Source organism: Rhizobium sp. BK313 (assembly GCF_014193655.1).
Taxonomy (GTDB): domain Bacteria; phylum Pseudomonadota; class Alphaproteobacteria; order Rhizobiales; family Rhizobiaceae; genus Rhizobium.
Genome location: NZ_JACHZQ010000003.1, coordinates 733,898 through 790,061 on the forward strand (window position 1 = coordinate 733,898; position 56,164 = coordinate 790,061).

The window sequence follows — 56,164 nt, forward strand, 5'->3', positions numbered from 1 at the left end:
CCCATCTCGATGATGCGGCTTTCGGTGTCCTGGAAGAGTTCCTGTCGCTCAGCCTGCCGCTCGCCGACGCGTCTTCTGCGCTGGCCGGCTTTGCCGATGCGGCCGGGTTGAAGCTGGGGACCGCTCTTGAGCGTTTCGACGCCCGCGTCGCAGCTCTTGCCGATGCCGGTGTCGATGCAGCGCAGATCGAGTATCGCGCCGCCTTCGGCCGTCCGCTCGACTATTACACCGGCCTCGTCTTCGAGGTGACGGTGGAAGGATCGACGGCGGTGCTCGCCGGCGGCGGCCGTTTCGACCGGCTACTGACGCTGCTCGGCGCGAAGGACCATATTCCGGCCGTTGGCTTCGCGCTTTGGCTCGATCGGATCGAAACCGCGAGGGCCGCCTGATGACCATCACCATTGCGCTTCCCTCCAAGGGCCGGATGAAGGACGATTGCTCCGCGATCTTCGAGCGCGCCGGCATGCCCATCGTTGCCGTCGGCAATGACCGCTCCTATCGCGGCCGTGTCGAAGGCTGGGACGATGTCGAAGTCGCCTTCCTGTCGGCTTCGGAAATCTCGCGCGAAATAGGCAATGGCAGCGTCGATTTCGGCGTTACCGGCGAGGATCTGGTGCGCGAGGGGTTGGCCGATGCCGACCGCCGCGTCGAGTTCTGTGCCCGCCTCGGCTTTGGCCATGCGGATGTCGTGGTTGCCGTCCCGGATATCTGGCTTGATGTCGACACTATGGCTGATCTGGGCGATGTCGCCGCTGATTTCCGCGCACGGCGCGGACGCAGGCTGGCGATCGCCACCAAATATTGGCGGCTGACGCAACAGTTCTTTTCCAGCCAGCACGGCATTCAGCTCTACCGTATCGTCGAAAGCCTCGGTGCGACGGAGGGGGCGCCTGCCGCCGGCTCCGCTGACATTATCGTCGACATCACCTCGACCGGCTCGACGCTGAAGGCGAACCATCTGAAGGTGCTCTCCGACGGTACCATCCTGCGCTCCGAGGCTTGCCTCGTCCGCGCACGCAAAGAGAGCCATGAGGGCGATCCGATGGTTCAGCGCATCATTGCCGCCGTGCGCGCCGCTCTCTGATATTTCCTGATCTGTTTGACGATATGAAAAAGCCCGCCGGGAAAAACGGCGGGCTTTTTTATGCTTGGGAGGTCTTGAACAATCAGGCGACTGCGTAGGCGCCGCGGCGTGCGTCGAGCGAATAGACGCCCGGGCCGTTGGTGGCGAGCATGACGTAGGCGCCGGCGAGCGTGACGTTCTTCAGGAAGTTGACGAAGTTCAGGCCGTTGATCCAGCCGTTGGCAGCGGCCGGGAAATCCGGAACGTTGACGGTCGGCAGGTGGAAGACGACGCCGGTGAAAATGCAGAACAGTGCGAGCAGCCAGCCGACGATGCGGATCTGGAAGCCGATGAGAACGCAGACGCCGGTGACGAATTCGAAGGTGCCGGCGAGGTAGGTAAGAAGTGTGGCGGCGGGCATGCCGGCGCCGGCGATCATACCTGCAGTGCCCGACGGATCGGTGAGCTTGCCGAAGCCGGCGAAGATGAACATGAAGGCGAGCAGGATGCGCGCCACGAGGATGATGATGTTATTGGTGTTGGACATGACTGTCTCCAGTAAAGGTGGTCGGTGCCGTGAGTGACAATTTCTGAGGGCAGTTATTCGCGATTTTGCTGAGATTGAAAAGATAAACAACTGCGCACAATTAGTTCACAATTATTGAACAATCTCTCGCAATCGGCACTCTTCCCATGCGCTCCATATCGGCTATGTTGGCGCGAATTTATTCGCGAGATCATGATCTTCAGAAGGAAGCCCGATGGCCGATTTGTCCTCTTTTCCGATTACCAAGCGCTGGCCCGCCAGCAATTCGGATATTGTCCAGCTCTATTCGCTGCCGACTCCGAATGGCGTCAAGATTTCGATTGCGCTCGAAGAACTCGGTCTTCCCTATGAGGCGCATCTGGTATCTTTCGGCACCAATGACCAGAAATCGCCGGAGTTCGTTTCGCTGAACCCGAACGGCCGCATCCCGGCGATCATCGATCCCAACGGCCCTGACGGTAAGCCGATCGGCCTGTTCGAATCCGGTGCCATCCTCGTCTATCTCGCTGAAAAGACCGGAAAGCTCATGCCCAGAGATGCTGCCGGGCGCTACGAGACATTGCAGTGGGTATTCTTCCAGATGGCCGGCATTGGCCCTATGTTCGGGCAGTTCGGCCACTTCTTCAAATTCGCCGCCGACAAGGTTGCCAACAACTCCTATCCGGTGGAGCGCTATCGCGATGAGGCCAAGCGCCTGCTGAGCGTCTTGGAAAACCGTCTGAAGGGCCGCCAGTGGATCATGGGCGACGAATACACCATCGCCGACATCGCCACTTTCCCGTGGGTTCGCGGCGTCGACGTCTTTTATGGTGGCCGGGAGGTTCTCGAATTCGCAAGTTTCCCCACGGTCATGGATTGGCTCGAACGCGCCATCGCTCGCCCGGCGAGCCAGCGCGGCCTGAATATTCCGAAGCGGGATTGATATCGAGTATTCCTGTACGCGACCCAGGGCCGGTCCGAAAGGATCGGCCTTTTTCGTTCAGGGTGCTATTGCCGGCTCGCCAATTGGCTGCCCGGCTCGAGTTTGAAACGCGGAAACAGGAAGACGCCCACCATGCTGCCGGCGTGTTTTCCTTCAGTGCCGATCGATTCGCCGACGCAGAAGATCGGCTGGCGATGCCCGCCGATGCTGAGCGCCGTGGTGGAGTAGCAGAAGCAGGAAGACGCGGTTGCCGCCTGCTCGAACAGGTCAAGGATGCGGGCGCGGTCATGGGCGTCGTAGCAATGCATCAGACTCAACAGGCCGCATTCCGACGAGGTCAACCCATGCAGCATGGTGCTCCACTGACCAAGCTTGATAATGCCGCTCGATAAATCGCCGGTCCATCCTTCGGAGACGCAGAATTGCGCCAGAAGATCAGGATCATGTCCATCGAACTCCAATGACCCAGGAGCGAAAGGTGCGGCAAGATTGGCTTTGGCGATCTTGAACAAGATATTCCCCAGCTTGAGGCGCGGGTTCCCCTGCGCGCGCTTCAATCGAATTCTATGCATCATTGGATGGAGCGTCGCTCCGCATATTGCACAGCTAAGGACTGGCGAAGCCGCATCTTCGCCGACCCCATCCACACCGGGCGTGCTTCCGGATCGTCAATTCAAAGTATCAAGTCACTTCAAGTAATGATTCTACGCGAGCTATCTATCAAAAAGGTTATGATTATACGGCCGCGGATAAAGCGTGCCGAAAACAAGTAAAATTTATGTGCTCTGCAACAATCCCTCGAAAATCATTGCGCTGCGATTTATAGGGGCTTTTCTGAAAACGGCAATGGGGCAATTTGCGTAAAATTGCACAGTTGCAAAATCTTTTGAAACTTGCACCGCAGCAGGTTCAGCGCAAATGAAAAGGGCGGCCCAAGAGCCGCCCTTCGTCAATTCCGGATGTCGGAATGAACAGTCGTCATAAGGCTGATGCCTTATCACATCATGTCCATGCCGCCCATGCCGCCCATGCCGCCCGGCATAGCCGGAGCGTCCTTCTTCGGCAGCTCGGCGATCATGGCTTCGGTGGTGATCAGCAGCGAGGCAACCGAAGCTGCGTCCTGGAGAGCCGTACGAACGACCTTGACCGGGTCGACGATGCCCATGGCGATCATGTCGCCATAAACGCCCGTCTGAGCGTTGTAGCCCCAGTTGTCTTCGTTCTTGTCGAGGATCTTGCCGACAACGATGGAGGCTTCATCACCAGCGTTTTCAGCGATCTGACGGCAAGGAGCCTGCAAAGCGCGACGGACGATGTTGACGCCGGCTTCCTGATCGTCGTTTTCACCCTTGACGGTGATCTTGACGGAGGAGCGCAGCAGAGCGGTGCCGCCGCCCGGTACGATGCCTTCCTGAACAGCAGCGCGCGTCGCGTTGAGAGCGTCGTCGATGCGGTCCTTCTTTTCCTTGACTTCGACTTCCGTCGAGCCGCCAACGCGGATGACGGCAACGCCACCAGCGAGCTTGGCGAGCCGCTCCTGCAGCTTTTCGCGGTCGTAGTCAGAAGAGGTTTCTTCGATCTGGGCCTTGATCTGGGCAACACGGCCTTCGATGTCGGACTTGGCGCCAGCGCCGTCGACGATCGTGGTGTTTTCCTTGGAGATCGAAACCTTCTTGGAACGGCCGAGCATGTCGAGGGTAACCGACTCCAGCTTGATGCCGAGGTCTTCGGAGATGACAGTGCCGCCCGTCAGGATGGCGATGTCTTCCAGCATGGCCTTGCGGCGGTCGCCGAAGCCCGGAGCCTTGACGGCAGCGATCTTCAGACCACCGCGCAGCTTGTTGACGACGAGCGTTGCAAGAGCTTCGCCTTCGACGTCTTCAGCAATGATGAGGAGCGGCTTACCGGTCTGAACGACGGCTTCGAGAACCGGAAGCATGGCCTGCAGGTTCGAGAGTTTCTTCTCGTGCAGCAGGATGAACGCGTCTTCGAGGTCGGCGATCATCTTTTCCGGGTTGGTTACGAAGTAGGGGCTGAGGTAGCCACGGTCGAACTGCATGCCTTCGACGACTTCGAGTTCGGTTTCGGCGGTCTTGGCTTCTTCAACCGTGATGACGCCTTCGTTGCCGACCTTCTGCATGGCTTCAGCAATATCGAGACCGATCTGCTTTTCGCCGTTTGCCGAGATCGTGCCGACCTGTGCGACTTCTTCCGACGTGTTGATCTTCTTGGCCTTGGCCTGGAGATCCTTGACGACTTCGGCAACGGCGAGATCGATGCCGCGCTTCAGGTCCATCGGGTTCATGCCGGCTGCAACTGCCTTGGCACCTTCGCGAACGATGGCCTGGGCGAGAACGGTTGCGGTCGTGGTGCCATCACCTGCGATATCGTTGGTCTTCGAAGCAACTTCGCGGACCATCTGTGCGCCCATGTTTTCGAACTTGTCTTCGAGTTCGATTTCCTTGGCGACGGTGACACCGTCCTTGGTGATGCGCGGAGCGCCGAACGACTTGTCGATAACGACGTTACGACCCTTCGGGCCGAGCGTGACCTTTACTGCGTCAGCGAGAATGTCGACGCCACGAAGCATCTTTTCGCGGGCGCTGCGGCCGAATTTTACTTCTTTAGCTGCCATGTTTGAAACTCCTGAATTCGCGTTGTCCGGGTTTATGGCCCGTCAGCTTTATCGGAAAAAGGGGAAACGGCCGGATTAGCCGATGATGCCCATGATGTCGGCTTCCTTCATGATCAGAAGGTCTTCGCCGTTGAGCTTGACTTCAGTACCGGACCACTTGCCGAACAGAACGCGATCGCCAACCTTGACGTCGAGTGCTACAACCTTGCCGGATTCATCGCGGGCGCCGGAGCCGACGGCGACGATTTCGCCTTCCTGCGGCTTTTCCTTAGCGGTATCCGGAATGATGATGCCACCCTTGGTCTTTTCTTCCGACTCGACGCGACGAACGACGACACGGTCATGAAGGGGGCGGAAATTGGTGCTTGCCATTGTCTAATCCCTCGATCAAATGACATTCACGGATCAGCGGGGGATCCGTATGGGGCTTTGTTAGCACTCTGCCTTGGCGAGTGCTAACGGACGGTGATTTAGGATTGGGCGTCAAACGAGTCAAGAATGTGTCCGTGAATTTTTTCGAACGGCTCTTCATTGACTCGCTATTGGTTTTGCCGGAAAATCCTGAGCATGGGGTTTGCGGATACCCCACGAGGCGTCACGCCGGAGTTTCGCGTCCATCTCTTTTGGAAGGGACGTAACATGACTTCGTTTAACGCCATCACCCCCGAAAAGCTTCTTCGTCTGCTGGGTACGCCGAAAACGCCCGCGATCCTCGATGTTCGCAGCGCAGATGATTTCGACGCCGATCCCTGTCTGTTGCCGGCCTCGCGCCGCCGGGACTACCAGGATGTCCAGGCCTGGGCCGCCGAATTTCGTGGCCGAAATGTCGTTTGCCTCTGTCAGCACGGCGGTAAGCTCAGCGAAGGCGTCGCCGCCTGGTTGCGGCTGGCCGGTGCTGAGGCGGAAATCCTGGACGGCGGTCTCGACGCCTGGCGGGCAGCGGGATTGCCGCTGATCCCGGTTTCGGTCCTGCCCGAGGCCAACGCGTCCGGCGCAACCGTGTGGGTAACCCGGGCCCGGCCGAAGATCGACCGTATCGCCTGTCCGTGGCTGATCCGCCGCTTCGTAGATCCCGGCGCATCGTTTCTCTTCGTGACGGCTCAGGAAGTCGATGGCGTCGCCGAACGTTTCGGCGCGACGCCCTTCGATGTCGAAGGGGTATTCTGGAGCCATCGCGAGGAGGAATGCACTTTCGATACGATGGTGAAAGAATTCCGGCTCGAACTGCCGGCACTTCACCATCTTTCCCGCATCGTCAGGGGCGCGGATACCAACCGGCTCGACCTCGAGCCGCAGGCGGCCGGCTTGCTTGCCGTTTCGCTCGGCCTGTCGCGCATGTATGCTGACGATCTCGAACAGTTGGATGCAGGCATGTTGTGTTATGACGCGCTTTATCGCTGGGCACGCGACGCGACGCAGGAAAAGCATGATTGGGTATCGCATGGGGCAAGGAAATCGTGAGCGAAACCGTTTTGGCTGACGATCTCGCCCCGAGCCCATCCCTCGGCGAAGCCACACGGGTGTGGGCGCGCATAGGCGTCTTGAGCTTCGGTGGCCCGGCAGGGCAGATCGCGTTGATGCATCGCATGCTGGTCGAGGAGAAGCGCTGGGTCGATGAGGAGCGCTTTCTGCATGCGCTGAGCTATTGCATGCTTCTGCCCGGGCCGGAGGCGCAGCAACTTGCGACCTATATCGGCTGGCTGTTGCATGGCGTGCGCGGCGGCCTGATCGCAGGGCTTCTCTTCATCCTCCCGGGCTTTGCCGTCATCCTGGCGCTGTCGAGCTTCTACGCGCTGTTTCACGATACCAGCCTGCTCACGACCGTCTTTTTCGGCATCAAGGCCGGCGTGCTGGCTATCGTGCTGCAGGCGCTGATCCGGCTGAGCGGCCGGGCGCTGAAGACGCGGTTCCATGTAGCGGTCGCGATCGCAAGCTTCGTTCTGCTCTTCGTCGTCGACCTGCCGTTTCCGCTGGTGGTGCTTTTGGCCGGCATCACGGGCTATGGCCGGGTACTCTACCGCGCTTACCATGATGATCACTGGCGGCCCCGGCTGCCTCGATTCGCGACCGCCGGCATCGGCATTGGAGTTCTGCGAAGTGCCCGTGTGCGGTCTACCATCGTCACCATCCTGTGCTGGCTGGTGATCTGGCAGGCGCCGCTGTTGTTAATCCAAAATATAGACGGCCCGAAGGATATCATCGCCGAAACGCTCAGTGGCGGAACCAATGTCTTCGGCGCCATCTTCTCCTTCTTCTCCCGCATGGCGATTGTTACCTTCGGCGGTGCCTATGCGGTGCTTGCCTATGTGGCTCAAACGGCCGTCCAGCATTACGCATGGCTGCGGCCGGGCGAGATGCTGGACGGTCTGGCGCTGGCGGAGACGACGCCGGGTCCTTTGGTATTGGTCCTCTGTTTCGTCGGTTTCATGGCCGGCTTCCGCAACCCCTTCGGCTTCGATCCCTTGACCGCGGGGTTCCTCGGCGCCAGCTTGGCGGCATGGGCGACCTTCGCACCGAGCTTTCTCTTCATCTTTGCGGGTGCGCCTTACATCGAACGGCTGCGTGGTCACGCCGGCCTGTCGGCGGCTCTTGCGGCCATTACCGCTGCGATTGTCGGGGTCATAGCCAATCTGTCGCTATGGTTCGGTCTGCATGTGCTCTTCGCCGATGTCGGGCGGCTGATCCTTTTGAGCCACCGCGTCAAGATTGAGGGCAGCGACTATGCCAACGTGCCCATCGCCGGTATCGCCTGGCCGGCCTGGGTTACGCTCGATGTGTCGGCGTTGTTGCTTTTCATTCTCGCCATCGTGTTGGTCTTCCGTCATCGGGCAGGGATTGCGACCGTGCTGAGCGTATCGGCCTTAGCCGGTTGTCTGCTGCGCTTCGCCGGCTAAAGCGAATGCGGTCTATGTGCAGTGCAAAAACCTTTGCTCCGCTCTTGTAATTTGCTGGCCGGTTTGCGATGTCACCCCGTGATTTCTTTGACCGCGAGGACTGCATGGGCAAGCGTATCGAAAGCTTTCGCGAGATCGGCAAACTTTATGATGTCGCGCTCTGCGATGTCTGGGGCGTGCTGCACAACGGCGTCTCCGTCTATAAGGAAGCGTCGGTCGCGCTGGAGGCTGCACGCGGCGAGGGGCTCACGATTGTCCTCATCACCAATTCTCCCCGCGTGGCGCCGAAGGTGGTCCAGCAGTTGCGCGAGATCGGCGTTCCCGATAGCGCCTATGATCGCATCGTCACCTCCGGCGACGTCACCCGCCGCCTGATTGCCGAGGGCCCGAAGAAAGTATTTCTGCTCGGCCCCGAGCGCGACATCGCCATCATCGAGGGGCTGGATGTCGAGCGCGTCGAGGCCGAAGAGGCCGAGAGCATTGTCTGTACCGGCTTCTTCGATGACGAGACCGAAACGCCCGATGATTATACCGATATGCTGACAGCTTGGTCGGCCCGTAAAGTGCCGCTGATCTGCGCCAATCCCGATCTCGTCGTCGAGCGTGGCCACCGCATGATCCCTTGCGCCGGCGCCATGGCCGCTTATTACGACCGACTTGGCGGCGAAACGCGAATTGCCGGCAAGCCGCACCAGCCGATCTACGACGCCGCGATCGCTGCCGCGCGCGACGTGCGCGGCGAATTCCCCTTGTCGCGCGCAGTAGCCATCGGAGACGGCATGCCGACCGATGTGCGCGGCGCACTCGATTACGGCCTCGATCTTCTTTATATCAGCCATGGTATCCATGCCCGCGAATATGTCGTCGACGGTCACACCGACGAGGCAGCGCTCGGCGCCTTTCTGGCGCGCGAACAGGCGTCGCCGAAGTGGTGGATGCCGCGCCTTGTTTGAGGGGAGTGGTAGCCGATGACCGTTTTCCATCGCAATGAGACCCGCGAACCGCTGCCGGATAATCTGAAAGGCGGCGTCATCGCCATTGGCAATTTCGATGGCGTGCACCGCGGTCATCAATCCGTGCTCGACCGCGCGCTGGAGATAGCCAAGGAACGCGGCATACCGGCGCTGGTCCTGACCTTCGAGCCGCATCCTCGGACTGTCTTCAGGCCGGATCAGCCGGTTTTCCGCCTGACGCCGGCGCCGTTGAAGGCGCGCATCCTGGAGGCGATCGGCTTCAACGCCGTTATCGAATATCCCTTCGATCGGACCTTCTCGCAGCGTTCCGCCGATGAATTCGTTCATTCCATTCTGATCGACTGGCTGCATGCTTCCGAAGTCGTCACCGGCTTCGATTTCCATTTCGGCCATGACCGCCAGGGCGGTCCGGCCTTCCTGATGAATGCCGGCAGCAAGAATGGTTTCGGCGTAACCCTGATAGATGCCTATCGTGACGAAAACACCGAAGTTGTGTCGTCAAGCCGCATCCGGGCGCTGCTGGTCGAGGGCGAGGTGGCAGAAGCCGCTGGCCTGCTCGGCTATCGCTACACCGTCGAAGCGGAAGTGATCGCCGGCGAAAAACTCGGCCGCTCGCTCGGCTTCCCGACTGCCAATATGCGGCTGCCGCCGGAAGCAGAGCTGAAGGCCGGTATCTATGCCGTACGCTTCCGTGCCGCCGATGGCATCATTCGCGATGCCGTGGCCAGCTATGGCCGGCGCCCGACCGTGACCGACAACGGCGCGGCGCTGCTCGAAACCTTCGTTTTCGACTTCAGCGGTGACCTCTACGGTCAGATCTGCTCAGTCTCCTTCTTCGGCTACCTCCGGCCTGAGTTGAAGTTCGACGGCCTCGACCCGTTGGTGGCGCAGATCAGGAAGGATGAGGAGGAGGCGAGGGGCTTACTTGCCGGCGTGCGACCGCTTGGGGACATCGACCGGTTCATCGCCTTTTCTTGATGTTGCTCAAGGAGTTGTGCGGAGGAAAAGTACCGCATTGCAGCACCTTTTTGCCTTGAGCTGACTACCAGATGAGTTAATCCTTTCAGGTGATGAGGCGCGGAGTCGCCGCACCCAATCTCCGAAAGGCGCACGAAATGGATAAAGGCTTTGGAACGGCGGCCTGCTGGCTGCTCGTCATTCCCTATATCGGCCTGCTCTGGGTCCCCTTCTACAACAGCCATGACCCGGTCTTCCTGGGTTTTCCCTTCTTCTATTGGTATCAGCTCGCCTGGGTGCCGATTACTGCTTTCCTGACCTGGATCGCCTATCGGAGCATGCGCCATGACGACTGAAATCGACACGACCGCGCTTGCCGTCTTCATCTTCTTTTTCGCCCTCGTCACCGTCATGGGTTTTATCGCCGCGCGCTGGCGCAGGCCGAAGACCCTTGCCCATATCGACGAATGGGGCCTCGGGGGGCGCACTTTCGGCACCTGGATTACCTGGTTCCTCGTCGGCGGCGACTTCTATACCGCCTACACGGTGATTGCGGTACCGGCCCTGGTATACACGGTCGGCGCCTATGGCTTCTTTGCTCTGCCCTATACGATCGTCGTCTATCCCTTCGTCTTCATGGTGATGCCGGTTCTCTGGAAGCGCGCGAAGGACAACGGTTACGTCACGGCGGGCGATGTCGTGCATGGTCAATACGGCTTGCGGGCGCTCGAATTGGCGGTGGCGATCACCGGCGTCATCGCGACAATGCCCTATATTGCGCTGCAGCTTGTCGGCATGACGGCAGTCTTCAAGGCTCTGGGGCTTCATGGCGAACTCCCACTCGCCGTCGCCTTCATCGTCCTGGCGCTCTACACCTATTCGGCCGGTCTTCGCGCGCCGGCGTTGATCGCCTTCGTCAAGGACATCATGATCTACATCGTGGTGATTGCCGCCATCGCCCTCATCCCCTTAAAGCTCGGCGGTTACGCCAATGTCTTTGCCGCGGCCGATGCCGCGTTCCAGGCCAAAGGGTCAGGCGGTCTGCTGCTGGCCGGCAACCAATACGTCGCCTATGCAACCCTGGCACTCGGCTCGGCTCTCGCTGCCTTCATGTATCCGCATACGCTGACGGGTATTTTTGCTTCCAACAGCGGCAAGACTATCCGTAAGAATGCCGTGCTGTTGCCGGCCTACACGCTGCTGCTCGGCCTGCTGGCGTTGCTCGGCTATATGGGCCATGCGGCACATCTGACGCTGGAAAGCCCCAATGATGTCGTGCCGGCACTTTTCCAGGCGCTGTTCTCGAGCTGGTTTGCCGGCTTCGCCTATGCGGCCATCGCGATCGGCGCGCTGGTTCCTGCCGCCGTGATGAGCATTGGCGCGGCCAATCTCTTCACCCGCAATTTCTGGAGGGCCTATGTCAACACGCAGGTCACCGACGAGGGCGAGGCCAAGGTGGCAAAGGTGACGTCACTCGTCGTCAAGATCGGCGCGTTGCTCGTTATTCTGTTCCTGCCGACCCAATTCGCGCTCGATCTGCAGTTGCTGGGCGGTATCTGGATTCTGCAAACGCTGCCGGCGCTGGTCTTCGGTCTCTATTCCAACTGGTTCCGTGGACCCGCGCTGCTTGTCGGCTGGTTCGTCGGCTTCTTCGGCGGCACCTACCTCGTCTGGATCAATGGGCTGAAACCGCTGCAGGCGATCAGCCTCGGCGGAGCGCCGTTTACGGTCTACATCGGCCTGCTGGCGCTTGTCGCCAATATCGTCGTCGCTGTGATCGTGAACGCGGTCACGCCGGTACGGGCACCGGCAGAGGCCTGATTGGATCGGCTCCGATTGGCCGCGGGCGGAAACGTCCGCGGCTTTTCTGTGCCTTGCGGCGGCTGATCCCTCTTCCTTTCCATGCAAAAAGCGCTTATGAACCGCCAACTATGACCCAATTTCGGCTGAGCCCATCGATACGAATTATTGGCCCGGCCTTCCGCGCGCTTTAAGCTGCCGGAAGGTCCGGGTTTTTGGCGCCTGTTCCCGAGGCGCTTTCCGCCGCCGAAAAATCCCCATATGGCTGCGCCTTTCCGGCGCAAAACGCCCGAGACGCCGAGGCAATTGTCAGAACAATGACCGATACCGCTGAAAAGATCGACTATTCGAAAACCCTTTACCTGCCCGAGACCGACTTTCCGATGCGCGCCGGCCTGCCGCAGAAGGAGCCGGAGCTTGTCAAGCGCTGGCAGGAGATGAGCCTCTACAAGAAGCTGCGTGCTTCCGCCGCCGGCCGCGAAAAATTCGTGCTGCATGACGGCCCGCCCTATGCCAATGGCAACATCCATATCGGCCACGCGCTGAACAAGATCCTGAAGGACGTCATCACCCGCTCGTTCCAGATGCGCGGCTATGACAGCAACTACGTTCCGGGCTGGGACTGCCACGGTCTGCCGATCGAATGGAAGATCGAGGAAAAATACCGCGAGAAGGGCAAGAACAAGGACGAGGTTCCGGTCAACGAATTCCGTCAGGAATGCCGTGACTTCGCTGCCGGCTGGATCAAGATCCAGTCCGAGGAATTCAAACGCCTCGGCATAACAGGCGATTTCGACAATCCGTATCTGACGATGAATTTTCACGCGGAATCCCGCATCGCCGGCGAGCTCCTGAAGATTGCCCGCAGCGGCCAGCTCTATCGCGGCTCCAAGCCGATCATGTGGTCGGTGGTCGAGCGTACGGCGCTGGCGGAAGCCGAAGTCGAGTATGCCGACGTCGAGAGCGACATGATCTGGGTAAAGTTCCCTGTCGTCGAAGGTCCGGCCGCGCTCGCCGATGCCTTCGTCGTCATCTGGACCACGACCCCCTGGACGATCCCCGGCAACCGCGCGATCTCCTATTCGTCGCGGGTTTCCTACGGCCTTTACGAAGTGACGGAAGCCGCCAACGATTTCGGCCCGCGTCCGGGCGAAAAGCTGATCTTCGCCGACAAGCTTGCCGAGGAATCCTTCGCCAAGGCGAAGTTGCAGTTCAAGCGTCTGCGCGACGTGACCGCCGACGAACTCGGTGCGAGCACCTGCGCCCATCCGCTGGCTTCGCTTGGCTACGACTTCAAGGTCCCGTTGCTGGACGGCGATCACGTTACCGACGATGCCGGCACCGGTTTCGTGCACACCTCGCCCAGCCACGGCCGCGAGGACTTTGACGCCTGGACGACCCATTCCCGCCTGCTTGAAGCCCGTGGGATCTCGACCCGTATCCCGTTCCCGGTCGATGATGCCGGCTTCTACACGGCCGATGCACCCGGCTTCGAAGGCGGCCGCGTCATGGACGACAACGGCAAGAAGGGCAATGCCAATGACCTGGTCATCAAGGCTTTGATCGAGACGAACACGCTCTTCGCGCGCGGTCGGCTGAAGCATTCCTATCCGCATTCCTGGCGCTCGAAGAAGCCGGTGATCTTCCGCAACACACCGCAATGGTTCGTCTATATGGACAAGGACCTTGCCGACGGCACGACGCTGCGTTCGCGCTCCCTGAAGGCGATCGACGATACGCGTTTCGTGCCGGCTGCCGGTCAGAACCGCCTGCGCGCCATGATCGAACAGCGCCCGGACTGGGTTCTGTCGCGCCAGCGTGCCTGGGGCGTGCCGATCTGCATCTTCGTTGATGAAGAGGGCCAGATCCTGCAGGACGACGGCGTCAACGCCCGCATTCTCGAAGCCTTCGACAAGGAAGGCGCCGATGCTTGGTTCGCCGATGGCGCGCGTGAACGCTTCCTGGGCGAAAAGGCCAACGAGCCGTGGACGCAGATCATGGATATCCTCGATGTCTGGTTCGACTCGGGCTCGACCCACACCTTCACGCTGGAAGACCGTCCGGACCTGAAATGGCCGGCGGACGTCTATCTCGAAGGCTCCGACCAGCACCGCGGTTGGTTCCATTCGTCGTTGCTCGAAAGCGCCGCGACGCGTGGGCGTGCGCCTTACGACACGGTGGTCACGCATGGCTTCACCATGGACGAGCAGGGCCGCAAGCAGTCGAAGTCGCTCGGCAACGTCGTCGCCCCGCAGGACGTGATGAAGGACGCTGGCGCCGATATTCTGCGCCTCTGGGTCATGACCACGGATTATTGGGAAGACCAGCGCCTCGGCAAGGCCATCATCCAGACCAACGTCGATGCTTATCGCAAGCTGCGCAACACCATCCGTTGGATGCTCGGCACGCTGGCGCATGATAAGGGCGAAGTCATCGCCTATGCCGACATGCCGGAGCTGGAGCGGCTGATGCTGCATCGTCTCGCCGAACTCGACGAGCTGGTGCGCGAAAGCTACGACGCCTTCGACTTCAAGCGCATCGCCCGCGCGCTCATCGATTTCGCCAATGTCGAGCTCTCGGCCTTCTATTTCGATGTCCGCAAGGATGCGCTTTACTGCGATGCACCGTCGAGCCTGCGCCGCCGCGCCTCGCTCGCGGTCATCCGCACGATCTTCGATTGCATGGTGACATGGCTGGCGCCGATGCTGCCGTTCACGACGGAAGAAGCCTGGTTGTCGCGCAACCCGTCGGCAGTTTCCGTGCATCTCGAACAGTTCCCCGTTGTTCCCTTGGAATGGAAGAACGAGGCCTTGGCCGAGAAATGGAAGAAGATCCGTGCGGTGCGCAGCGTCGTCACCGGCGCTCTCGAGATCGAGCGCAAGGACAAGCGTATCGGCTCCTCCTTGGAAGCCGCACCGGCTGTCTATATTGCCGATCCGGAGCTGCTGAAGGTACTGGATGGCCAGGATTTCGCAGAAATCTGCATCACCTCCGACATCACCATCCATGGTGGCGAAGGCCCGGCCGATGCCTTCCGCCAGGATGACGCCGCCAAGGTGAGTGTCGTGCCGAAGCTGGCCGAAGGCCGCAAGTGTGCCCGCTCCTGGCGCATCACCACCGACGTCGGTTCCGATCCGGAATATCCCGACGTCTCGGCGCGTGATGCGGCTGCACTGCGCGAGTTGATGGCCATCAACTGAAGAAAATTACCGGATGAATTGCCTTTGCGGCGTTCATCCGGTAAAAGCTGCCTGAAAATGGCCCGATTTTTGCGGCAGATGGCTTGAATTGGGGTTCTGCGATAGTTGTACCGGCATGGCTGGGAAGGGTTTTCATGAGAGCGATGCATAGGGTTCGTGTCGGCGTCAGCTTGGCGGCACTCTTGATTGGCTGCGGTCTGATGTCCGGCTGCATGAGCAGCCCACGCTACGGCACGGATAAGACCGCCGGCGAGCAGCTCTTCGACGATATCAGCGACATCGCGTCAGTTTCGGCCGTCACGCCAAAGGACAAGGGTGTCAAGTATCCGAACCGTCCTGGCCTGGTTCTTCCAGCCGAGAAGGATAGGGAAAGCCTGACTGCACCGCAGCAGTCGCTGGCGAGCAAGGACAATCCGGCCTGGGTGGAATCACCGGAAGACGCGCGTAAGCGCCTGGCCGACGAAGCCGATCAGAACAAGAACGACGTCAACTATCGCTCGCCGCTTGCGCAGGCCGATAGCGGCCGCAATCGCGTGACCGAGGCGCAGCAAACGGCTGCTTATCGCGCCGCACGACAGGATCAGGACGGCACCTATATCGACCAGCGCCGCTACCTGATCGACCCGCCGCAGCAATACCGTCAGGTTTCCGATCAGGCTGCGCTGAACGATCTCGGTACGCCCGAGAGCAAGAAGGAAAAGCAGCGCAAGAAGGACGCCGAGGCCGCGCAGCAGACAAGTAGCTGGTGGAAGCCGTTCCAGTAAGTCTTTTCTAGCTGAAGCGGCGGCCAAGTCCGCCGCTTTTTAGTCTTCCATGCGCTTTTGCAGGAAGAATTCCCTGAGAATATCAGCCGCATCCTGTTCGGCCATGCCGGAATAGACCTCCGGCACGTGATGGCAGGTCGGCTGGCGATAGAAGCGCACGCCATTGTCCACTCCGCCGCCTTTCGGATCTTCCGCGCCGTAGTAGAGGCGGCGGATGCGGGCAAACGAGATGGCGGCCGTGCACATGGTGCACGGTTCCAGCGTCACATAAAGATCGGCACCCGTCAGCCGCTCCTGGCCAAGCGCCTCGCAGGCCATGCGGATCACAGTGATTTCGGCATGCGCGGTGACGTCGTTGAGTTCGCGGGTGCGGTTGCCGGCCTTGGCGATGACGGCGTTGTCGAGCACGAGGACTGCTCCGATAGGCACTTCACCACGCGCCCCGGCGCTCTGCGCTTCGGCGAGCGCCAGCTCCATGAAGTGATTTGTATTCATCATTTAAGATTTTCCACTTAACCGCGGGGGCGTGACCTGATAGGAACACGCCTTAAAAATTCAGGCAAACAACAAATGACAATGAATGACAAGCCCAAGCGGCCTGGGTCCAAACCCTTTACACGCGACGTCAAGACGAAGCCGGCGAAAACGCGCGACGACGCCAAGGCGATGAAGGCTGCGCCCGCCAAGGCGGTGGCAGAGGCGGAAGGCGGAGATGGAAAAGCCGAGCGCATTTCCAAGGTGATGGCGCGCGCTGGCGTAGCGTCGCGCCGTGACATCGAACGCATGATCATGGATGGCCGCGTAAAGCTGAACGGCGTGTTGCTGGATACACCGGTCGTCAACGTGACTCTCACCGACAAGATCGAAGTGGACGACGTGCCGATCCGCGGCATCGAGCGCACGCGTTTGTGGCTTTATCACAAGCCGGCGGGCTTGGTGACCACCAATGCCGATCCAGAAGGGCGTCCGACCGTTTTCGACAATTTGCCGGAAGAGCTGCCGCGCGTCATGTCGATCGGCCGTCTGGACATCAACACCGAAGGCTTGCTGCTGCTGACCAATGACGGCGGACTTGCTCGTGTTCTGGAACTGCCGACCACCGGCTGGCTGCGCCGCTACCGCGTGCGCGCCCATGGCGAGATTGATCAGGAAGCTCTGGACAAGCTAAAGGAAGGCATTGCCGTCGATGGCGTGCTCTATGGCTCCATCGAGGCGACACTCGACCGCACACAAGGGTCGAACGTCTGGATCACCATGGGCCTGCGTGAAGGCAAGAACCGCGAAATCAAGAACGTGCTGGGCGCCCTCGGCCTCGAGGTCAATCGCCTGATCCGTATTTCCTACGGCCCGTTCCAGCTCGGCGAGCTGCCGGAAGGCCGGGTGCTGGAGGTACGCGGCCGCACACTGCGCGATCAGCTCGGTCCCCGTCTGGTCGAAGACGCCAAGGCGAATTTCGATGCGCCGCTCTACAATGCCTCGGCCGTTGCCCCCGAGGACGAAGCGGACGCCAAGCCCGCCCGCGCTCCGAAAGAGGAGCGCCCGCGGCGCGAACGGCCCGAGGATAAGCGTGAGCGCGCCCTAAGCCGTCTCGATACCAAGCGCGATGATCGTCGTGACGAAGGACGTCGCGAAGGTGGCCGCAAAGAGGACGACCGCCCGAAGCGGCAGCCGCTCGGCGCGCGCCGCAGCGCCAATGTCTGGATGGCGCCCGGCGCCCGTCCGCTTGGCGAAAAGGCCGCGCTGAAGGCCGCCAAGAATGCCAAGACCGCCTCCAGGCGCGGTGAGCCGGAGCGTCCGCAGCGCAGCGGCTTCGACCGTCCGGACGAAGGCCCCCGCGTTCGCGTCAATCGCGTCGATGAGGCGGATGGCGAATGGATCCGTTCGAGCGAAGAAGCTCCGCGCAAGTCGCGCGGCGATGATGAGGGTTTCGACCGCAAGCGCTCCCGGGGCGATCGAGCCTTTGGTGATCGTCCCCGCGGCGACCGCCCACAGGGCGACCGTCCGCGCGGCTCGCGCCCCGAGGGTGGTGACCGCCCTCGCGCGAAATCCTTCCAGGGCGAAGCTCGCTCCGAACGCCCTCGCGGTGATCGCCCAGTCGGGGATCGTCCGCCTCGCGGCGACCGGCCCTTCGGCGACAAGCCGCGCGGTGATCGTCCGTATGGTGACAAGCCCCGTGGCGATAGGCCATTCAGCGATCGTCCCCGTGGTGACCGCCGGCCCCGCGCCGAGGGCGACGAGCGTCCGCGCGCCAGGTCCTTCGATGGCGAGCAGCGTTCCGAGCGTCCGCGCGGCGATCGTCCGCCCCGTGACGATAGGCCTTCTGGCGATCGCCCGCAGGGCGAGCGTTCTTTCGGCGACAGACCGGCCGGCAAGCCCTTCGGCAAGAAGCCGGGTGGCGGAAAGTCCTTTGGCGGCAAGCCGGGTGGAAAGCCGGGCGGTGCACGCGGCTTCTCGGGCAAGCCCGGTGGGGCTGGTCGCCCGTCTGGTGGTCCTGGCCGCGGTGGCCCGAATCGCGGCGGTTCCGGCAGGGGCGGCCCAAAGGGCGGAAGGGGTTGATGCGCGGTGCGGATCGTCGGCGGTGAGTTTCGCGGTCGGTCGCTTGCGGTGCCGAAGTCGAACGACATTCGCCCGACAGCGGACCGCACGCGCGAGAGCCTGTTCAATATATTGAGCCATGCCTATCCCGAAGCCATCGATGGCACGCGGATGATGGACGTCTTTGCCGGTACCGGCGCCGTTGGCCTGGAAGCTGCCTCTCGCGGCTGCCGCCATGTCCTATTCGTCGAAAGCAGCGTCGAGGGCCGCGGCCTGCTCTGGGAGAATATCGACGCGCTCGGCCTGCATGGCCGCACGCGCATGCTGAGGCGCGACGCCACCGATCTCGGCAGCGTCGGCAATCTGGAGCCCTTCGATTTTCTCTTTGCCGATCCGCCCTATGGCAAGGGTCTGGGCGAAAAGGCCTTCGCCGCTGCCGCTGCCGGCGGCTGGCTGGTGCCGGGAGCCTTGGCGATCCTCGAGGAGCGCGCCGACGTCACGGTTGCCGTCGCGCCGGATTTTCTCTTCCTTGAAGAGCGGACCTTCGGCGACAGTAAAATGCATTTCTTCCGTTATCAGCCTCGACAGGCCTAGCGGCGGAGGGAGAGGATCATGGGCGACTATGCCGATTTTGTTGGGAGCGATTATACGCTCGCGACATCCAGCACGCCGAGTGTTGCCGTCGCCTTCGGTTGCGGCGGTGCGCGTGGGCTCGCCCATATCCATATCATCGAAGCGTTGGACGAGCTCGGCATTCGCCCGGTCGCGATCGCCGGCGCCTCCATCGGCTCGATCATGGGTGCGGCCATGGCAGCCGGCATGAGCGGCGCGGAAATCCGTGACTATACGCTCGCCACGGTCGGCAACCGTCCGGCTGTTCTCAACAAGATCTGGAGCCTGCGGCCCGCAAACATGCGCAGCTTCCGGATCGGCCAGTTCAATCTCGAACGCATCCTGCGCGCTTTCATGCCTCCGACCTTTCCGGAGGATTTCTCCGAGCTGCACATCCCGCTGAAGGTCGTGACGACGGATTATTACGATCAGGCCGAAGTCGTCACCGAAAAAGGCGAGCTTTTCCCGGTGCTGGCCGCCTCCGCCGCCATCCCCGCCGTCTTCATGCCGGTCAAGGTCGGCGACCGCGTGATGATCGACGGCGGCATCATGAATCCCGTTCCCTACGAACATCTGGCCGGGCTTGCGGACGTCATCATCGGCATCGACGTCGTCGGCGGACCGGAAGGCGATGGCACCCATATTCCGAACCGCATCGAGAGCCTGTTTGGTGCCGGGCAACTGACAATGCAGTCCAATATCGCTCTGAAGCTGCGGCTGCTGGCGCCGCAAATCTTCTTGAGGCCGTCCGTCGGCCGCACCGGCGTGCTCGATTTCTTGAAGGCCCGCGATATCCTCGCCATGTCCGCAGGGGTCAAGGACGAGCTGAAATTCGCCCTCGACCGGGTGATTACGGCTAAAAATTAAGCCCGTTCCGGCTCCTCTTCCGGCATGGCGGAGAGATCGTCGTCGTCGTTGAAAACATCGGCGGTGCGCTTCGGTTTGACCAGCGGTTCCGGCTTGACCGGCCGTGAATAGAGCATGTCGCCCCCGGCCTGCAGCCCTTCGCTCGTCTGCAGCACCAGCCGCTGTTCGTCGCGCTTGCGGATATCTTCGCCGATCTCAAAGGCTTGGGTCTCGCTGACACCGAGGGCTTCCAAAGTACGGCGGCCGAAGAGTAGGCCGGATTCCAGCGTCTCACGCAGTTCATAGTCGATGCCCTTGTTGCGCAGTGCGATCGAGTGAATGCGATCGTAGGAGCGGACGAAGATGCGCGCGTGCGGATATTCCGTCTGCACCAGCTCGACGATCTTGTCGGTGATCTCGCGCTGGTGCGTGCTGACGACGACGACCTTGGCGCGGTCGATGCCGGCGGAGCGCAACACATCCTTGCGGGTGCCGTCGCCGAAATAAATGCGGAACCCGAAGCTGGCGGCCTGGCGGATACGATCGGCGGAAAAGTCGATGACGGTGACGTCGCGGCCGCCGGCGAGCAGGATCTGCGCGGCGATCTGGCCGAAACGCGAAAAGCCGATCATCAGCACGTCGGAGCCCGCGCCCTCGAAATCCTCGTCCAGTTCCTCCTGCGTGTCGCCCTTGACCAGCCGCTTCGAGAGTGCCGCACTCAGCGGCGTCAGCGCCATTGATAACGTGACGATGGCGATCAGCGTCGAGGCAGTGTTGGCCGAGAAGAGTCCGCTGATACTGGCGGCACTGAACAGCACGAAGCCGAATTCACCGCCTTGCGGCAGCAGTCCGGCGATACGAACCGCATCATTGTGCGACGAGCCCGCCACGCGGCACAGCGCATAGATCACGATCGCCTTAATGACCATCATGACCGGCACGGCGAGCACGATCAGAACCCAGTTGTCGAGAATCACTTGGAGTTTCAGCGAAAGGCCGACTGCAATGAAGAAAATGGCGAGCAGCACGCCACGGAAGGGCTCGATATCCGCTTCCAGCTCGTGGCGGTAAGAAGATTCGGCGAGCATCACGCCCGAGAGAAAGGCCCCCATCGCCATGGAGAGGCCGGCAAGCTGCATCAATGTCGCTGATCCCATGACAACGAGCAGGGCGGCCGCAATCATCGCCTCGCGCGCGCCGGTGCGGGCAATGACCTGGAACAGCGGCGTCAGCAGATAGCGACCGGCAATGATCATCGCCGCGACGGCGCCCACGGCGATGGCAAAGTCCAAAATCGGATTGGAAGCCTGCGTCGGTCCGCCGAGAACCGTTACCAGGGCAAGCAGCGGCACGATCGCCAGGTCCTGCAGCAACAGCATTGAAAAGGAACGCTGGCCGTACCTCGTGTTGACGTCGCCGTCCTGCTCGAGGATCTGCATGGCAAAGGCGGTCGAGGACAGCGCCAGGCCGAAGCCGACGATGATGCTGCCGCGCCAGCCGGTGATAGCAGCGAGATAGGCCATGACCGTCAGCGCAAGTCCGCTCAAGACCACCTGGGCCGTGCCGAGGCCGAAAATATCGCGCCGCATCTGCCACAGGCGCGACGGCTTTAACTCCAGGCCGATGATGAACAGCAGGAAGACGACACCGAGTTCGGCGACGGCAAACACGGATTCGCCGTCGCCGATGCCGTGCAGCACCGGGCCGATGACGACGCCGGCGGCAAGGTAACCGAGCACGGTTCCCAGTCCCAATTTCTTGAAAATCGGCGCCGTGACGACGGCACCTCCGAGCAGCATCAGGGTTTCGGTAAAGAGAGCATTAGGCGCGGACATCGTCTGTTTCTTTCTGTAGGCAGGCGGTGTGGCAGCGCATAGTCATCAGAAACAACCATGCGTGAAGACATTCGGACAAGAATCGGCGTGGCCGCCCTTGATGCTTTATGTAGTGCACAATAAATGGAACGCGAAGGAAAGGCCAAATCATGTCCTCAGAAATCGATTCCTCCACTCTGCTTTCCCGTGCCAGCCAGTTGATCGACCTCGCCCGGAAAGCCGGGGCGGATGCGGCCGATGCCGTCGTCGTGCGCTCGCGGGCGCAATCCGTCAGCGTTCGCCTCGGCGCGGTCGAGGGCACCGAATCTTCCGAAAGCGATGATTTTTCGCTGCGGGTGTTTATCGGCAATCGTGTCGCCAACGTCTCCGCCAATCCTGGCTTCGACTTAAAGGCGCTCGCCGAACGCGCCGTCGCCATGGCAAAGGTCTCGCCGGAAGATCCGTTCGCCTGCCTCGCCGATGAAGCCGATCTTGCCAAGACCTATCCCGATCTCCAACTCTTCGACCCGACCGAGGTCTCGTCGGCTCAATTGCGCGAGGCAGCGCTTGCGATGGAAGAGGCTGCCCTGGCTGTCCCGGGCGTCAACAACTCCTCGGGCGCGGGTGCATCTGCCGGTATGGGCGGCATGGTGCTCGCCACGTCGCATGGTTTTGCCGGTCACTATATGGGCTCGCGCTTCAGCCGCTCCGTCAGCGTCATAGCCGGTCAAGGCACCGGCATGGAGCGTGACTACGATTTCGACAGCCGCCTCTATTTCGCCGAGCTGGACCCAGCCGAGGACATTGGCCGCCGCGCCGGCGAGCGGGTGGTCAAGCGGCTCAACCCGCGTCAAGTTCCGACCGGCAAGGACGTGACCGTTGTTTTCGATCCGCGCGTGGCGCGCGGTTTCGTCGGTCATATTGCTGGCGCGATCAACGGGGCATCCGTCGCGCGCAAAACCAGTTTTCTGCGCGACAAGATGGGTGAGCAGGTGCTGAAGGCCGGCCTGTCGATAACCGACGATCCCTTGATCGTGCGCGGCCCAGCCTCACGCCCCTTTGATGGCGAAGGTGTCTCGGGCAAGCGGCTGGTGATGATCGAGGACGGCGTGTTGAAGCATTGGTTCCTGTCTACGTCAACGGCGCGGGAGATCGGTGGTCTGAGGACCAACGGCCGCGGCGCACGTGGCGGCACGGCGGTTTCTCCGTCCTCCACCAATCTGGCGCTGGAGCCGGGCGATATTTCCCCGGAAGAGCTGATCCGCAATGTCGGCAACGGTTTCTACGTCACCGAGCTGATCGGCCAGGGCGTCAACATGATCACCGGCGAATACAGTCGCGGCGCTACCGGTTTCTGGATCGAGAACGGCGAACTGACCTTCCCGGTTTCGGAGGTGACGATCGCCTCCAACCTCAAGGACATGTTCATGCGCGTGACGCCGGCAAACGATATCGACCGCGATTTCGGTGTTGCGGCTCCGACGCTCGCCATCGAAGGCATGACGCTGGCTGGGCGCTGAGCCGGAGATTGGAATTTGGGAATGAGCGATAGGGACTTAGTCGGCCAACTGAGCGATCTCGATTTGATCGTTGAAGCGGCACGCCAAGCCGGCGAAATCGCTCTAAGCTTCTTCCGGCAATCGCCGGAGGTCTGGTGGAAGAACGAAGGTCGCTCCCCCGTCAGCGCCGCTGATTTTGCGGCCAACGAAAAGCTCGCCTCCATCCTGCGCCCCGCGCGACCGGACTATGGCTGGCTTTCGGAAGAGACCGACGACGATGCAGAGCGGCTGTCGCATGCGACCCTCTTCGTTGTCGATCCGATCGACGGCACGCGCGGGTTTCTGTCGGGGCTCGAGCTGTGGTGTGTCAGCGTCGCAGTGGTGACGGATGGGCGCCCCACCGCCGGCGTGCTCTATGCGCCGGCGCTGGACGAACTGTTCCTTGCGACGGCCGGCGGCCCGGCGCTGAAGAACGGTAAGCCGATCGCGGTTTCCGCCAGGCTGGAACATGATGTCCACAGGCTTGCCACCGCTGAGGACATGTTGAACGGGTTCGATGCGGATTTCCGCAAGACGATCGAACGGGTGAAGCATGTGCCTTCGCTCGCCTATCGTCTGGCCATGGTCGCCGATGGCCGGCTGGAAGGGACCATCGTCAAACGCAATTCCCACGACTGGGATCTCGCTGCCGCCGATCTCATTCTGGAACGGGCGGGCGGGGCGTTGGTTGATCTCTTCGGCCATCCGCTCGCCTACAATCGCGTCGATGTTTCGCATGGCGAACTCTGCGGCGCGCCGGCGGCACGGCTGCCGGAATTCCTCCGCCAGCTCTCCCACAGACGAGATGGTTGACCTTTTGGTCAAAATCCCGCAGAGGAAGAGCGGAGGGGGACGACAGCAGAAAGAGACGAAAATGACTGTTACCAGCGGCAAAAAGCAGCTTTTGCACCTCGTATTCGGCGGGGAATTGGAAAATCTCGAGGAAGTACAGTTCCGCAATCTGAACGAACTCGACATTGTCGGCATGTATCCCGACTATGCGAGCGCGCTGACTGCCTGGAAGTCGAAGGCTCAGCAGACCGTCGATAATGCCCATATGCGGTATTTCATCGTCCACCTGCATCGCTTGCTTGATCCGCAGGACAAGGCTTCCTCGTGAGGCCGCGTTCCGCTTCATTTTGCATTTGATATTACCGTCCGGATGGGCGTTGTCGTTTTCAATCCGGCTATGGCGCAGTATTTTTGACGCAATCAGAACGAAGAATCGGCCGATCTTTCGGCCGTGAGACAATTGGGATTTGGCATCGATGACGATCAGCTTGGATCGGAGGCAATCGAGATGAGCAGCCTCAGGGCGCGCCTCGCTTTGGGTGCCTACCGCTTTGGCGGGATTGCGATCTATCCCCTTCTCGGGCCTTATCTCGCCTTCCGCGCCGCCAAGGGCAAGGAAGACCGCTCTCGTCGGCTGGAGCGTTTCGGTTACGCCAGCGCCAACCGCCCGCAGGGACCGCTTGTCTGGTTTCATGCGGCAAGCGTCGGCGAGACTTCGGCGGTCGTTCCGCTGATCCGCGAAATTCGCCGCCGCGACATCCACGTCATTCTCACCACCGGAACCATCACGTCGGCCAAGGTGACGCAAGAGCGTCTTGGCGACGAGGTCATCCACCAATATGTGCCGCTCGACCTGAAACCTGCCATCGGCCGCTTCCTCGATTATTGGCAGCCGGATTGTGCCATCATCGCCGAATCCGAGATCTGGCCGATGACCATCATGGAACTTGGTCGCCGGCGCATCCCGCAGATCCTCGTCAATGCCCGCTTGTCGGACCGCTCTTCTGCTCGCTGGAGCCGGCATCCTTCGCTCTCGGAAGCATTGTTCGAAAACCTTGCGCTGGTCGTCGCCCAGTCCGATCTCGATGCCGAGCGCTTTCGTGATCTCGGTGCGCGGCAAGTGATCAAGTCCGGCAATCTCAAGGTGGACACCGACGCACCGCCCTATGATGCGCCGACCCTTGCCCGCTACATGAAGCAGATCGGCGACCGCAAAACCTGGGCCGCAGTCTCGACCTTCGAGGGTGAGGAGAGTGCCGCTGCGGTCGTCCACAAGACTCTGAAAGAGCATAACGGTCAGTTGACCATCATCGTGCCGCGCCATCCCGAACGTTGCGACGCGATTGAGGCGATGCTCGTCGAGAAAGGGCTGAAAGTGGCGCGCCGTACCCGCAACGACGTGTTGTCGCCGGATGTCGATATCTTCCTCGGCGACACGATCGGCGAAATGGGTCTTTATCTGCGCATGACCGAAGTTGCCTTCATGGGCAAGTCGCTGCTCAACGAAGGCGGACAAAACCCGCTGGAGCCGGCCATGCTCGGCTGCGCCATCCTATCGGGCGGCCATGTTCAGAATTTTCGCGACGCCTACCAACTGCTCGCTCGCCGCGGCAGCGCCCGCATGGTGCGCGATACCGAGATGCTGGCGAGGGGCGTGCATTACCTGCTGAGTAACGATGCGGCGCGGCGCGGCATGATCGATGCCGGCTACATCGCCGTACACGAGATGCGTGGGGCGCTGGCAGCGACCATCAAGGGATTGGAACCTTACATCAACCCGCTGACGGTGAAGGCGCGGTTGCTGCCGAAGACGATGGCGCAGGGATAAAGGGAGCGCTCTATGAGGGCAATCAAGCTGGGTACGATCGCGGGCATTCTTTTCGACAAGGACGGCACGCTGCTCGACTATGATGAGAGCTGGTTGCCGGTCAATCGCGAACTTGCCAGCATTGCCGCCCAGGGTGATGCCGCACTTGCCAATCATCTGCTTCTGGCCTGCGGCATGGACCCGGTCACCGGCCATATCGTGCCCGACAGCCTGCTTGCCGCCGGCAATACCCGCCAGATATCCGAGGGCCTCGTTGCTGCCGGCTCCAGGATGGACGTGACGGAGCTGACGGAAAGGCTCGATGCGTTATTTTCCCATGCCGCCGACTTCTCTGCGCCGGTCACCGACCTCGCCGGTTTCTTTCTCCGCCTGCACGAGCGTGGATACAAGCTGGGCGTTGCCTCCAGCGACAATGAGCGCTCCATCCGCCAGACGGCGCGCCGCTTCGGGTTCCTCGAATATCTTGATTATATCGCCGGTTACGACAGCGGTTTCGGAACTAAGCCGGAGCCAGGAATGGTGCTCGGTTTCTGCGAAGCGACAGGTCTTTCCCCTTCACAGATCGCGGTCGTCGGCGACAACAATCACGATCTGCACATGGGGCACAATGCCGGTGCAGGTCTTACGATCGGTGTGCTGACTGGCACCGGATCGCGTGAATCGCTTGCAGCCGCATCCGATTATTGCCTGAATGACATTACCGAGCTGGAAAGCCTGCTGCCTCTCGCCCTGCCGGTGTGACCAAAGCATAGGCTTGCTTTTTCATCCGATCTGCCCTTTCTTGCCGCCTTGCTCAGATCGTAGGGGAAGCAGCGGGCGTGAGGCGGGATTAGACTATGGTATCGGAAGCACCGCCTTTCTGGTGGCGGAAGCCGGATTGGCGCGCCTGGGGGCTTTCGCCCTTTTCATTTCTGTACGGCCGCATTGCCGGCCATCGCATGGCGCATGGCCGTCGCGCCTCCGTTCCTGTACCGGTCATCTGCGTTGGAAATTTTACGGTGGGTGGCGCCGGCAAAACGCCAACGGCGCTGACGATTGCCCGTGCCGCCAAGACAAAAGGATTGAAGCCGGGCTTTCTCAGCCGTGGCTATGGCGGCTCGCTTGACGTGACAACCGTCGTCGATCCGCATCACCACCACGCCACAGCGGTCGGCGATGAGCCGCTGCTGCTCGCCCGCGAAGCATTGACCGTGATCTCGCGCCGCCGCTTCGAGGGGGCGGAGCGGCTGGTGCGCGAGGGTGCCGACCTCATCATCATGGATGACGGCTTTCAGAGCGCGCAACTCGCCATCGACTATGCTCTGGTCGTCATCGACGCCACGAGAGGTATCGGCAATGGCTACCTCGTTCCCAGTGGGCCGGTGCGTGCGCCGCTGCGGACACAGTTGCGCTATGCCTCGGCGCTGCTGAAAGTCGGTGAAGGCAATGCTGCCGACCGTATCGTGCGCATGGCGGCGCGAGCCGGGAAGCCTTTTTTCGCAGCATCGGTCAAGGTGCGTGGGCAGGAGGATCTGCAGGGCCGGAACGTGCTCGCTTTCGCAGGTATTGCCGATCCCACCAAATTCTTCCGCACGGTCGAGTCATTGGGGGCCAGCATCGTTGTCGGCCGTACGTTCGGTGATCACGAACATCTGGGCGAAGACGACATAGCTGATATTCTCGATATCGCCGCCCGGGAAGGCCTGGAGATCGTCACTACCTCCAAGGACTATGTCCGCTTGATCGGCCATCACGGCCGCGCCGAAGAGCTGTTGGGGGCCTGCCGCGTCATCGAGATCGATATGGTCTTTGATGATCGCCGCGCGCCGGCTCTGATCATCGACCGGGCGATCGCAGCCGCCCGCGAACGGCGGCTACGCGAAGGGCAGAAAGCAAAATAGGGATCGCAGCGGTTAGCGCTTCTGGTTCGGCAGCGCGCCGGCGCGTTTTTCGGCTTCCAGCGAAGACATTACATCGGCATAGGGCTCCTGCCGGGCGACGCTCCAATAGCGGAGTTCATCGAGCGCGATGTGTTTGCCGGTCATGGCGCAGACGACATAGGAGCCGGGCATGAGGATTTGGAAATCGCCGTCGAGATAGCGAATCTTCGCCTCGCGGTTTCCATGTCCCTCAAAAAGATTCATCTGATGCCGTCCCTGATGTTTGTCACCTGTCTGCCATACCCCGGCAGGCCAGACTTTTCCAGTTCTTTCAGTCGCGTCCGTTATCAGCTTCGTCCGAACAGCCGTTCGATATCGGAGAGCTTCAACTCTATATAGGTCGGCCGGCCGTGATTGCACTGGCCCGAGCCGGGCGTTGACTCCATTTGCCGCAACAGGGCGTTCATTTCCTCAGGCCTCAGCCGTCGGCCGGAGCGCACCGAGCCGTGGCAGGCCATGGTTGCAGCGACATATTCCAGCTTGGCGGCAAGGCCGGAGGCGGTGTCCCACTCGGCGATCTCGTCGGCCAACTGCCGGATCAGCCCTTGCGCATCCACTTCGCCGAGCATCGCCGGCGTCTCGCGCACCGCAATCGCGCCGGGACCGAAACGCTCGATGGCGAGGCCGAGTTCGCCAAGCCCGTCGGCAAATACCATCAGCCGGTCGCAATCCTCCTCAGGCAAATCGACGATCTCCGGGATCAACAGGACCTGTGAAGACAGCCGCTTCGAATGCAGGGCTTTGCGCATTTCTTCGAATACCAGCCGCTCGTGCGCCGCGTGCTGGTCGACGATGACGAGGCCGTCGTCGGTCTGTGCGACGATGTAGTTCTCGTGCAGTTGGGCGCGAGCCGCACCCAGAGGGAACCGAGCTGGCTCCTCCATGCGTACGGGTTCGATTGGCGCGGCGGTTTCGGCGCGAGCAGTCGGCATGGCGAGGCCGTCGAAGGCGCCTTGGGGCCGCTCACCGAATCCATATCCGTTCGTCGAGGGCTGATAGGGTCTGGATGGCGAAGCCTCAGGCGTCCAGGATGTGGTGGGTGTCGACGGCCGCCATGTCGGCTGGAAACCGGAACGGCCGGGGCTGAAGGCACGAAGCATGCCGTCGGCGCCCGTTGTCGCCGCACGATCGCCCTCCCGCGCCAGGGCCTCGCGGATGGCGCCGACGATCAGGCCGCGCACCAGACCGGGATCGCGGAAACGGACATCGGATTTCGCCGGATGCACGTTGACGTCGACGAAGGCCGGGTCGAGCGTGATCGAGAGAACCGCAACGGGATAACGGCCGGAGGGTATCGTCTCGGCATAGGCGCCACGGATCGCCGACAGGATCAACTTGTCCTGCACTGGCCTGCCGTTGACGAAGGCATATTGATGTGCCGAGTTGCCACGATTGAAGGTCGGCACGCCGGCATAACCAGTCAAGCTCACATCCTCCCGCGCGGCGTCGAGCTCGATGGCGTTGTCCTTGAACTCCTTGCCAAGCACCTGCGCCATGCGGGCGAGATGATCCTCGCCGGTGGCCGGAAATTCCAGCGTCGAGCGGTCGCTGCCCGAGAGCACGAAACGCACTTGCGGGAAGGCGATCGCCATACGCTTGACCACTTCGGTGATCGCGGCGGCTTCCGCCTTCTCCGTCTTCAGGAATTTCAGCCGCGCCGGGGTCGCGAAGAACAGGTCGCGCACCTCGACGATCGTACCCGGATTGGCGGCAGCCGGGCGCAGATGCAGCACCTTGCCGCCAGCGACCGCAATTTCGGCGCCGCCATCGCTGTCCGGTCTTCGGCTGGCGATCGACAGCTTCGCTACCGAGGCGATCGAGGGCAGTGCCTCGCCGCGGAAGCCGAGGGTGCGGATGTCCTCCAGAGTATCGGAAATCTTTGAAGTGCAGTGCCGTCTGACGGCCAGCTCCAGGTCTGCCTGCTCCATGCCGGAACCGTTGTCGCTGACCCTCAGTAGCGCTTTGCCGCCGCCGGCCGTTGCGATCTCGATGCGCGTCGCCCCAGCATCAAGCGCATTTTCGATCAACTCCTTGGCAGCACTTGCCGGTCGTTCGATGACTTCGCCCGCGGCGATTTGGTTGATCAGAGTTTCGGAGAGTTGCTTGATAGCCATATCTGCATTTTCGTGGATTCGCGGCGAGGTGGAAAGAGAAAACGTATTCCGCCTTTCGTCATCCACCCGATTCAGCTGAGAGCTTTGGTTAAAAATTTAATCAATGCTTAAGGGAATGATGACAGGTTGCATTCACAGAACTTGAAATGATTGCAGGTGGCGCGCTTTCGCACGTTTACGGCTTTTGGCGGCAGGCTGGTGTCCGTCATATCCACGAGCCGATGTCCGCCTGTTTCAAGTGTTCAGACCAGCATGAGATCTTCATAAATTCAGCGCGAGAGCTGTTGTCGCTCTCAAGCCCAGCGTGCCGTGATATCGGATAGATGTAGGAATCGGACGAATGACTGCCGAGATTGACCAGGCAGCTTTTACAGCAATGACTGAAGATGTTCCGTCTGACGGCAATCTGCAGGCGGCGCTGTTTGATGCAGTCAGTGATGGGCTTTCCAGCGCTTTCCTTATCTATGACAAGAACGATCTGCTGCTGTTCGCCAGCCGCCAGGTTCTGAATTTCTTCCCGATTCCCCCGCAATTCCTGCAACCGTCGACACGGTTGCGCGATTTTCTCAGAGCTGTCTTCGACACCGGCGTCCGGCATCGCGATGCTCATGCGAAGTCGACGACAACGCGCGACGATTGGGTCTCACAGCGAATTGCCTCGCATTGGCGCGAGCGTTTTGAGGCAACGGAGCACTTCGGTGCGGATCGTTGGGTCCGCTTCGTCAAGCGCCGGTTGCCGTCAGGGCTCGGTGTTTGCATCCTCTCGGATATTTCGGAGGTGAAGAAGCGGGAGGAGCAATGGCGCCTTGACATGGAGCGCGTGCAGCTCACCGAGGATATTCTCGACAACCTGCCGTTTCCGCTCTTCGTCAAGGACCGCAACATGGTCTATGTCGCGGTCAACAAGGCGTTCTGCGACAAATATCAGACCTCGGCGGATGAGGTGCTGGGCCGCAAGGGCATCGATCTCTTCTCCACCGATATTGCCAACCGCTTCGAGGAGAGCGACCGGCATGTCATGGAGACCGGCGAAATGTCGATCTCGCGCCAGCGACAGATTGCTCGCGATGGCATCGAACGCGATGTGGTCACCAGGAAACAGCGTATAGGCAAGCCCGGCCGCTATTTCCTCGTCGCCACTATGCAGGACCTGCCGAAAGAGGGCGCGGATTTCGATGAGTTCGCTCTCGCCTCGCAGATCAAGGAGAATAATGACCGGTCCTATCGGCGCGCCTATGTGCCGATGGCGGCACTTCAGACTGCCTCGCGCCGGCCCCCCGCCATGGAGACCTTCGTTCCCGAGAACTTCTCAGGCCGGAAGATCCTTGTGGTCACCAGCGATCTTGCCGCTGAATCGGCGGCGTTGAAGATGCTTGCCAAATATGGCTTTGAGGCTTGTTCGGTCCACAATGAAAGCGAGGAGGCGGCATTTCTGGATGTCGCAAGCTCCCTCGGCATCAAGATCGATCTCGCGATCGTCGACAACCAGCTCGGCAAACGCGGCTTGGAGCTGGCAGAGCGGCAGAATGTGCCGGCATTGTCGTTGGACGGCTCGCAGCTTGCCACCGAACTCACTTTCCTGATCGCTCGGCATTTTAACCGCAACATCCGCGGCAAGGCGGGCGAACTTGCTGAAGGAGGCGCGGAGGACTGGCAGATCGCGACTCGTGGCGAGGATCGCGGCTTCCAGATCCTGGTTGCCGAAGACAACGACATCAATCAGATCGTCTTTTCACAGATCCTGGAAGGGCTTGGCTATCGCTACATGATCGCTGCCAGCGGTGACGAGGCGGTGCGCCTGTGGAGCGAGCATCGCCCTGAGCTGATCCTGATGGATATCTCGCTGCCAGGTCTCAACGGTTTCGAAGCCGCAAGGCTTATTCGCCGCACGGAAAAGGGTAGCGGATCGCGCATTCCGATCATTGGCGTGCTTACCCAGGCCTTCGAGCGTGACCGCAACGAATGCGTCGATGCCGGCATGGACGATGTCATCATGAAGCCCGTAAGCCCCGATATTCTTGAGACCGTGTTTCAGAAATACATGCGCAGCAGCCGCAAAGCTCAAATCAAGTAAATCTCATAGTTGTATAACTTCTAATGAATAGAAATTGCTGGCGCCGAATGACTGCCGTCCCGCCATCGTTTGTTAAGACTTCGCCGTCATTCTCTTTCGCGGGTGGAGGAAAATGTCGGGACTGGATATGAAATCGGCTGAAATATCGCTCGCGCCAGCCAGCCAGAATGAGTTGCAGGCGATGGCTTATACCGATCCTCTGACGGGGTTGGGGAATCGCTATCGCATGCGCGATCGCGCGCGTGTGCTTTCCGTCGAACGCGCGAGCGATCCTGCGCCCTTTACCATTGGCATTGCCAATCTTGATTCCTTCAAGCCGATCAACGACCTCTTCGGTGTCGAAGCCGGTGACGAGATCCTCTGTCAGGTCGCACACCGCCTAAAAGCCTGCATTCCCGACGGCGCAACGGTCACCCGCCATGACGGTGACGAATTTGCCTTCGTGCTGCCACTAGTCTTTGAGCGTGTCGGTGCAGAAAAATTCGGGCAGATGATCCGCGAAGTGTTATCGGCGCCCTATGATCTCGGCGATCGCAACGTACGTCTTTCCGCCTCTTTCGGTTTCGCCATCTATCCCTTCGCCGGCGAGGAATTCGAAGACCTACTTAAAAGCGCCGAGACGGCGCTTTATCGCTCCAAGCGGCGCGGACGCGGCCAGATCACCGTTTATTCCAAAGAAATCGCCCAGGAGATGAAGCGTGCGACGCAGCTTGAACAAGCGCTGCGCAACGCCATCATTTCCAATGCCATCGACGTGCATTTCCAGCCGATCGTATCACTCGCCAACAATCTGATCGTTGGCTTCGAGGCATTGGCTCGATGGAACGACGCCGATCTCGGCTTCGTTTCGCCCGCCGTCTTCGTGCCGCTTGCGGAAGAGCGCGGTTTTATCGACGCTCTCTCTGAGACCCTGCTGCGCAAGGCGGCGGAGGCTGCGCTCTCCTGGCCGCGTGAGCTGTTCCTTTCATTCAATCTGTCCTCGGCGCAATTGATGGATCCGGGCACGAGCAGCAGCATTCTCGCCATTCTTGGCCGAGTCGGTTTCGATCCGCATCGACTGGAGCTGGAAATCACCGAGACGGCGGTCATGAGTTCGGCGGATACGGCGCACCGCATCATCGCCGATCTGAGGGCGGCTGGCGTGCGTATCTCGCTGGATGATTTCGGCACTGGGCAATCCAGTCTCGGCCGATTGCGCGATTTCATCTTCGACAAGGTGAAGATCGATCGCGCCTTTGTCTCGCGCATCAATTCCGACCGGGCCTCCGAACATATCGTCAAGGCGATCCTTGCGATGTGCGAGGGGCTCGACCTGCAAGTGGTCGCCGAGGGGATCGAGGATTACGCCGAGGCGGCAAAACTCCGGTCGCTCGGCTGTGCCATGGGGCAGGGCTATTATTACGGCAAGCCTGCCGATAGCGTCGCGACGCTGCGATATCTCCACGAGAACCACTACGAACTGAGCGGTGAGCGCGAAAGCGCCTAGAAGAGCTCAGCTTTTCAAGGAATTGCAGGACCGCTTGGTTGCTCTAAACGCTACCGCTGCGACAGATATGAAAAACGGCGGCCCGCAAAGACCGCCGTTTTCGATATTGCACGAGAACCTTCATCATTTATTGGTCGTCGACGAGGTCGTCGTGCTGTCGGTTCCAGGCACCGCGGCGGTTGCCGGGGTCTGTGCGGCCTTTTCAGAGGCCTGCATAGCAAGCGTCTTGAACTCCGGCGCGGCCTTCAGCGAGTCGGCCGTTTCGGTCGTCGTCAGCTTGATGGTGCCGTCCTGGGCGTTTTGCGCCAGGTCGATCTTGTCGAAGGGAACGGCGACATTCTTCTGGCCGATGCCAAGGAAACCGCCGACGCCGACGACTGCAGCGATAACACCGCCCTGCTTCTGCAGGATGAGGTCGTTGATTCTACCAATGCTTTCATTCTGACCGTTATAGACTGACTGGCCCATATAGGTCTTGGCGCTGATCTGGTCGGCCGATTGCTCGGTCAGATACCCACCGGCCTGCGCCGTGGTTGTTGTCGGTGCCGGGGCCGGAGCCTGGGCATCATTTTGCGGCATTGTGGTAGCCGGCTTGGTTGTGTCTGGCGTTGCCGGGGCGGTCTGTGTCATCGGCGCGGCACCGTTGTCGGTTGACGGCTGCTGTGATTGAGCAAAAGCCATCGGCGAAAGAACCGATGCTGTGGCAAAGATTGCGCCAGCAGCGGCGGAAGTGAACAGTTTGCCAGTCATCGTGAACCTACCTTTCATTCAGATGGGCACGTTCACCAGCTCGGGCGGCGCCACTCTTTTGGCTGACCATCACCGTGCCGGTTCGTTAGGGACAATGGTCGAAAAGAGGTTTAGTTCCGGCAAAAGTTGCGGGAAACGGCCGCAAATGGCCTCGGCGAGGTCAAAATAACGCGAAAAATCAACGGACAACGTCCAGATTAATACAACCGAAACAATTGATTCCGCAGCCTGGTTGCAGCGATGAATACGTTGAGTTTGGCGCGCAGGACCGCCTTATCCGCGCGCTTCGACATAAATTGCGCTGACCGTGTTACCTTCCCCCGGTAGGGAGAAGGTAAAATACAATCAAATCTTGTAGATCGGATCAAAAGAGCCCTTGACCGTAGGGCCGAGTTCTAGAAGCGCACCGGCTTGCGGCTGCATCGAGCGGGCGTCTTCGTCGAGACCTTCCCAAGCTGTCGTCACCGCGAGACGATCTGCATTTTGGCCGATGAAGGCCGGGCAGGAAGGCTGCATGGCGGGCACGCGATAGCGCTCGATGCGCAAGCCGTCGGGACTGTAACGATCGACGAAACCGGAGCCCCAACGGGCGTTCCAGATGTAACCGTCGGCATCGCAGACCGAGCCGTCGAGGCCGCCGGGGTCCTCCATGCTGTCGACCATGACAATCGGCTCGCCGACCGGCATTCCGGTCAGCGGGTCAACCAGCACGCGCATCAACTGGCTGATGCGGGTATCGGTGAAATATCCGATCGTGCCGTCGGGTGAAAAGCAGATGGAGTTCGGAATGCTGAGCTGATCGAAGATCTTTGTCACCTTGCCGCCCGCGACATGATAGATCGCGCCGGCATGCATTTCCGCCCGCTTGCCCATGGTGCTGATCCACAACGACCCGGAAATATGCGTCCGCCCGTCATTGGAGCGGTTCTCGGGCTTATCCGCCTCGATCGCGGCATAAAAGGTCAGTTCACCGGATCCGATATCGCGAAGAAACAGCCCCGCTTCGGTGGCGATCAATTGCCGTCGGTCGTCAACACGGGCGAGTACGCTCGCCATCATCGGCAGAGCGTGAACTTCCTTCTTGCCCGTCGGGAGATGCAGTTCATGTAATTCCTTGCCGAGAATGTTGAACCACCAAACCGTATCCGTGTCGGGATCATAGGTCGGTCCCTCGCCCAGGGCCGATGCGGTATTGCAGAGAATATTGCCCTGGAAATCATGAATGTCGGTCATATGGGTCAGGCTCCTACAGCAGCATCATAGGCGTAAATGGTCACCTTGGCGCGTTCGGCAACCTCTGCTGTCGTCATTCCCGGCTTGTAGAGGCTGGTGCCGAGACCGAAAGCCAGGATGCCGGCCTTGGTGTAATCGGCGAAATTCTTGTCCGAAACACCGCCGACCGCCGCAATGACAAGCTCGGGGGGCAGCACGGCGCGGATGGCGGTGATCCCGGAGGCACCGAGCACCCCGGCCGGGAAAAATTTAAGACCCGTCGCACCGGCACGCGCAGCCGAAAGCGCTTCCGTCGCGGTGAATACGCCAGGCATCGTCACCATGCCCTTGTCGCGGGCGCGGCTGATGACCGCAGGTTCGACATTCGGCGTCACCAACAGCTTGCCCCCTGCGGCGTCCAGCCGATCGACATCTTCCACGGTCAGTACCGTGCCGGCACCGATCAGGCAGTCAGCAGGCGCCATCTTGGCGGCGATCTCGATCGAGCGGAAGGGCTCCGGCGAGTTCAGCGGGATTTCGATCGCCGTCAGGCCGGCATCGATCAGCGCGCCGACGATATCAGCCGTCTCTTCGGGCTTGACGCCGCGGAGAATGGCGATGAGCGGGCGCTTCATGGGAGGGAAGGGGATGCGGGTCGTCATCAGCTTTTTCTTTCGTCATTCGGCCAGATCGCCTTTGCCGCAGCGGAAAGCCCGCGGCGGACGGCGGCATCGGCGTCAACAGTCGTATAGGTCAGGCCCAAGGTGCGGAATGCATCTTCGTAGAGCGTCTGCAGGCGTCCGGAAGCGACGAGAGTAATCGCAGCCCCTTGTCCGGCAGATGACAGCGCCCCTGCGATTTCGGCGCCGATCAGCGTGCCCGAGATTAGCGCCTGCGCCCCCGCCGCCGTCAAGCCATGCAGAAGTTGGCCTGCGCGAGCGGTGAAGAGCAGGTTTGTGGCGAGTGCCGGCTTGTTGAAGGCGGCTTTGATCGCGGAGCCGAAGGCGGCGCTGTCTGCGGACAAGTCGGCCGCACCGGCAACAGCATGGGAAAGGATGCTGTGCTTGGTGATCACATCGAAGAGTTCGCCGGTCATGAAGGTCGAAAAGCCGGTGACTTGGCCACTCACGACACGCACCCATTTCGAATGCGTGCCAGGCATGCAGACGACCTGTTCGCCCTTGGCGTCGGCCGCGATGACGCCGAGCAATTGCGTTTCCTCGCCGCGCATGACGTCAGGCGCTTCCTTGGCGCGTTGCGCGAGACCCGGCAGAATACGGACATCGCGCGATTGGCCGGGCACGGAGACGGCACCCTTGAGGATGGCGGAAAGCGACGTGGGGGTGTCGATATAGCCGGCTTCCACCCAGCCCTGACGCGCTCCGGCCATGCCGCAGACGATGACGGGAAGGTTTTCCGGCGCGGCGAGGGCATCAAGATGCGATTGCAACACCTGGACAAAGCCTGTCTGAGCAGCCGATGTCATGCCTTCGCCGCTACGGCGCTCGCCGAGAATGCTGTCATCCTCGCCGATCAGCCACAGTCGGAAACTGCTGGTGCCCCAATCGACCGCGATATATGCGGGACTCGTCATTAGAAAATACCCCGACTTTTCATCAGAAAATACCTCTGGTTTTTCATCAGAAAATACCTCCGTCAACAATGATGGACTGCGCGGTGATGCTGCCCGAGCAGTTGGATGCGAGAAAAAGCGTCGGGCCGACCAGATCGGCGGCCTTTAGAATATGCTTGAGGCATTGGCGCTCGATCGTCTTGGCTATGCCTTCCTCGGTTAGCCAAAGCTCCATCTGCCGCTCGGTGACGACCATGCCCGGCAGAATGGCGTTGACGCGGATGTTTTCCGGGCCAAGACGGCCGGCGAAGCTCTTGGTCAGGCCAATGATGCCGGCCTTGGCAGTAGCATAGGATGCGAGGCTCGACGGATTCATCATGAAGACGATCGACGAAAAATTGATGATCGCCCCGCCGCCGGCAGCCCGCATGCCCGGTGCTGCCGCCTGTGAGACGAAAAAGACCTGTTTGAGGTTGATCGCCTGGCTATTGTCCCAATAGTCCTCGGTCGTCGTGTCGATTTCATGCCGGTCGTCCCAGGCGGCGTTGTTGACGAGGACACGGATCGCGCCGAGATCGGATTCGACGGCAGCGACGGTGCTTTTGATTTCGCCGACGTCGCGCAGGTCGGCATGATAGAAGGCGACTGGGTGCGCCGATTGCGCCGAAAGCCGGGCGGCAAGCGCCTTGCTCGGCTCTGCCGCTATATCGATGAAGGCGACCTTGGCGCCCTGCTGAGCGAAACCTTCAACGAGCGCTGCGCCTATGCCTGAGCCGCCGCCGGTGATCAAGACGGTGCGATCCCTGAGATCGGGAAATTGTGCCTGTGCTTCGGTCAAGTTCGTCTCCCCTCCCGGAATAGAAAAATATAACCATGTTCCATTATTCGGAACTGAATTTGACTATGTGGAATTATCGGATTACCCTTTGGCCGTGTCAAGGACATGATGGAACGTTGCAGACGTGGCGAGGCGGTCGTGAATTCGAAACAGAGCGACCAAATGGGAGATATCCGCCGTGGCCGGGACACCGGTACGCTCGGTAAACTCATGGCGCTCATCGATCTCGTTGCGCTGGCCGACAGCCCAATGCGTTTCACTGACATCCTGTCGCTGTCCGATCAGCCGCGTGGCACATTGCATAGGCAATTGTCGCACCTCGTCGAGGAGGGGCTGTTGGAGACCGATCGGGACGGGCGCTATCTGCCTGGCATCAGGCTCTTGAACCTTGCGTCACGCAGTTGGGCGCGCAATGAATTCAGAACCGTCGCCGAGCCGCATCTGCGCCTTCTGCAGGGACAGACCGGCGAAACCGTGCACCTCGGTGTCCTGCGCGGCACCGAGGTTATCTATCTCGACAAGGTCGAGGGCCGGCAGTCCGTGCGCATGTATTCGCAGATCGGCAACGCCTCGCCGGCCTATTGCACAGGCGTCGGGAAGGCCGCGCTGTCTGCGCTGGACGACTCCAGTCTCGAAGCCCGTATGGCCGGCCTCGAGTTTCGCGCCTATACCGAGCATACCCATCGCAGCGTGGCAGATCTTCGAGCGGACATCGCTGCTATCAGGACACGCGGCTGCGCTTTTGACCGTGAGGAGCACGAAAGCGGCATATGCTGCGTCGCCGCGCCGATCCGTTCAGACGACAGCGATATGCTGGCCGGCGTCTCCGTGACCGGCCCGGCTTATCGTGTCACGCCGGAAAAATTGCAGGAATGGGCACCTTTGGTAAAGGCTGCAGCGGCCGCCATCATGCAGGATATGCATAGTCGGCTCGGTCCAAGGCGTTAATTTCGCCGATTTTCTCGACTGTCATGTGAAATTCACCAATTTGGCCTTTGGTGTGCTGGACCTTGGCCAACTTACACGTTTATTCTAGGTCGCTTGATGGGAATCGTGGATGAACCGCCATTCTGCTTAAGTACCTGCCGCTACGCTCGGAGGAGGTTGGCGAACCGGTTACCGGGCGCCGTAGTAATGAGTGTCGCAGCAGGCGAGATTTTAGAAATTTATATTTGATCATGCGCCGGCTTGCTGGCGTTCATGCGGTGACCTGGAGGCGTGGAGGCGGCGGTTTCGCGTTTGTGCCCCTCCCTTTACATAAAGAAGACTAATGATGGCAGCATTGGTGCAGACGGGAAAGCCCCCCAGGGGCGAGGACTATATTGATGAAATTACCGGTCTGAAGACACAGTTCGATGTTTTTCGTTTCATGAAGCGGTTGACCGAAGCCTATCGCTGCCGGGCCTTCATGGTTCTGAACCTGCCGCCGGTTACATCTTTCGAACTGCAGAGCAATTCGGTCATTAACAACTGGCCCGCCGAACTCCTGGCAACCTACGACCAGGAAGGGCTGATGACGAACAGCCCGGTGCTACGACGCCTGCGCAATTCCACGTTGCCCTTTATTCATGAGACAACAGCTAGCACCAATCGCGACGACGGCAGGGCCCAACTCATCACCGCCCTGTTCGAACGTTTTCGCATGACACGCTGTATCTATTTGCCGACCCATGATGCATCCGGTCTTCGCGGCGCGGTGTCGCTTGCCGGCGATCGCGAGCTCTTCACCCCCGAAGAAATCAAGGATCTCTGCTATATCGCAATCCATGTTTTCGATCGGCTCGCGGAAATCCGCAATATGGACATCCGCGTGACCGATGCGCTGACTGATCGGGAGATCGATTGCCTGAACTGGACGGCCGCCGGCAAGACCAGTGCCGAAATCGCAGAAATCCTGACGCTCTCAGAACACACGGTCAATCACTACCTGAACCGGGCCACCAAGAAACTGGATACCGTCAACCGCACCCAGGCGGTCGCCAAAGCGCTGCGTGTCGGGTTGATCAAGTAAGGCATGATGAAGATCATGGCCAGGAAAGACCATGATCCTAAAAAGTGCGTGGCGGCATTTGGAGAAGATTCTTCTAAGATGAATAATGAGGCCGCGCGAAATCCGGGCAATTTTCTGCGCTAATTTTGTGCGTTGCACATAAAATTTGCTGATGTCCTCTGCACTGATTTGCGGACCGAAATCGATGCCGGCTACGCAACAAATTGAAAAATATACAGTTTTTTGATTTCGCGGAACTGGCACGCTTTCTGCATTTCAACAGGCAGAGGTCCAGAGGGGACTTTGATACCAGCGCCGATTAACGCGCGCGGATCAGGCAGCCGCTGCCGATGCCACTGTCGTTGCTTCTCCCGGCGACAGGTATCGGCGGCGGCTGTTGCCTATATGGCACGTCCTCAAAATCAACGCGGTTTAAGGAGCGATTTTTCGCGCATCCGCCCTAGTCCTTTCAAAGCTTTGCTTTATGTCCGCCGCAAACATTTCGCGTCTCCAAGCGAGCGTTGCGGCTGGTAGGGCTCTAAGCCCGGCGGACCTGCCGGCCGCAACGGACGAAGTTGTTTTGTCGATATTCCCCTTAATTTCGTTTGGCGAAGTTCCATCACTCCACTATCTAAGCCTGAGAGATCTGGAGCGCTTGCTGCGCGCGTTCGCGCATCGCGCTCCGGATGGAAATCGTGCAGCGAGGATGGAATGGCAGACATCACCAAGGAACAGGTTCTGGAAACGCTGAGAACAGTTCGCGGCCCGGACCTGGAGCACAATATCGTTGAGCTCGGCATGGTGTCGGATGTCTTCATTTCCGACGCCAAGGTGTATTTCTCGATCACGGTACCGGCCGAACGCGCCAAGGAACTGGAACCGATGCGCCTTGCTGCCGAGCGCGTCATCAAGGAATTGCCCGGCGTGAAAGGGGCCTTGGTCGCGCTGACTGCGGACAAGAAAGCCGCGCCAGGTGCACCCGCCGCGCGCCCGGCTCCTGCCCAGCCGCATGCTCATTCCCACGCGCATCCGCCGCAACAGCCGCCCCGCGCCGGCAAGATCGGCGTTCCCGGCATTGGCGCTATTATTGCTGTTGCCTCCGGCAAGGGCGGCGTCGGCAAGTCGACCACAGCCGTCAATCTTGCGCTTGGCCTGCTCGCCAATGGCCTGCGCGTCGGCATTCTGGATGCCGATATCTACGGCCCTTCGATGCCGCGTCTCCTGAAGATTTCCGGTCGGCCGACACAGGTCGATGGGCGCATCATTAACCCGATGCAGAATTACGGTCTCAAGGTCATGTCCATGGGCTTCCTCGTCGAAGAGGAGACGGCGATGATCTGGCGCGGGCCAATGGTGCAGTCGGCATTGTTGCAGATGTTGCGCGAAGTCGCATGGGGTGAACTCGACGTCCTCGTCGTCGACATGCCGCCGGGCACCGGCGATGCGCAACTCACCATGGCGCAGCAGGTGCCGCTCGCTGGCGCCGTCATCGTCTCGACCCCGCAGGACCTGGCGTTGATCGACGCGCGCAAGGGCCTAAACATGTTCCGCAAGGTGGAAGTGCCCGTGCTCGGCATCGTCGAAAACATGAGCTATTTCATCGCTCCGGACACCGGCGCGCGCTACGATATCTTCGGTCACGGCGGCGCGCGGAAGGAGGCCGAGCGTATCGGTGTGCCCTTCCTCGGCGAAGTGCCGCTGACTATGGGTATCCGTGAGACCTCCGACGCAGGTACGCCGTTGGTCGCTTCCGACCCCAATGGCACCGTCGCCGGTATCTATCGCGATATCGCCGCCAAAGTCTGGGCGCAGATAAGCAGCACGCCTCTGCGCGCGGCACCTTCCATCGTCTTCGAATAATTCACAAGGCTTGTGCCAAGCAGCAGTCGGCACGATTGCCTTGCCCGCGCTGTGTGCTATGACTTCGCAGTATCGTGAATCTGCGGTGAAAGCGCGCATTGAAGGGGTTGTGACTTGATTCTTTGCGAGCTTTGCTGCATATGCGCCGCCGGCGTGAATTTGGTCGGGCATATCCGATGACGGCCATCCGCCAAATGGTGACTTCGTCTCGCTTGAGCAATCAGCGTTGTCATGACGGACGAAGGATTGGTACAGCAGCAGGGCAACGGAGCATGGACACGGATTCCCAGTCGGACCGGCGGGATACGCCCGGAGTTTTATGAACTTTTTTCACTGGCCATCGGCAGAATCGCGGCGAGAGCGCACAAAGCGCCACGGCTATAGCTTTGCCTTTCGAGCAATGCCGGGAAAACTGCGCTGCGGTGCTCCGTCCGGAATCGCGAAAAAACTAAAAGATGGAGCGGTTTTGCGATCCTGCGAAAAGATGAACCGCTTGAGCGCGCCGGGGGCGATCCGTTGATCACGGCCTATTGCTCCGATTGCAAGCCGCTCGTACTGGCAGATTTGTCGAGTATTACCCAATTGCCTGATAACGCCGTCTGGATCGACATGGTCGACCCGTCGCGTGAAGAGGAAGCGAATATCGAGCGCCTGCTTGGGCTCGAAGTGCCGACCCGTGAGGATATGAAGGATATCGAGCCCTCGAGCCGGCTCTATGTCGAAGACGGCTCGGTCTTTCTGACGGCTTCGCTGCTGTGGAAGGCCGATACCAATCTGCCCACGCTGACCGATGTCGCCTTCATCCTGACGAGTCATCGCCTGGTCACGATCCGCTATGCGCAGCCGAAATCCTTTGCTCTGTTCATCGCCGCGTTGCAGCGCATTCCGCAGGAGCGGCGCACGGGTGTCGCGCTTCTGGCGAAGCTTTTGGAAACAATCGTCGACCGCACTGCCGAAGTCCTTGAACAGACGGTCGCCAGCATCGATATATTGTCGGTGCATGTGTTCGGCGACCGCGTGAAGAAAATCCGCCGTCCGTCGAACTACCTGGAAGAGAAGCTGAAGGACATTGCAGGCTACCATCGCACGGTCAGCAAAGTGCGCGATAGCCTGAGTTCATTGTCGCGGCTTCTGACTTTCCTCCATACCATCCCCGCCATGCAGCAGGACCATGAGACCAAGGAATTGTGCCGCAATGTCTCGCGGGATGTGCAATCTTTATCCGAACATGCGTCCTTCGTTGCCGGTAATATTACCTTCCTGCTCGATGCATCGCTCGGCCTGATCAATATCGAGCAGAATGCCATCATCAAAATTTTCTCGATCGCCTCTGTAGTCTTCCTGCCGCCGACGCTTGTGGCCTCGGTTTACGGCATGAACTTCGAGTTCATGCCCGAGTTGCATGTTGCCTACGGTTACCCGGCATCGTTGCTATTGATGGTGGTATCTGCCGTCGTTCCGTTTTTCTTTTTTCGCTGGAAAGGCTGGCTCTGAGAGTCTAGTGATCCTGAATGTCTGACGAAACCCATCATTCTCCCGACGGGAAAATGAGTACACGCAAACTTTTCTACCTCACTCTGGGGTCGATCGGCGTGGTCTATGGCGATATCGGTACGAGCCCCCTTTACGCCTTTCGCGAGGCGCTGAAGCCGGTGGCGGCCGATGGCCTGACGCGCGGCGAAGTCATCAGCCTCGTCTCGCTGATGTTCTGGGCGCTGACCATCATCGTCACCATCAAATATGTCCTTTTTCTCCTGCGCGCAGACAATGACGGCGAAGGCGGCACGTTGTCGCTTTTGGCGCTGCTGATGAAGACGGCAAACGGCCACACCGCCGTTTTGATGTTGCTGGGACTTCTAGGGGCGGCGCTTTTTCTCGGCGATGCGATGATCACGCCGGCGCTGTCGGTTCTTTCGGCCGTCGAAGGCCTGAAGTTGGTGACGCCGACGCTGACGGACTACATCGTGCCGATCTCCGTCGCGATCCTGGCGCTGCTCTTCGCCATCCAGTCCCATGGCACCGGCGCAGTGGCACGCTTCTTCGGCCCGATTACGGCGCTGTGGTTCATCGTCATGGGTGTTGCCGGCATCATGCATATCTCTGACGATTTCGGCATCCTCGCTGCCTTCAATCCCTGGTATGCGATCAACTTCCTGCTGAACGAAGGCTTTTTCGGTGTCGTCGTGCTCGGCGCCGTCTTCCTGACCGTCACCGGCGCGGAAGCGCTTTACGCCGACCTCGGCCATTTTGGCCGGCGGCCGATCCAGTGGGCCTGGTTCGCCCTGGTGTTTCCGTCATTGACGCTCAATTATCTCGGCCAGGGCGCGTTGGTGCTGCGTGAACCACTCGCCATGTCCGATCCCTTCTTTCTGATGTATCCGCATTGGGCAATCCTGCCGGTTGTCATCCTCGCCACCCTGGCGACGATCATCGCCAGCCAGGCGGTCATCACCGGTGCCTTCTCGCTCACGCGCCAGGCAATCCATCTTGGCTTCCTGCCGCGCATGGAAATCCTCTTCACGTCCGAGACCAATACCGGCCAGATCTTCCTGCCGTCGGTCAATGCCGTGCTGTTTTTCGGCGTCATCTTCCTCGTGTTGAGCTTCAAGACCTCGGATGCTCTGGCGACGGCCTACGGCATCTCTGTGACCGGCGCGATGGTCGTTACCTCGATCATGGCCTTCGAATTCGTGCGTGTTCGCTGGAATTGGACGCTGCCGATGGCGATCGCCGTGCTGGCGCCGTTGTTGCTGCTGGAATTCGTCTTCCTCGGCGCCAACCTTCTGAAAATCCACGACGGCGGCTATGTTCCGGTGCTCATCGCGACCGCCTTCACGGTGATCATGTGGACCTGGCGTCGCGGCACGGCGATCCTGATGGAGAAGACGCGGCATACGGATATTCCGTTGTCGTCCTTCGTCAGCTCGATCGAGCGCAAGAGCGACCACTCACCGGCACATGTCCCGGGTACGGCGATCTTCCTCACCAGCGATCCGGAATCGGCACCCGCGGCGCTGCTGCACAATCTGAAGCACAATCACGTCCTGCACGACAAGAACGTCATCCTGACGATCCGGACCATCAACAAGCCGCGCGTCGCCCAGGAAGACCGCTATTCAGTCGAGAAGGTCTCCGACCGCTTCTCGCGCGTCGAGCTGCGCTTCGGCTTCATGGAATCGCAGAACGTCTCGCAGGCGCTGGCGACCTTGCGCAAGACGGGATTGAAATTCGACATCATGTCGACCTCCTTCTATCTCGGCCGCCGCAAGCTGGTGCCGGACGCCAAATCCGGTATGCCGCACTGGCAGGACCGGCTCTACATAGCCCTCGCCAATGCTGCGACGGACCCCTCCGACTACTTCCGCCTGCCGGCCAACCGCGTCGTGGAATTGGGGTCGCACGTCATCATCTGACGCGGATCAGTCAGATTGCTTGCATTAAAGACCCCGGCGGATATCCGCCGGGGTCTTTTTGCTTGCGAGCTTTGTGGATTTATTCGTGAATGCGCAACAGCCGAATTAACCATCCATCAAGGTTAATCAGAGATTATTCCGGCTCCTAGTCCAGTGCCGTTTGGAGTCCGGTGTTGCCTCGTCCGAGTCGTGTCCCCCGCAAGTATGGTTTCTTGCCGAAAAACTGGACTTCGCCAGCCGTCTTCGGGCTTTGCGCATGGCTGATCTTTCCCTCGACGTTGGCCTATGCCGATCTCGCCGGTCTGCTGGCGGGCATCGATAGGGGCGGGAGCAACTGGCGCATGGTTATCACCAATTCGCCAGCGGGCTCCACGCACCAGGCAGAGCTTGCCTTCGGCGATGCGTCGACCGCGGCTGCTATTGGCGATGGCGGTCTCGTCATGCCGGACGGCCGTCGCGTCGCCTTCGTGTCGCAGCGAAAGGGCAGCGATCCCAGGCCGGACGAAGATCGCATCAATCGCCAGGATAAGAAGAGCCGGGTGGTCGCCGTTGCGCCGATGCAGCCGCCCAAGGATTTTTCCGCCGGTTCCGTGCTGCAGCGCGACAGTCTGTTGTTCCGCCCCGAGCTGGACAGCAAGGACAAGACTGCTTTCCTCAAGCCGAAAATCGGCGGCAAGGAGATTAAGATCGCCACGGCCTTCTATAGAAAAGAGCCGCCGAAGCCGGACAATAGCCTGCCGTCCTATCTCGCAAGCCTGGTGACAAGCCAGGATGCCGATGTTCTCGCCGCTGCCTACGCCTCGCCGCCGCCGGACTATGCCCGCGTCTCGCCTTTCGATTCGATCCTGGCCAAGGATCAGGACAATGAAGGCCGCTTCGTGCCGCAGATCGGTCCCCAGGATCACGCCTGGGCCGCAAATGTCCTGCCTCCCTCGGTCTTTTCTTCGGACGAACAGCAATGCCTTGCCACCGGCATCTATTTCGAAGCACGCGGGGAATCGGTGAAAGGGCAGGCGGCCGTCGCCCAGGTCATTCTCAACCGCGTCCGCAATCCGGCCTATCCGAAGACCATCTGCGGCGTCGTTTATCAGAACGACGATTGGCACAACGCCTGCCAGTTTTCCTTTGCTTGCGACAACGTCAAGGATCGGGTCAATTCGCCGGAACACTGGAAGATCGCCCGCCAGGTCGCCATGGCCGTGACCGCCGGCAAGATCTGGCTGCCGGAAGTCGGCTCGGCCACGCACTATCATGCCGTCTACGTCAGACCGAAATGGGCAGCCGAAATGGTGAAGGTCGGCCGTATCGGCATGCACATCTTCTACCGCACCTATGGCGGTGGCTGGAGCTGACGACTAGCGCGCGGCGGGATTGATCTGGTCCAGCGAGAGATAGGTGATCGGCAAAAAGGCCACAGAAAAGCTTGGCCTGAAGAGGATTCTTCGGCTCAGTTTTCCACCGGCATCGCATATTCGCCCTAAGATCATGATTTAATTCGGCTAATTAATGGCTGGACAGATGACGTCTACGCCTTGACTATGCTTTTTCCTAAAACTATGTTGCGCGCGACTTCAAAACGGGCCGAAAGGTGGCGAAACCACCCGTTCGTTTACGCGTTGACCGGGGTAATGGGGCTGCGCGCAACGAAAATGGGAGGATATCACCATGGCGGACGACCGCGACGAAAGTCTGGAAAAGCGACGAGAGCAACTGGAAGCCGAATTGGCGAGCAAGCGCTCTGCGTTGGGAGAGGATGAACGAGGGGAGGTTCGCGCCGAGGAAAGCCGCAAAGGCTATGCCCAGGCGATGAAGCTTTCCAGTGAATTCATTGCTGCCATCATCGTTGGCGCTGTTCTGGGCTATATCTTCGACCGTTTTGTCGGCACGGCGCCGTGGGGCATGATTATTCTTCTGCTTCTCGGATTTTGTGCCGGCGTTCTGAATGTTCTGCGCTCTGCAGGCAAGGTGGCGACACCGATGCTTGAAAAGCACGGGCTTGATAAGAAGTGAGGCGGAAGCGGCGCAGCGGCGCAGTTTCCTGGTGAGAGGCATCCGCTTTGACGAGCGGGAAAATGAAAGAGAACAAGCGGTGGCAAACGGTCCTACCCATCAGTTCCTGATCTTCAAGATTATACCGATCGATATCGGCGGGATTGATTTTTCGTTCACCAATGCTTCGCTGTTCATGGTTGCTGCGGCAGCGATTTCCGCCGGCTTCCTCTATTTCGCCACCTCGCCTCGCAGCGTCATTCCGAGCCGTGCCCAATCGGTGGCGGAGATGGCTTACGAGTTTATTGCCTCAATGCTGAAAGAAGGGGCGGGAACCAAAGGGATGAAGTTCTTCCCGCTGGTCTTCTCGCTCTTCATGTTCGTGTTGACGGCGAACCTTCTCGGCATGGTTCCCTATTTCTATACGGTCACCAGCCAGATTATCGTCACGTTTGCGCTGGCGCTTCTGGTGATCCTGACGGTCATTTTCTACGGCTTTATCAAGCACGGTTTCGGCTTTCTCAAGCTCTTCGTGCCGCAGGGCGTACCCGGCGTTCTTTTGCCGCTGGTGGTCATTATCGAAATCATATCGTTCCTGTCTCGGCCGATTTCACTCTCCGTTCGTCTTTTCGCCAACATGCTGGCTGGCCATATCACGCTCAAGGTGTTCGCAGGCTTCGTAGCCTCGCTCGGAGCCCTTGGCGCACTTGGCATTGGCGGCGCCATTCTTCCACTGATCATGACCGTCGCCCTGACCGGTCTTGAGTTCCTCGTCGCCTTCCTCCAGGCTTATGTCTTTGCGGTGCTGACTTGCATGTACCTCAATGATGCAATCCATCCGGGTGGCCACTAAGGATAAAGACATTGACGTCTGCAGGGCGTCAGTCATTCACCGCACAACCATTTCAAAGGAGTTCAACATGGACGCGGAAGCAGCAAAGTTCATCGGCGCAGGTTTGGCTTGCTTTGGTATGGCCGGCACGGCTCTCGGCCTCGGCAATATCTTCGGCAGCTACCTGTCCGGCGCACTACGCAATCCGTCTGCTGCTGACGGCCAGTTCGGCCGTCTGGTATTCGGCTTCGCCGTTACGGAAGCTCTGGGCATCTTCTCGCTGCTCATCGCTCTCCTCCTGCTCTTCGCCGTCTGATATCAGCGGCGTGATAGATCACGGTTCGCGGGACAGCGGACCGTGATTCTTTGTATTTGCAGACCACCTGGAGGTGAGCATGTTTGTGACCCCGGCTTATGCTGAAGAAGCACCGCCGGCAGCCGGCGCGGTGCATACGGAGACGGGTGCGCCCGATCAGGGCCATCACGCAGGCGTATTCCCGCCGTTTGACCATACGACGTACCCGTCACAGCTCCTTTGGCTGGTGATCACCTTCGTCATCTTCTACGTGGCCATGCAGAAGATCGTCATTCCGCGCGTTGGCAACATTCTGGAAAGCCGGCACGATCGCATCGCCCAGGATATCGACGAAGCCTCGCGTCTGAAGGCTGAAGCCGATGCTGCAGTTGCGACCTACGAAAGCGAATTGGCCGCAGCGCGCGCCAAGGCGAATTCGATCGGCGCCACCGCCCGTGATGCAGCCAAGGCAAAAGCCGAGGAAGATCGCAAGGCAATCGAAGCAAGTCTTTCCGAGAAGCTGAAGGCCGCTGAGGCCCGTATCGGCGAGATCAAGGCGAAAGCCTTCGGCGATGTCGGCGCCATTGCGGAGGAAACGGCAGCCGCCGTCGTCGAGCAGCTCGTCGGCAGCGTCGCCGGCCAGGCTGACGTCGCTTCGGCTGTTGCCGAAGCATCCGCCAAGCGGGAGGGTTGATCCATGGAATTCGGTCTTGACGAAACTTTCTTCGCGTTCGTCGCTCTCATCATCTTCCTCGGCCTCATCGTCTACCTGAAGGTTCCCGGCATGATGGCAAAGTCGCTGGACGACCGCGCCGATCAGATCCGCAACGATCTGGCTGAAGCCAAGCGCCTGCGCGAAGAGGCCCAGCATCTGCTGGCCGAATATCAGCGCAAGCGGAAGGAAGCGGAAGCCGAAGCAGCGCATATCGTTGCGGCAGCCGAGCGTGAAGCTGAAATGCTGACGACGGAAGCTCGCAAGAAGACGGAGGAATTCGTCGCCAACCGCACGGCTGTGTCCGAGCAGAAGATCAAGCAGGCGGAAGCCGATGCGATGAAAGCGGTCCGTTCCGCTGCCGTCGACCTGGCCATCGCCGCCGCCGAATCCGTGCTCGCCAAGAAGGCCGACGGCCGTATTCAATCTGAACTCTTTAACAACGCCGTCGGCGAAGTGAAGACCAGGCTGAACTGAGCGCGCAAGCGATCGATCTCTAGAAAAGCCCGGCTTCGGCTGGGCTTTTTGTTTTTGGAGGCAACAACCGAACTCGATAGTATTTGAAGGTGGTTAGGGATCGAAATTGGATGTCGATCTCGCTTGTGGAGTGAGATGATGATACCGGCCGGTGACGGTGGCGAAGGACCATTTCGCCAAGATGATTTCATCTATCGGCCCACGCGTCCTTGGACAGCGAGTGTTCACGCGCTGCTCGCTGCGCTTCAAACACATGGCTTTGCGAATGCCCCATCATCCGCCGGGTATGATGCGACGTGGGAGAAGGTAAGCTTTCTTCCAGGTGTAACCGGTGACCTGCATGAGAATGAGAATATGAGGTCGTTGCAGGTTCTGCAGTCGGCTGCACACCTGCTGCGGCGCTATCACGATTGCACCGCGCAGTTTGTTGGGCTGCTGCTGCTGGAGGACCAGAAATGGCAACTGCCGTCGCGGAGACCGTTCGAGATCATCTGCCACGGCGATTTCGCGCCCTATAATGTTGTCCTCAACGACGGTGAGGTGACTGATATCATCGACTTTGAGACGGCCCATCCCGGCCCGCGTTGTTGGGATCTCGCCTATGCCGTCTATCGCTGGGCGCCTCTGTCTGCTGGTGCCGCGCTCAAGAATCTCGACGGGCTCAAGGCGCAAATCCTCCGCACGCGCATTTTTCTTGATGCCTATGGCATGCCCGTTGAACAGCGATCGGCATTGCCGGACATGATCGTTGAGCGGCTGAACGCGTTGGTGAGTTTCATGGAAAGCGAGGCGGCCAATGGCGTGGAAAGGTATCGCCGTAACATCGAGGACGGCCATGATCGCGTTTACCTGCGCGATATCGCCTATGTCAGCGAATATCGGGAGGAGATCGTAGCCGGCCTTGTCGCATGAGGAAGAGCGTGGCTCTCAGGCCTCATCCCTTCGAAGCGGCCGGAAGCTCATGCGATGCAAGAAGCAGGGGCCGTGCTTTTCGATGCCGGCGCGATGCTGGGCCGTTCCGTAGCCGACATGAGCGGCGAAACCGTAGGCAGGGAAGACGTCGCCGGCGCGTGCCATCATCCGGTCGCGTGTCACCTTGGCGACGATCGATGCGGCGGCGATGGAAAAGGAGCGGGCATCGCCCTTGACAACGGCTTTTCCCGGGCAGGCGAGCCCACCAGGCACATCCAGCCCGTCAGTCAGTACGTAACTTGCCGGCACGGCAAGGCTGCAGATGGCGCGGCGCATGGCGTCGAGGCTCGCCTTGCGGATATCGGTGATGTCGATACGGGCAGCACTGGAGGAGGCAATGGAGACTGTCGCGGTCGCGAGGATTTCGACAAACAGCGCCTCGCGCCTGGCGGCCGAAAGCTGCTTGGAATCGTTCAATCCGTCGGGAATGCGCTCCGGGTCGAGAATGACCGCAGCCGCGACGACCGGGCCCGCCAGAGGCCCACGTCCTGCCTCGTCGGCACCGGCAACGGGCCAGTGTCCGGCGCGGCGGGCGATCAGTTCCAACTCGAAGGTCGGAACAATCGGCTCTTCGTCGAAAAGCATGGGAGAATCGGGTGGTGTGCTGCGTGGCATGCGGCAAAGCTCGCACACCACCCGATCTCCTGCAAGCCCCCGGCGGATCAAGGCGGCGAACCGGGGGGCTTTCCAGCGGGCAGGGAAACCCGCGGGGAAAGGGCTCAGAGAAGTGAAAGCTGCACGCCGCTGCCATCCGGCGGCACAAACAGGTCGTCGCGCATCGCAATGCTGCGGCGGGTGAGCTCCAGCCGCTTTGTCGCCATTTCGAAGCGGCGGCTGATCTGCCAGGCATAGGGGCCAGCACCCTTCATGCGTTTGCCGAACTCGGCGTCATAATCCTTGCCGCCACGCATCGACCGGATCAGCGACATGACATGGCGGTAGCGATCCGGATAGTTCTGCAGAAGCCAGTCGCGGAAGAGTGGGCTGACTTCCAGCGGCAGGCGCAAGATCACATAGCTCGCTTCCATGGCACCGGCAGCCTTGCCGGCGTCGAGAATGCGCTCGATTTCGTGATCGTTGAGGGCGGGGATGATCGGCGCCACCATCACGGCGGTCTGGATGCCGGCCTCGCTGAGCGCCCGGATCGCCTCCAGTCGCCGCGGCGGTGTCGCAGCGCGCGGTTCCATCGTGCGCGCCAGCTTGCGGTCGAGTGTGGTTACGGAGATACCGACCCGCACCAGATTCTTATCCGCCATCTCCTTCAGGATATCGATATCGCGCATGATCAGCGCCGACTTGGTGACGATTGCAACCGGGTGGTTCGCCTTGTTCAGCACTTCGAGAATCTGGCGCATGATCCGCCATTCCTTCTCGATCGGCTGATAGGGATCGGTGTTGGTGCCGATGGCGATGACGCGCGGCTTGTAACCAGGCTTGGCCAGTTCTCGTTCCAGCAATCGAGCCGCATCGGGTTTGGCGAAGAGCTTCGATTCGAAATCGAGCCCCGCCGACAGACCCATGTAGGCATGCGTCGGCCGCGCGAAACAATAGATGCAGCCATGCTCGCAGCCGCGATAGGGATTGATGGAACGATCGAAGGAGATATCGGGAGAGTCGTTGCGAGTGATCGCGGTGCGTGGCTTTTCCACCTGCACATCGGTCTTGAAGGGCGGCAATTCTTCCAGCGTTTGCCAGCCATCATCGAATGTCTCACGCCGCAGCGGCTCGAACCGGCCGCTCGGGTTCAGCCCCGCGCCACGACCGCGCCTGCGGTCGATCTCGACTCTCAGACCGGTGTCGGCGATCAAAGCGTTGGCAACATCTGCCGTATTGGCAGGCGCGAATGCGGCCTGCCCTGCAAGGGACTGCTCGTTCATCGGTAACTCCGGGCGGATTATGACGTTGCATGCCGCGTCTAAGATGATTAAATTCCTATCCGACAAACGAGAACAATGCAAGAACAAAATGCGGAATTGGGTGCTGGCAATAAATTGTGCGGCGCTCTATAAATGGGCAATGTTGACGGTAATCATTGAATGCCAGGATCAGGAACCTGAGCTGGCGCAGACATTGGCGGCATTGGTGGCGGGCGCGATCGAAGGGTTGGTGTGCGACGTCGTCGTGCTTGATAATGGCTCGCGCGACGGCACCTCACGGGTTGCCGATGCTGCCGGCTGCCGTTTCTATTCGCAGTGGGATATCAAGGACATATTGCGTTCGGCGCGCGGTGAATGGCTGCTTTTGGTTGAACCCGGAGCGCGTCCGCAGGCCGGCTGGATTGATGAGATCGCCGAATATGTCTCGCTCAACAAGGTGCCGGCCCGCTTCACTGCTTCGCGCGGCTATCGCCGCCCTTTGTTGCAGCGTATCGGACGCAGGCTGCCGCCGCTGGAATTGGGCTTGCTCCTCTCCAAACGACAGGCCATCGCCGCGGCCAAAACGGGCATGCGGCTCGCCGAGTTCGCCAAGGGCCAGAAGAGCCGCCAGCTGTCGAGCGAACTGATTCCCTCCTGGGTCGCGCGCGCGGCACGCTAGGCTTCCCGCTTTCAGGTGAAATCACCCGCCAGCGGACAACACTTTGGATTCAAAAGACTAGATCGACCTTTGGACGTTCAGATGAACGCGCGGTGCTCCAGGGCGTGGATTTATGACCAATCCAGATTTTATTTGAAAATATGAGAATAGCTGTCATAATTTTCGTATGGCGGCACCTCTCGCGTGTCGCGTCGGGCGGCCGACCATGAAGATGCCGGTATGCGGCAGAGCAGGTCAACAGAACTCTCCTCTTCTGCCGGGTTTCCGGCGAAAGGAGGTGCGTCATGGGACGCACGATGCTCTGCCGCCTCATCGGAACGGTCTTTGTGGCAACAGCAATCCTTCATCCGAGCTCTGCAGCTTCGCAGGCGATGCTCACTTGCGCTGAACGCGTTGATATCGTCGCTTTCCTTGATGCACAATACTCCGAAAAGCTCTCGGCAGTTGGTCAGCTTGATCCGAAGACGATCGTCGAAATCTTCGCCGCCGAAAGCGGCAGTTGGACGATGATGATCACCAATGTCTCCGGCCGGAGCTGCATCATCCTCTTCGGTCAGAATTGGGAATCAATTCCTGTCCTGCCGGGTTCGAAGGCATAGTACCGCCAAGAAGTTGCGCCACTTTGCCTCAGCGAAACGCCAACTTTAGTTGGAGCTGGCACCACGTTTCAAATGTTCGTCGAGCCGCGGCATGATCTCCACGAAATTGCAGGGCATGTGTCGGTAATCGAGCTGTGCCTTCAAAATACCATCCCAGGCATCCTTGCAGGCGCCCGGAGAGCCGGGCAGCACGAAGATGAAAGTGGCGTTGGCGACGCCACCGGTTGCCCGCGACTGGATCGTCGCCGTGCCGATCTTGTCGTAGGAGATACGGTGGAACACCTCGGAAAATCCGTCCATCCGCTTTTCGAACAAAGGTTCCAGCGCTTCGGGCGTGACGTCGCGGCCGGTGAAGCCGGTACCGCCGGTGGTGATGACGACATCAATAGTTTCGTCGTGCGTCCAGGCTTCCACTTGGTTCCTAATGCGCTCCTTGTCGTCGGGAACGATGGCGCGGGCAGCCAGCCTGTGGCCGGCTTCCGCGATGCGGGCAACCAACGTGTCGCCGGATTTGTCGTCGGCGAGCGTGCGCGTATCGGAAACTGTCAGCACGGCGATGCCCACGGGAATGAAGGGTCTTGCTTCGCTTGAGCCGGCCATCATGCGTCTCCCCTTATCGTTTCTGTCGCGTGGAAATACCAGTCCGGTCTTAAGCTGTGAAGCGATGCCGCAGCTGCCGTTGCCTGCTGAAGATCATCGAACAGGCCGAAGCAGGTGGCGCCGGAGCCGGACATGCGCGTCGTGACTGCCCCCTGGCTTTCGATTAGCTGCGAGAGCGTAGCGATTTCGTTGCAAAGCGCCCGCGCCGGTGGCTCCAGATCGTTGCGTAGCCTGTTGATCGTCTCGATCCATTGTCCTTGCCCGTTCGGCCGCGGCAAGGAGAGCACGAGCGGCGGATTGTCCTTCCGGGCGAGCAGACGAAACACCTCCGGCGTTGAAACGCCGACGAGGGGATTGCCGAGCACCATGGCAAAGGACGGAAAATCCGGCATCAGTTCGATCGCCTCGCCAATGCCGCGTGCGATCAGGGGTCGGCTGGCGAGGCACATCGGTACGTCGGCACCGAGCTTCAGTGCAATTTCCATCACCGTGCCGGAGGGCAGGGTGAGGCCCCATAGCCGCGTCAGACCACGCAGAGTGGCCGCCGCGTCCGCCGAGCCGCCGCCGATACCCGAGGCGACGGGCAGGTTCTTTTCAAGATGGATATGGACGGGCGGCGCCTCGAATCCCGCGGCACGAGCCGCCTGTCGCAACAAATCGCGTGCCTTCAGCACCAGATTGCCGCCGGCCTCCGCCTCGACGGCGAGAAGAGGAGAAAAGCGTCCGGAAAGGCTGAATTGGTCGTGTTCACTTGCCCGAAAAACGAGACGATCGCCATGCCTTGTAAAAGTCACCAGCATGTCGAGCAGATGGTATCCGTCGGCCCGTTGGCCGGTGACATGCAGGGCCAGATTGATCTTGGCGGGCGCTTCCTCCGTGAAGTCGAAATCGCCCGCCGATAAGATCACAGTCATCGAGAGTCTTAGGACTTCTTGTCAGCCGGCGGCGGCATTGTTGTGTCGGGCGATGGCGTCACTGCCGGAGGCGGATCTGGCTGCTTGGTCTTGTCGACCGTCTTCGGATCGGTGTCGAGCGCCGGCAGGCCGTTGGCGATCTTCTCCTTGATCCGCGGAATATCCGCGTCCTCGGGTTTCGACGCCAGCGCACGGTTCCATTGGTAGACCGCTTCCAGCTTGCGGTTGACACGCCAGTAGGCGTCGCCCAGATGGTCGTTGATCGTGGGATCGCCGGCCTTAAGCTGAGCGGCGCGCTCCAGCTCATTCACCGCATCGTCGAAGCGGTTGAGGCGGAAATAGGCCCAACCGAGCGAGTCGACGATGTAGCCGTCATCCGGCTTCAGATCGACGGCTTTCTTGATCATGTCCAGGCCCTGGTCGAGATTCATGTTCATGTCGACCCAGGAATAGCCGAGATAGTTCAGTACCTGCGGCTGATCGGGGTTCAGCTCCAGCGCCTTCTTGAAGTTCGGCTCGGCCTTGTCCCACTTCTTCAGCCGCTCATAGGCGATGCCGCGCTGGAAGAACACGGCCCAGTCGCCGCGATTCGGAACGGCGCCGATGACCTGCGCGGCCTTGTCGTAGTTGTCAGCCATGCCCTGGAAGTCTTTGGCATCCGAAAGAACGCTGCCATAGGCGAGATAGCTGCGGATATCATTGGGGTCGGAATCGATCAGCGCCTTCAGATGCTTGCGCGCGTCGTCAACCTTGCCGGCCTGCGCCAGCGCAAGGCCGAGCTGCAGCTCGGAGATGCGGGCCATCGGCGAATTGTTGGGTACCTTCTTGTAGAAGGAGATGGCGCGGTCAATCTGCTCCTGCTTTTCGGCAAGTCCGCCGAGCAGAACAAGCGTGTCGGCGCTCCGGGGATCGAGTGTGTTGGCGATCTGCAGATAAAGCGAGACGACGTCTTCAGCGCCATCACGGTTGAGTGCCGCGCCGATGGTAAAGAGGACCGAAGCTGCACCCTGCGTGGCGTCGGTCACCTGCTGGTCTGGTGTTTCGCCTTTGCCGATGCTGTCGCGCAGCGCGTTCAGCGGTGCGTAGTTATTGATCAGGTTGTCGCCGACCGAAACTGCATCCAGCGCCTTCTGCTTTTCGCCGGCCTTGGCTTCAAGCCGCGCCAGCGCCATGACAGCGCGCATGAACGTGTCGGGAGCCGTTGCGCCGCCTGCCTTGTCGAGAATGGCATCGTTCAGGTGCGAGCGGGCGGACTTCACATCACCGATGGTGATGGCAATGGCACCGGC

54 protein-coding genes (2 of these 54 cut by a window edge) are annotated in these 56,164 nt (G+C 60.2%); 36 read left to right on the forward strand and 18 right to left on the reverse strand.

Features of this window, described 5'->3' with window-relative positions; genetic code table 11:
* Positions 1-389, forward strand: partial view of an ATP phosphoribosyltransferase regulatory subunit gene (locus FHT86_RS19960; protein WP_133708553.1) — the end only. The gene continues 730 nt to the left of window position 1, outside the view; 389 of the gene's 1,119 nt are visible here — the last part of the coding sequence; its start codon lies off the left edge, out of view; the stop codon is at positions 387-389.
* A complete protein-coding gene (gene hisG, locus FHT86_RS19965; protein ID WP_133708554.1) occupies positions 389-1,084 on the forward strand; it encodes an ATP phosphoribosyltransferase in 696 nt (231 codons plus the stop codon). Before FHT86_RS19960 ends, hisG begins: the two co-directional genes overlap by 1 nt.
* Positions 1,085-1,166: 82 nt before the next feature.
* On the opposite strand, the gene FHT86_RS19970 is transcribed toward hisG, so the two are convergent.
* On the reverse strand, positions 1,167-1,610 hold the full coding sequence (locus FHT86_RS19970) for a DoxX family protein (RefSeq protein WP_133708555.1): 444 nt from the start codon (positions 1,608-1,610) through the stop codon (positions 1,167-1,169).
* A gap of 214 nt (positions 1,611-1,824) precedes the next feature.
* Here FHT86_RS19970 and FHT86_RS19975 point away from each other — a divergent pair, with 214 nt between their 5' ends.
* Positions 1,825-2,532, forward strand: a complete 708-nt coding sequence (locus FHT86_RS19975; protein WP_133708556.1) for a glutathione binding-like protein — start codon at positions 1,825-1,827, stop codon at positions 2,530-2,532.
* A 65-nt stretch (positions 2,533-2,597) separates the two neighbouring features.
* On the opposite strand, the gene FHT86_RS19980 is transcribed toward FHT86_RS19975, so the two are convergent.
* The 3 genes from FHT86_RS19980 to groES form a co-directional block, all read right to left on the reverse strand.
* The gene (locus FHT86_RS19980) at positions 2,598-3,104 is read right to left on the reverse strand and encodes a hypothetical protein (protein WP_133708642.1); all 507 of its coding nucleotides are present in this window, start codon (positions 3,102-3,104) and stop codon (positions 2,598-2,600) included.
* A gap of 425 nt (positions 3,105-3,529) precedes the next feature.
* Positions 3,530-5,167: a chaperonin GroEL gene (gene groL / locus FHT86_RS19985; protein ID WP_133708557.1), complete on the reverse strand. Its 1,638-nt coding sequence runs from the start codon at positions 5,165-5,167 to the stop codon at positions 3,530-3,532.
* Positions 5,168-5,242: 75 nt separating this feature from the next.
* Positions 5,243-5,539: a co-chaperone GroES gene (gene groES, locus FHT86_RS19990; protein WP_004109735.1), complete on the reverse strand. Its 297-nt coding sequence runs from the start codon at positions 5,537-5,539 to the stop codon at positions 5,243-5,245.
* A gap of 267 nt (positions 5,540-5,806) precedes the next feature.
* Between groES and FHT86_RS19995 the strand changes: the two genes are divergently transcribed.
* From FHT86_RS19995 to FHT86_RS20030, 8 genes are all read left to right on the forward strand, one after another.
* Positions 5,807-6,628, forward strand: coding sequence for a chromate resistance protein ChrB domain-containing protein (locus tag FHT86_RS19995; RefSeq protein ID WP_133708558.1), 822 nt, complete (start codon positions 5,807-5,809; stop codon positions 6,626-6,628).
* Positions 6,604-8,061 carry a chromate efflux transporter gene (gene chrA / locus FHT86_RS20000; protein ID WP_409527608.1) on the forward strand — a complete coding sequence of 486 codons (1,458 nt, stop codon included), beginning with the start codon at positions 6,604-6,606 and terminating at the stop codon, positions 8,059-8,061. The genes FHT86_RS19995 and chrA overlap by 25 nt, the downstream gene beginning before the upstream one ends.
* Positions 8,062-8,165: 104 nt before the next feature.
* Complete coding sequence (locus FHT86_RS20005) at positions 8,166-9,014, forward strand: TIGR01459 family HAD-type hydrolase (RefSeq protein ID WP_133708559.1); 849 nt, start codon at positions 8,166-8,168, stop codon at positions 9,012-9,014.
* 15 nt (positions 9,015-9,029) lie between these two features.
* A complete protein-coding gene (locus tag FHT86_RS20010) occupies positions 9,030-10,013 on the forward strand; it encodes a bifunctional riboflavin kinase/FAD synthetase (protein WP_133708560.1) in 984 nt (327 codons plus the stop codon).
* Positions 10,014-10,150: 137 nt separating this feature from the next.
* The gene (locus FHT86_RS20015) at positions 10,151-10,348 is read left to right on the forward strand and encodes a DUF3311 domain-containing protein (RefSeq protein WP_133708561.1); all 198 of its coding nucleotides are present in this window, start codon (positions 10,151-10,153) and stop codon (positions 10,346-10,348) included.
* A complete protein-coding gene (mctP, locus tag FHT86_RS20020; protein ID WP_133708562.1) occupies positions 10,338-11,813 on the forward strand; it encodes a monocarboxylate uptake permease MctP in 1,476 nt (491 codons plus the stop codon). Before FHT86_RS20015 ends, mctP begins: the two co-directional genes overlap by 11 nt.
* A gap of 296 nt (positions 11,814-12,109) precedes the next feature.
* Positions 12,110-14,992 (forward strand): isoleucine--tRNA ligase, encoded by a 2,883-nt coding sequence (ileS, locus tag FHT86_RS20025; protein WP_133708563.1) that lies wholly within the window; start codon positions 12,110-12,112, stop codon positions 14,990-14,992.
* Positions 14,993-15,126: 134 nt separating this feature from the next.
* Entirely contained in the window at positions 15,127-15,756 is a 630-nt protein-coding gene (locus FHT86_RS20030) for a hypothetical protein (protein ID WP_133708564.1), read from the forward strand.
* A gap of 39 nt (positions 15,757-15,795) precedes the next feature.
* On the opposite strand, the gene FHT86_RS20035 is transcribed toward FHT86_RS20030, so the two are convergent.
* Positions 15,796-16,254 (reverse strand): nucleoside deaminase, encoded by a 459-nt coding sequence (locus FHT86_RS20035; RefSeq protein ID WP_133708565.1) that lies wholly within the window; start codon positions 16,252-16,254, stop codon positions 15,796-15,798.
* A gap of 72 nt (positions 16,255-16,326) precedes the next feature.
* Between FHT86_RS20035 and FHT86_RS20040 the strand changes: the two genes are divergently transcribed.
* Genes FHT86_RS20040 through FHT86_RS20050 form a run of 3 tightly spaced genes read left to right on the forward strand, consistent with a single transcriptional unit; the run spans position 16,327 to position 19,770 of the window.
* Entirely contained in the window at positions 16,327-18,312 is a 1,986-nt protein-coding gene (locus tag FHT86_RS20040; protein ID WP_133708566.1) for a pseudouridine synthase, read from the forward strand.
* Between the two features lie 6 nt (positions 18,313-18,318).
* Positions 18,319-18,885: a 16S rRNA (guanine(966)-N(2))-methyltransferase RsmD gene (rsmD, locus tag FHT86_RS20045; protein WP_133708567.1), complete on the forward strand. Its 567-nt coding sequence runs from the start codon at positions 18,319-18,321 to the stop codon at positions 18,883-18,885.
* 18 nt (positions 18,886-18,903) lie between these two features.
* Positions 18,904-19,770, forward strand: coding sequence for a patatin-like phospholipase family protein (locus FHT86_RS20050; protein WP_133708568.1), 867 nt, complete (start codon positions 18,904-18,906; stop codon positions 19,768-19,770).
* Here the strand turns inward: FHT86_RS20050 and FHT86_RS20055 are convergent.
* The gene (locus tag FHT86_RS20055; protein WP_133708569.1) at positions 19,767-21,584 is read right to left on the reverse strand and encodes a monovalent cation:proton antiporter-2 (CPA2) family protein; all 1,818 of its coding nucleotides are present in this window, start codon (positions 21,582-21,584) and stop codon (positions 19,767-19,769) included. The genes FHT86_RS20050 and FHT86_RS20055 overlap by 4 nt on opposite strands.
* 149 nt (positions 21,585-21,733) lie before the next feature.
* Between FHT86_RS20055 and FHT86_RS20060 the strand changes: the two genes are divergently transcribed.
* From FHT86_RS20060 to lpxK, 6 genes are all read left to right on the forward strand, one after another.
* Complete coding sequence (locus FHT86_RS20060; RefSeq protein ID WP_133708570.1) at positions 21,734-23,083, forward strand: TldD/PmbA family protein; 1,350 nt, start codon at positions 21,734-21,736, stop codon at positions 23,081-23,083.
* Positions 23,084-23,104: 21 nt separating this feature from the next.
* Complete coding sequence (locus tag FHT86_RS20065; protein ID WP_133708571.1) at positions 23,105-23,914, forward strand: 3'(2'),5'-bisphosphate nucleotidase CysQ; 810 nt, start codon at positions 23,105-23,107, stop codon at positions 23,912-23,914.
* 61 nt (positions 23,915-23,975) lie between these two features.
* A complete protein-coding gene (locus tag FHT86_RS20070) occupies positions 23,976-24,221 on the forward strand; it encodes a DUF4170 domain-containing protein (protein ID WP_133708572.1) in 246 nt (81 codons plus the stop codon).
* A gap of 180 nt (positions 24,222-24,401) precedes the next feature.
* Complete coding sequence (waaA, locus tag FHT86_RS20075) at positions 24,402-25,721, forward strand: lipid IV(A) 3-deoxy-D-manno-octulosonic acid transferase (RefSeq protein WP_133708573.1); 1,320 nt, start codon at positions 24,402-24,404, stop codon at positions 25,719-25,721.
* Between the two features lie 12 nt (positions 25,722-25,733).
* Positions 25,734-26,462: an HAD family hydrolase gene (locus FHT86_RS20080; RefSeq protein ID WP_133708574.1), complete on the forward strand. Its 729-nt coding sequence runs from the start codon at positions 25,734-25,736 to the stop codon at positions 26,460-26,462.
* 95 nt (positions 26,463-26,557) lie between these two features.
* Positions 26,558-27,601 (forward strand): tetraacyldisaccharide 4'-kinase, encoded by a 1,044-nt coding sequence (gene lpxK / locus FHT86_RS20085; protein ID WP_133708575.1) that lies wholly within the window; start codon positions 26,558-26,560, stop codon positions 27,599-27,601.
* A 12-nt stretch (positions 27,602-27,613) separates the two neighbouring features.
* Here the strand turns inward: lpxK and FHT86_RS20090 are convergent, their stop codons facing one another.
* Both FHT86_RS20090 and mutL read right to left on the reverse strand, forming a co-directional pair.
* The gene (locus FHT86_RS20090; RefSeq protein ID WP_028750554.1) at positions 27,614-27,844 is read right to left on the reverse strand and encodes a DUF2093 domain-containing protein; all 231 of its coding nucleotides are present in this window, start codon (positions 27,842-27,844) and stop codon (positions 27,614-27,616) included.
* 83 nt (positions 27,845-27,927) lie between these two features.
* Positions 27,928-29,754, reverse strand: coding sequence for a DNA mismatch repair endonuclease MutL (gene mutL / locus FHT86_RS20095; RefSeq protein WP_133708576.1), 1,827 nt, complete (start codon positions 29,752-29,754; stop codon positions 27,928-27,930).
* 376 nt (positions 29,755-30,130) lie between these two features.
* On the opposite strand from mutL, the gene FHT86_RS20100 reads away from it, so the two are divergent.
* Both FHT86_RS20100 and FHT86_RS20105 read left to right on the forward strand, forming a co-directional pair.
* The gene (locus tag FHT86_RS20100) at positions 30,131-31,828 is read left to right on the forward strand and encodes a response regulator (protein ID WP_409527609.1); all 1,698 of its coding nucleotides are present in this window, start codon (positions 30,131-30,133) and stop codon (positions 31,826-31,828) included.
* Between the two features lie 127 nt (positions 31,829-31,955).
* Entirely contained in the window at positions 31,956-33,314 is a 1,359-nt protein-coding gene (locus FHT86_RS20105) for a putative bifunctional diguanylate cyclase/phosphodiesterase (RefSeq protein ID WP_133708644.1), read from the forward strand.
* 123 nt (positions 33,315-33,437) lie between these two features.
* Here the strand turns inward: FHT86_RS20105 and FHT86_RS20110 are convergent, their stop codons facing one another.
* From FHT86_RS20110 to FHT86_RS20130, 5 genes are all read right to left on the reverse strand, one after another.
* Entirely contained in the window at positions 33,438-34,064 is a 627-nt protein-coding gene (locus FHT86_RS20110; protein ID WP_133708578.1) for a PRC-barrel domain-containing protein, read from the reverse strand.
* Between the two features lie 345 nt (positions 34,065-34,409).
* Positions 34,410-35,297, reverse strand: a complete 888-nt coding sequence (locus tag FHT86_RS20115) for an SMP-30/gluconolactonase/LRE family protein (protein ID WP_133708579.1) — start codon at positions 35,295-35,297, stop codon at positions 34,410-34,412.
* A 5-nt stretch (positions 35,298-35,302) separates the two neighbouring features.
* Positions 35,303-35,938, reverse strand: coding sequence for a 2-dehydro-3-deoxy-6-phosphogalactonate aldolase (locus FHT86_RS20120; RefSeq protein ID WP_133708580.1), 636 nt, complete (start codon positions 35,936-35,938; stop codon positions 35,303-35,305).
* Positions 35,938-36,870 carry a 2-dehydro-3-deoxygalactonokinase gene (locus FHT86_RS20125; RefSeq protein ID WP_133708581.1) on the reverse strand — a complete coding sequence of 311 codons (933 nt, stop codon included), beginning with the start codon at positions 36,868-36,870 and terminating at the stop codon, positions 35,938-35,940. The genes FHT86_RS20120 and FHT86_RS20125 overlap by 1 nt, the downstream gene beginning before the upstream one ends.
* A 46-nt stretch (positions 36,871-36,916) precedes the next feature.
* Positions 36,917-37,687: an SDR family NAD(P)-dependent oxidoreductase gene (locus FHT86_RS20130; protein ID WP_133708582.1), complete on the reverse strand. Its 771-nt coding sequence runs from the start codon at positions 37,685-37,687 to the stop codon at positions 36,917-36,919.
* A 162-nt stretch (positions 37,688-37,849) separates the two neighbouring features.
* Between FHT86_RS20130 and FHT86_RS20135 the strand changes: the two genes are divergently transcribed.
* From FHT86_RS20135 to FHT86_RS20190, 12 genes are all read left to right on the forward strand, one after another.
* A complete protein-coding gene (locus FHT86_RS20135; protein WP_133708645.1) occupies positions 37,850-38,635 on the forward strand; it encodes an IclR family transcriptional regulator in 786 nt (261 codons plus the stop codon).
* A gap of 322 nt (positions 38,636-38,957) precedes the next feature.
* Positions 38,958-39,698: a helix-turn-helix transcriptional regulator gene (locus FHT86_RS20140; RefSeq protein WP_409527604.1), complete on the forward strand. Its 741-nt coding sequence runs from the start codon at positions 38,958-38,960 to the stop codon at positions 39,696-39,698.
* 690 nt (positions 39,699-40,388) lie between these two features.
* Entirely contained in the window at positions 40,389-41,537 is a 1,149-nt protein-coding gene (locus tag FHT86_RS20145) for an Mrp/NBP35 family ATP-binding protein (RefSeq protein ID WP_133708584.1), read from the forward strand.
* Positions 41,538-42,053: 516 nt separating this feature from the next.
* Positions 42,054-43,031 carry a magnesium/cobalt transporter CorA gene (corA, locus tag FHT86_RS20150; protein ID WP_133708585.1) on the forward strand — a complete coding sequence of 326 codons (978 nt, stop codon included), beginning with the start codon at positions 42,054-42,056 and terminating at the stop codon, positions 43,029-43,031.
* Positions 43,032-43,084: 53 nt separating this feature from the next.
* Entirely contained in the window at positions 43,085-44,950 is a 1,866-nt protein-coding gene (locus FHT86_RS20155) for a potassium transporter Kup (RefSeq protein ID WP_409527605.1), read from the forward strand.
* Positions 44,951-45,123: 173 nt separating this feature from the next.
* Positions 45,124-46,302 (forward strand): cell wall hydrolase, encoded by a 1,179-nt coding sequence (locus tag FHT86_RS20160; protein WP_133708587.1) that lies wholly within the window; start codon positions 45,124-45,126, stop codon positions 46,300-46,302.
* Between the two features lie 313 nt (positions 46,303-46,615).
* Positions 46,616-46,960: an AtpZ/AtpI family protein gene (locus FHT86_RS20165; RefSeq protein WP_133708588.1), complete on the forward strand. Its 345-nt coding sequence runs from the start codon at positions 46,616-46,618 to the stop codon at positions 46,958-46,960.
* Between the two features lie 79 nt (positions 46,961-47,039).
* Positions 47,040-47,792, forward strand: coding sequence for a F0F1 ATP synthase subunit A (locus FHT86_RS20170; protein WP_133708589.1), 753 nt, complete (start codon positions 47,040-47,042; stop codon positions 47,790-47,792).
* A 67-nt stretch (positions 47,793-47,859) separates the two neighbouring features.
* Positions 47,860-48,087, forward strand: coding sequence for a F0F1 ATP synthase subunit C (locus tag FHT86_RS20175; protein WP_120703339.1), 228 nt, complete (start codon positions 47,860-47,862; stop codon positions 48,085-48,087).
* Between the two features lie 79 nt (positions 48,088-48,166).
* Positions 48,167-48,760 carry a F0F1 ATP synthase subunit B gene (locus tag FHT86_RS20180; RefSeq protein ID WP_133708590.1) on the forward strand — a complete coding sequence of 198 codons (594 nt, stop codon included), beginning with the start codon at positions 48,167-48,169 and terminating at the stop codon, positions 48,758-48,760.
* 3 nt (positions 48,761-48,763) lie between these two features.
* Positions 48,764-49,255 (forward strand): F0F1 ATP synthase subunit B, encoded by a 492-nt coding sequence (locus FHT86_RS20185; protein WP_133708591.1) that lies wholly within the window; start codon positions 48,764-48,766, stop codon positions 49,253-49,255.
* Positions 49,256-49,393: 138 nt separating this feature from the next.
* Positions 49,394-50,167, forward strand: a complete 774-nt coding sequence (locus FHT86_RS20190) for a phosphotransferase (protein ID WP_133708592.1) — start codon at positions 49,394-49,396, stop codon at positions 50,165-50,167.
* A gap of 15 nt (positions 50,168-50,182) precedes the next feature.
* On the opposite strand, the gene FHT86_RS20195 is transcribed toward FHT86_RS20190, so the two are convergent.
* Entirely contained in the window at positions 50,183-50,842 is a 660-nt protein-coding gene (locus tag FHT86_RS20195) for a ribonuclease HII (RefSeq protein WP_133708593.1), read from the reverse strand.
* 104 nt (positions 50,843-50,946) lie between these two features.
* Positions 50,947-52,104 carry a PA0069 family radical SAM protein gene (locus FHT86_RS20200; RefSeq protein WP_133708594.1) on the reverse strand — a complete coding sequence of 386 codons (1,158 nt, stop codon included), beginning with the start codon at positions 52,102-52,104 and terminating at the stop codon, positions 50,947-50,949.
* Between the two features lie 139 nt (positions 52,105-52,243).
* Here FHT86_RS20200 and FHT86_RS20205 point away from each other — a divergent pair, with 139 nt between their 5' ends.
* Both FHT86_RS20205 and FHT86_RS20210 read left to right on the forward strand, forming a co-directional pair.
* Complete coding sequence (locus FHT86_RS20205; RefSeq protein WP_133708646.1) at positions 52,244-52,762, forward strand: glycosyltransferase family 2 protein; 519 nt, start codon at positions 52,244-52,246, stop codon at positions 52,760-52,762.
* A 284-nt stretch (positions 52,763-53,046) separates the two neighbouring features.
* Complete coding sequence (locus tag FHT86_RS20210) at positions 53,047-53,361, forward strand: hypothetical protein (protein ID WP_133708595.1); 315 nt, start codon at positions 53,047-53,049, stop codon at positions 53,359-53,361.
* Between the two features lie 45 nt (positions 53,362-53,406).
* On the opposite strand, the gene moaB is transcribed toward FHT86_RS20210, so the two are convergent.
* The 3 genes in view from moaB to FHT86_RS20225 are tightly spaced (at most 8 nt apart) and all read right to left on the reverse strand, a layout consistent with a single transcriptional unit that may run on beyond the window.
* On the reverse strand, positions 53,407-53,961 hold the full coding sequence (moaB, locus tag FHT86_RS20215) for a molybdenum cofactor biosynthesis protein B (RefSeq protein ID WP_133708596.1): 555 nt from the start codon (positions 53,959-53,961) through the stop codon (positions 53,407-53,409).
* Complete coding sequence (locus tag FHT86_RS20220; RefSeq protein ID WP_133708597.1) at positions 53,961-54,875, reverse strand: 4-(cytidine 5'-diphospho)-2-C-methyl-D-erythritol kinase; 915 nt, start codon at positions 54,873-54,875, stop codon at positions 53,961-53,963. Before FHT86_RS20220 ends, moaB begins: the two co-directional genes overlap by 1 nt.
* Positions 54,876-54,883: 8 nt before the next feature.
* A protein-coding gene (locus tag FHT86_RS20225) for a tetratricopeptide repeat protein (protein ID WP_133708598.1) crosses the window boundary here: on the reverse strand, positions 54,884-56,164 show its 3' portion. It continues 579 nt past the right edge of the window; 1,281 of the gene's 1,860 nt are visible here — the last part of the coding sequence; its start codon lies beyond the right edge, outside the window; it ends in the stop codon at positions 54,884-54,886.

Bases quoted from the DNA above. Each gene is read 5' to 3' on its own strand.
- waaA (WP_133708573.1), top strand. From the start codon at position 24,402: ATGAGCAGCCTCAGGGCGCGCCTCGCTTTGGGTGCCTACCGCTTTGGC.
- FHT86_RS20070 (WP_133708572.1), top strand. From the start codon at position 23,976: ATGACTGTTACCAGCGGCAAAAAGCAGCTTTTGCACCTCGTATTCGGC.
- FHT86_RS20190 (WP_133708592.1), top strand. From the start codon at position 49,394: ATGATACCGGCCGGTGACGGTGGCGAAGGACCATTTCGCCAAGATGAT.
- ileS (WP_133708563.1), top strand. From the start codon at position 12,110: ATGACCGATACCGCTGAAAAGATCGACTATTCGAAAACCCTTTACCTG.
- FHT86_RS20200 (WP_133708594.1), bottom strand. From the start codon at position 52,104: ATGAACGAGCAGTCCCTTGCAGGGCAGGCCGCATTCGCGCCTGCCAAT.
- FHT86_RS20125 (WP_133708581.1), bottom strand. From the start codon at position 36,870: ATGACGAGTCCCGCATATATCGCGGTCGATTGGGGCACCAGCAGTTTC.
- FHT86_RS20060 (WP_133708570.1), top strand. From the start codon at position 21,734: ATGTCCTCAGAAATCGATTCCTCCACTCTGCTTTCCCGTGCCAGCCAG.
- FHT86_RS20035 (WP_133708565.1), bottom strand. From the start codon at position 16,254: ATGATGAATACAAATCACTTCATGGAGCTGGCGCTCGCCGAAGCGCAG.
- FHT86_RS20115 (WP_133708579.1), bottom strand. From the start codon at position 35,297: ATGACCGACATTCATGATTTCCAGGGCAATATTCTCTGCAATACCGCA.
- FHT86_RS20120 (WP_133708580.1), bottom strand. From the start codon at position 35,938: ATGACGACCCGCATCCCCTTCCCTCCCATGAAGCGCCCGCTCATCGCC.
- FHT86_RS20030 (WP_133708564.1), top strand. From the start codon at position 15,127: ATGAGAGCGATGCATAGGGTTCGTGTCGGCGTCAGCTTGGCGGCACTC.
- FHT86_RS20220 (WP_133708597.1), bottom strand. From the start codon at position 54,875: ATGACTGTGATCTTATCGGCGGGCGATTTCGACTTCACGGAGGAAGCG.
- FHT86_RS19970 (WP_133708555.1), bottom strand. From the start codon at position 1,610: ATGTCCAACACCAATAACATCATCATCCTCGTGGCGCGCATCCTGCTC.
- FHT86_RS20010 (WP_133708560.1), top strand. From the start codon at position 9,030: ATGACCGTTTTCCATCGCAATGAGACCCGCGAACCGCTGCCGGATAAT.
- FHT86_RS20015 (WP_133708561.1), top strand. From the start codon at position 10,151: ATGGATAAAGGCTTTGGAACGGCGGCCTGCTGGCTGCTCGTCATTCCC.
- FHT86_RS20155 (WP_409527605.1), top strand. From the start codon at position 43,085: ATGAGTACACGCAAACTTTTCTACCTCACTCTGGGGTCGATCGGCGTG.
- FHT86_RS20005 (WP_133708559.1), top strand. From the start codon at position 8,166: ATGGGCAAGCGTATCGAAAGCTTTCGCGAGATCGGCAAACTTTATGAT.
- FHT86_RS20175 (WP_120703339.1), top strand. From the start codon at position 47,860: ATGGACGCGGAAGCAGCAAAGTTCATCGGCGCAGGTTTGGCTTGCTTT.
- FHT86_RS20140 (WP_409527604.1), top strand. From the start codon at position 38,958: ATGATGGCAGCATTGGTGCAGACGGGAAAGCCCCCCAGGGGCGAGGAC.
- FHT86_RS20050 (WP_133708568.1), top strand. From the start codon at position 18,904: ATGGGCGACTATGCCGATTTTGTTGGGAGCGATTATACGCTCGCGACA.
- FHT86_RS20135 (WP_133708645.1), top strand. From the start codon at position 37,850: ATGGGAGATATCCGCCGTGGCCGGGACACCGGTACGCTCGGTAAACTC.
- mutL (WP_133708576.1), bottom strand. From the start codon at position 29,754: ATGGCTATCAAGCAACTCTCCGAAACTCTGATCAACCAAATCGCCGCG.
- FHT86_RS20080 (WP_133708574.1), top strand. From the start codon at position 25,734: ATGAGGGCAATCAAGCTGGGTACGATCGCGGGCATTCTTTTCGACAAG.
- FHT86_RS20145 (WP_133708584.1), top strand. From the start codon at position 40,389: ATGGCAGACATCACCAAGGAACAGGTTCTGGAAACGCTGAGAACAGTT.
- lpxK (WP_133708575.1), top strand. From the start codon at position 26,558: ATGGTATCGGAAGCACCGCCTTTCTGGTGGCGGAAGCCGGATTGGCGC.
- mctP (WP_133708562.1), top strand. From the start codon at position 10,338: ATGACGACTGAAATCGACACGACCGCGCTTGCCGTCTTCATCTTCTTT.
- FHT86_RS20165 (WP_133708588.1), top strand. From the start codon at position 46,616: ATGGCGGACGACCGCGACGAAAGTCTGGAAAAGCGACGAGAGCAACTG.
- hisG (WP_133708554.1), top strand. From the start codon at position 389: ATGACCATCACCATTGCGCTTCCCTCCAAGGGCCGGATGAAGGACGAT.
- FHT86_RS19975 (WP_133708556.1), top strand. From the start codon at position 1,825: ATGGCCGATTTGTCCTCTTTTCCGATTACCAAGCGCTGGCCCGCCAGC.
- groES (WP_004109735.1), bottom strand. From the start codon at position 5,539: ATGGCAAGCACCAATTTCCGCCCCCTTCATGACCGTGTCGTCGTTCGT.
- FHT86_RS20185 (WP_133708591.1), top strand. From the start codon at position 48,764: ATGGAATTCGGTCTTGACGAAACTTTCTTCGCGTTCGTCGCTCTCATC.
- FHT86_RS20210 (WP_133708595.1), top strand. From the start codon at position 53,047: ATGGGACGCACGATGCTCTGCCGCCTCATCGGAACGGTCTTTGTGGCA.
- FHT86_RS20040 (WP_133708566.1), top strand. From the start codon at position 16,327: ATGACAATGAATGACAAGCCCAAGCGGCCTGGGTCCAAACCCTTTACA.
- FHT86_RS19995 (WP_133708558.1), top strand. From the start codon at position 5,807: ATGACTTCGTTTAACGCCATCACCCCCGAAAAGCTTCTTCGTCTGCTG.
- FHT86_RS20055 (WP_133708569.1), bottom strand. From the start codon at position 21,584: ATGTCCGCGCCTAATGCTCTCTTTACCGAAACCCTGATGCTGCTCGGA.
- FHT86_RS20180 (WP_133708590.1), top strand. From the start codon at position 48,167: ATGTTTGTGACCCCGGCTTATGCTGAAGAAGCACCGCCGGCAGCCGGC.
- groL (WP_133708557.1), bottom strand. From the start codon at position 5,167: ATGGCAGCTAAAGAAGTAAAATTCGGCCGCAGCGCCCGCGAAAAGATG.
- FHT86_RS20110 (WP_133708578.1), bottom strand. From the start codon at position 34,064: ATGACTGGCAAACTGTTCACTTCCGCCGCTGCTGGCGCAATCTTTGCC.
- FHT86_RS20205 (WP_133708646.1), top strand. From the start codon at position 52,244: ATGTTGACGGTAATCATTGAATGCCAGGATCAGGAACCTGAGCTGGCG.
- moaB (WP_133708596.1), bottom strand. From the start codon at position 53,961: ATGGCCGGCTCAAGCGAAGCAAGACCCTTCATTCCCGTGGGCATCGCC.
- FHT86_RS20090 (WP_028750554.1), bottom strand. From the start codon at position 27,844: ATGAATCTTTTTGAGGGACATGGAAACCGCGAGGCGAAGATTCGCTAT.
- FHT86_RS20195 (WP_133708593.1), bottom strand. From the start codon at position 50,842: ATGCCACGCAGCACACCACCCGATTCTCCCATGCTTTTCGACGAAGAG.
- FHT86_RS20100 (WP_409527609.1), top strand. From the start codon at position 30,131: ATGACTGAAGATGTTCCGTCTGACGGCAATCTGCAGGCGGCGCTGTTT.
- FHT86_RS20105 (WP_133708644.1), top strand. From the start codon at position 31,956: ATGAAATCGGCTGAAATATCGCTCGCGCCAGCCAGCCAGAATGAGTTG.
- FHT86_RS20065 (WP_133708571.1), top strand. From the start codon at position 23,105: ATGAGCGATAGGGACTTAGTCGGCCAACTGAGCGATCTCGATTTGATC.
- FHT86_RS19980 (WP_133708642.1), bottom strand. From the start codon at position 3,104: ATGCATAGAATTCGATTGAAGCGCGCGCAGGGGAACCCGCGCCTCAAG.